At 72.0% G+C, this 49,021-nt stretch carries 52 protein-coding genes, 2 tRNA genes and 1 pseudogene; 18 read left to right on the plus strand and 37 right to left on the minus strand.

Going from position 1 to position 49,021, the window contains the following annotated elements; all coding sequences use genetic code 11:
- A partial coding sequence (locus tag AB0H81_RS19425) for an MFS transporter (RefSeq protein ID WP_358376132.1) occupies positions 1-648 on the minus strand: 648 nt, incomplete at its 3' end.
- A gap of 72 nt (positions 649-720) precedes the next feature.
- Here AB0H81_RS19425 and AB0H81_RS19430 point away from each other — a divergent pair.
- The 3 genes from AB0H81_RS19430 to AB0H81_RS19440 all read left to right on the plus strand — a co-directional run bounded on the left by AB0H81_RS19430 (position 721) and on the right by AB0H81_RS19440 (position 3,047).
- Positions 721-1,683 (plus strand): helix-turn-helix domain-containing protein, encoded by a 963-nt coding sequence (locus tag AB0H81_RS19430; RefSeq protein WP_358376134.1) that lies wholly within the window; start codon positions 721-723, stop codon positions 1,681-1,683.
- Positions 1,684-1,803: 120 nt separating this feature from the next.
- Positions 1,804-2,868, plus strand: a complete 1,065-nt coding sequence (locus AB0H81_RS19435; RefSeq protein WP_358376136.1) for an MFS transporter — start codon at positions 1,804-1,806, stop codon at positions 2,866-2,868.
- Positions 2,865-3,047, plus strand: a complete 183-nt coding sequence (locus AB0H81_RS19440) for a hypothetical protein (RefSeq protein WP_358376138.1) — start codon at positions 2,865-2,867, stop codon at positions 3,045-3,047. The genes AB0H81_RS19435 and AB0H81_RS19440 overlap by 4 nt, the downstream gene beginning before the upstream one ends.
- A 9-nt stretch (positions 3,048-3,056) precedes the next feature.
- Here AB0H81_RS19440 and AB0H81_RS19445 read toward each other — a convergent pair whose 3' ends face one another.
- A complete protein-coding gene (locus tag AB0H81_RS19445; RefSeq protein ID WP_358376222.1) occupies positions 3,057-3,950 on the minus strand; it encodes a LysR substrate-binding domain-containing protein in 894 nt (297 codons plus the stop codon).
- Positions 3,951-4,030: 80 nt separating this feature from the next.
- On the opposite strand from AB0H81_RS19445, the gene AB0H81_RS19450 reads away from it, so the two are divergent.
- The 3 genes from AB0H81_RS19450 to AB0H81_RS19460 all read left to right on the plus strand — a co-directional run bounded on the left by AB0H81_RS19450 (position 4,031) and on the right by AB0H81_RS19460 (position 6,912).
- A complete protein-coding gene (locus AB0H81_RS19450; protein ID WP_358376140.1) occupies positions 4,031-4,975 on the plus strand; it encodes a reductase in 945 nt (314 codons plus the stop codon).
- A 1-nt stretch (position 4,976) separates the two neighbouring features.
- Positions 4,977-5,864, plus strand: a complete 888-nt coding sequence (locus AB0H81_RS19455) for an aldo/keto reductase (protein WP_358376142.1) — start codon at positions 4,977-4,979, stop codon at positions 5,862-5,864.
- 490 nt (positions 5,865-6,354) lie between these two features.
- A complete protein-coding gene (locus tag AB0H81_RS19460) occupies positions 6,355-6,912 on the plus strand; it encodes a S26 family signal peptidase (protein ID WP_358376144.1) in 558 nt (185 codons plus the stop codon).
- Between the two features lie 150 nt (positions 6,913-7,062).
- Here the strand turns inward: AB0H81_RS19460 and AB0H81_RS19465 are convergent, their stop codons facing one another.
- On the minus strand, positions 7,063-7,206 hold the full coding sequence (locus AB0H81_RS19465; RefSeq protein WP_358376146.1) for a hypothetical protein: 144 nt from the start codon (positions 7,204-7,206) through the stop codon (positions 7,063-7,065).
- Between the two features lie 783 nt (positions 7,207-7,989).
- Between AB0H81_RS19465 and AB0H81_RS19470 the strand changes: the two genes are divergently transcribed.
- Both AB0H81_RS19470 and AB0H81_RS19475 read left to right on the plus strand, forming a co-directional pair.
- Entirely contained in the window at positions 7,990-8,583 is a 594-nt protein-coding gene (locus AB0H81_RS19470; protein ID WP_358376148.1) for a methyltransferase domain-containing protein, read from the plus strand.
- A 357-nt stretch (positions 8,584-8,940) separates the two neighbouring features.
- Positions 8,941-9,051 (plus strand): hypothetical protein, encoded by a 111-nt coding sequence (locus tag AB0H81_RS19475; RefSeq protein WP_358376224.1) that lies wholly within the window; start codon positions 8,941-8,943, stop codon positions 9,049-9,051.
- Positions 9,052-9,117: 66 nt separating this feature from the next.
- Here AB0H81_RS19475 and AB0H81_RS19480 read toward each other — a convergent pair.
- The 4 genes from AB0H81_RS19480 to AB0H81_RS19495 form a co-directional block, all read right to left on the minus strand.
- A tRNA-Ala gene (locus tag AB0H81_RS19480) sits at positions 9,118-9,190 on the minus strand.
- Between the two features lie 79 nt (positions 9,191-9,269).
- Complete coding sequence (locus tag AB0H81_RS19485; protein ID WP_358376150.1) at positions 9,270-10,754, minus strand: von Willebrand factor type A domain-containing protein; 1,485 nt, start codon at positions 10,752-10,754, stop codon at positions 9,270-9,272.
- Positions 10,755-10,926: 172 nt separating this feature from the next.
- Positions 10,927-11,469, minus strand: coding sequence for a TIGR03086 family metal-binding protein (locus AB0H81_RS19490; RefSeq protein WP_358376152.1), 543 nt, complete (start codon positions 11,467-11,469; stop codon positions 10,927-10,929).
- A gap of 24 nt (positions 11,470-11,493) precedes the next feature.
- Positions 11,494-12,513, minus strand: a complete 1,020-nt coding sequence (locus tag AB0H81_RS19495) for a 3-oxoacyl-[acyl-carrier-protein] synthase III C-terminal domain-containing protein (RefSeq protein WP_358376154.1) — start codon at positions 12,511-12,513, stop codon at positions 11,494-11,496.
- Between the two features lie 42 nt (positions 12,514-12,555).
- On the opposite strand from AB0H81_RS19495, the gene AB0H81_RS19500 reads away from it, so the two are divergent.
- Positions 12,556-13,560, plus strand: a complete 1,005-nt coding sequence (locus AB0H81_RS19500) for a helix-turn-helix domain-containing protein (RefSeq protein WP_358376156.1) — start codon at positions 12,556-12,558, stop codon at positions 13,558-13,560.
- Between the two features lie 39 nt (positions 13,561-13,599).
- Here AB0H81_RS19500 and AB0H81_RS19505 read toward each other — a convergent pair whose 3' ends face one another.
- The 11 genes from AB0H81_RS19505 to AB0H81_RS19555 form a co-directional block, all read right to left on the minus strand.
- On the minus strand, positions 13,600-13,992 hold the full coding sequence (locus AB0H81_RS19505) for a DUF3224 domain-containing protein (protein ID WP_358376158.1): 393 nt from the start codon (positions 13,990-13,992) through the stop codon (positions 13,600-13,602).
- Between the two features lie 69 nt (positions 13,993-14,061).
- Positions 14,062-15,351 (minus strand): FAD-binding protein, encoded by a 1,290-nt coding sequence (locus AB0H81_RS19510; RefSeq protein ID WP_358376159.1) that lies wholly within the window; start codon positions 15,349-15,351, stop codon positions 14,062-14,064.
- Positions 15,351-16,808 carry an L-arabinose isomerase gene (gene araA / locus AB0H81_RS19515; protein ID WP_358376161.1) on the minus strand — a complete coding sequence of 486 codons (1,458 nt, stop codon included), beginning with the start codon at positions 16,806-16,808 and terminating at the stop codon, positions 15,351-15,353. Before araA ends, AB0H81_RS19510 begins: the two co-directional genes overlap by 1 nt.
- Positions 16,805-17,464, minus strand: coding sequence for an L-ribulose-5-phosphate 4-epimerase (locus AB0H81_RS19520; protein ID WP_358376163.1), 660 nt, complete (start codon positions 17,462-17,464; stop codon positions 16,805-16,807). The genes araA and AB0H81_RS19520 overlap by 4 nt, the downstream gene beginning before the upstream one ends.
- Positions 17,461-19,110, minus strand: coding sequence for a ribulokinase (gene araB / locus AB0H81_RS19525; RefSeq protein WP_358376165.1), 1,650 nt, complete (start codon positions 19,108-19,110; stop codon positions 17,461-17,463). The genes AB0H81_RS19520 and araB overlap by 4 nt, the downstream gene beginning before the upstream one ends.
- Before the next feature lie 42 nt (positions 19,111-19,152).
- A complete protein-coding gene (yjfF, locus tag AB0H81_RS19530) occupies positions 19,153-20,151 on the minus strand; it encodes a galactofuranose ABC transporter, permease protein YjfF (RefSeq protein ID WP_358376167.1) in 999 nt (332 codons plus the stop codon).
- Positions 20,148-21,161 (minus strand): ABC transporter permease, encoded by a 1,014-nt coding sequence (locus tag AB0H81_RS19535; protein ID WP_358376169.1) that lies wholly within the window; start codon positions 21,159-21,161, stop codon positions 20,148-20,150. The genes yjfF and AB0H81_RS19535 overlap by 4 nt, the downstream gene beginning before the upstream one ends.
- On the minus strand, positions 21,158-22,666 hold the full coding sequence (locus tag AB0H81_RS19540) for a sugar ABC transporter ATP-binding protein (RefSeq protein WP_358376171.1): 1,509 nt from the start codon (positions 22,664-22,666) through the stop codon (positions 21,158-21,160). Before AB0H81_RS19540 ends, AB0H81_RS19535 begins: the two co-directional genes overlap by 4 nt.
- 69 nt (positions 22,667-22,735) lie before the next feature.
- Positions 22,736-23,719 (minus strand): ABC transporter substrate-binding protein, encoded by a 984-nt coding sequence (locus tag AB0H81_RS19545; RefSeq protein ID WP_358376173.1) that lies wholly within the window; start codon positions 23,717-23,719, stop codon positions 22,736-22,738.
- Between the two features lie 128 nt (positions 23,720-23,847).
- Positions 23,848-24,831: a LacI family DNA-binding transcriptional regulator gene (locus AB0H81_RS19550; protein ID WP_358376225.1), complete on the minus strand. Its 984-nt coding sequence runs from the start codon at positions 24,829-24,831 to the stop codon at positions 23,848-23,850.
- Between the two features lie 186 nt (positions 24,832-25,017).
- On the minus strand, positions 25,018-26,007 hold the full coding sequence (locus AB0H81_RS19555; protein ID WP_358376175.1) for a LacI family DNA-binding transcriptional regulator: 990 nt from the start codon (positions 26,005-26,007) through the stop codon (positions 25,018-25,020).
- A gap of 139 nt (positions 26,008-26,146) precedes the next feature.
- Here AB0H81_RS19555 and AB0H81_RS19560 point away from each other — a divergent pair, with 139 nt between their 5' ends.
- The 5 genes from AB0H81_RS19560 to AB0H81_RS19580 are packed head-to-tail and all read left to right on the plus strand — an operon-like array spanning position 26,147 to position 35,045.
- Positions 26,147-27,421 (plus strand): sugar ABC transporter substrate-binding protein, encoded by a 1,275-nt coding sequence (locus tag AB0H81_RS19560; protein WP_358376177.1) that lies wholly within the window; start codon positions 26,147-26,149, stop codon positions 27,419-27,421.
- On the plus strand, positions 27,418-28,332 hold the full coding sequence (locus AB0H81_RS19565) for a sugar ABC transporter permease (protein WP_358376178.1): 915 nt from the start codon (positions 27,418-27,420) through the stop codon (positions 28,330-28,332). The genes AB0H81_RS19560 and AB0H81_RS19565 overlap by 4 nt, the downstream gene beginning before the upstream one ends.
- Entirely contained in the window at positions 28,329-29,093 is a 765-nt protein-coding gene (locus tag AB0H81_RS19570) for a carbohydrate ABC transporter permease (protein WP_358376180.1), read from the plus strand. Before AB0H81_RS19565 ends, AB0H81_RS19570 begins: the two co-directional genes overlap by 4 nt.
- On the plus strand, positions 29,086-30,963 hold the full coding sequence (locus AB0H81_RS19575; RefSeq protein ID WP_358376182.1) for a beta-L-arabinofuranosidase domain-containing protein: 1,878 nt from the start codon (positions 29,086-29,088) through the stop codon (positions 30,961-30,963). The genes AB0H81_RS19570 and AB0H81_RS19575 overlap by 8 nt, the downstream gene beginning before the upstream one ends.
- A 41-nt stretch (positions 30,964-31,004) precedes the next feature.
- Positions 31,005-35,045, plus strand: coding sequence for an Ig-like domain-containing protein (locus AB0H81_RS19580; RefSeq protein ID WP_358376184.1), 4,041 nt, complete (start codon positions 31,005-31,007; stop codon positions 35,043-35,045).
- A 49-nt stretch (positions 35,046-35,094) separates the two neighbouring features.
- On the opposite strand, the gene AB0H81_RS19585 is transcribed toward AB0H81_RS19580, so the two are convergent.
- Genes AB0H81_RS19585 through AB0H81_RS19630 form a run of 10 tightly spaced genes read right to left on the minus strand, consistent with a single transcriptional unit; the run spans position 35,095 to position 41,253 of the window.
- Positions 35,095-35,415, minus strand: a complete 321-nt coding sequence (locus AB0H81_RS19585; RefSeq protein ID WP_358376186.1) for a gas vesicle protein K — start codon at positions 35,413-35,415, stop codon at positions 35,095-35,097.
- A 5-nt stretch (positions 35,416-35,420) separates the two neighbouring features.
- Positions 35,421-35,705: a gas vesicle protein gene (locus AB0H81_RS19590; RefSeq protein WP_358376188.1), complete on the minus strand. Its 285-nt coding sequence runs from the start codon at positions 35,703-35,705 to the stop codon at positions 35,421-35,423.
- The gene (locus AB0H81_RS19595) at positions 35,702-36,592 is read right to left on the minus strand and encodes a GvpL/GvpF family gas vesicle protein (protein WP_358376190.1); all 891 of its coding nucleotides are present in this window, start codon (positions 36,590-36,592) and stop codon (positions 35,702-35,704) included. Before AB0H81_RS19595 ends, AB0H81_RS19590 begins: the two co-directional genes overlap by 4 nt.
- Complete coding sequence (locus tag AB0H81_RS19600; protein WP_358376191.1) at positions 36,582-37,094, minus strand: gas vesicle protein; 513 nt, start codon at positions 37,092-37,094, stop codon at positions 36,582-36,584. Before AB0H81_RS19600 ends, AB0H81_RS19595 begins: the two co-directional genes overlap by 11 nt.
- A 2-nt stretch (positions 37,095-37,096) precedes the next feature.
- On the minus strand, positions 37,097-37,582 hold the full coding sequence (gvpO, locus tag AB0H81_RS19605; RefSeq protein ID WP_358376193.1) for a gas vesicle protein GvpO: 486 nt from the start codon (positions 37,580-37,582) through the stop codon (positions 37,097-37,099).
- A 4-nt stretch (positions 37,583-37,586) separates the two neighbouring features.
- A complete protein-coding gene (locus tag AB0H81_RS19610; protein ID WP_358376195.1) occupies positions 37,587-37,910 on the minus strand; it encodes a gas vesicle protein GvpG in 324 nt (107 codons plus the stop codon).
- A 6-nt stretch (positions 37,911-37,916) separates the two neighbouring features.
- Positions 37,917-38,714 (minus strand): GvpL/GvpF family gas vesicle protein, encoded by a 798-nt coding sequence (locus tag AB0H81_RS19615; RefSeq protein WP_358376197.1) that lies wholly within the window; start codon positions 38,712-38,714, stop codon positions 37,917-37,919.
- A gap of 2 nt (positions 38,715-38,716) precedes the next feature.
- Positions 38,717-39,130, minus strand: coding sequence for a gas vesicle protein GvpJ (gene gvpJ / locus AB0H81_RS19620; protein WP_358376199.1), 414 nt, complete (start codon positions 39,128-39,130; stop codon positions 38,717-38,719).
- Between the two features lie 15 nt (positions 39,131-39,145).
- On the minus strand, positions 39,146-40,342 hold the full coding sequence (locus AB0H81_RS19625; RefSeq protein WP_358376200.1) for an SRPBCC family protein: 1,197 nt from the start codon (positions 40,340-40,342) through the stop codon (positions 39,146-39,148).
- A gap of 5 nt (positions 40,343-40,347) precedes the next feature.
- Positions 40,348-41,253, minus strand: a complete 906-nt coding sequence (locus AB0H81_RS19630) for a hypothetical protein (RefSeq protein WP_358376202.1) — start codon at positions 41,251-41,253, stop codon at positions 40,348-40,350.
- A gap of 218 nt (positions 41,254-41,471) precedes the next feature.
- Here AB0H81_RS19630 and AB0H81_RS19635 point away from each other — a divergent pair, with 218 nt between their 5' ends.
- From AB0H81_RS19635 to AB0H81_RS19645, 3 genes and pseudogenes are all read left to right on the plus strand, one after another.
- Positions 41,472-42,092 (plus strand): cadmium resistance transporter, encoded by a 621-nt coding sequence (locus AB0H81_RS19635; RefSeq protein ID WP_358376204.1) that lies wholly within the window; start codon positions 41,472-41,474, stop codon positions 42,090-42,092.
- Between the two features lie 70 nt (positions 42,093-42,162).
- Positions 42,163-42,696, plus strand: a pseudogene (locus tag AB0H81_RS19640) (SDR family oxidoreductase); the annotation flags it as partial.
- The gene (locus tag AB0H81_RS19645; RefSeq protein WP_358376205.1) at positions 42,615-42,944 is read left to right on the plus strand and encodes an SDR family oxidoreductase; all 330 of its coding nucleotides are present in this window, start codon (positions 42,615-42,617) and stop codon (positions 42,942-42,944) included. The pseudogene AB0H81_RS19640 and the gene AB0H81_RS19645, both read left to right, overlap by 82 nt.
- A gap of 160 nt (positions 42,945-43,104) precedes the next feature.
- Here the strand turns inward: AB0H81_RS19645 and AB0H81_RS19650 are convergent, their stop codons facing one another.
- The 9 genes from AB0H81_RS19650 to AB0H81_RS19690 form a co-directional block, all read right to left on the minus strand.
- The gene (locus AB0H81_RS19650; RefSeq protein ID WP_358376206.1) at positions 43,105-43,689 is read right to left on the minus strand and encodes a DoxX family protein; all 585 of its coding nucleotides are present in this window, start codon (positions 43,687-43,689) and stop codon (positions 43,105-43,107) included.
- A gap of 317 nt (positions 43,690-44,006) precedes the next feature.
- Positions 44,007-44,079 (minus strand) — tRNA-Ala (locus tag AB0H81_RS19655).
- A gap of 65 nt (positions 44,080-44,144) precedes the next feature.
- On the minus strand, positions 44,145-44,717 hold the full coding sequence (locus tag AB0H81_RS19660; RefSeq protein WP_358376208.1) for a Clp protease N-terminal domain-containing protein: 573 nt from the start codon (positions 44,715-44,717) through the stop codon (positions 44,145-44,147).
- 4 nt (positions 44,718-44,721) lie between these two features.
- Positions 44,722-44,943 (minus strand): helix-turn-helix domain-containing protein, encoded by a 222-nt coding sequence (locus tag AB0H81_RS19665; protein ID WP_175588552.1) that lies wholly within the window; start codon positions 44,941-44,943, stop codon positions 44,722-44,724.
- Between the two features lie 108 nt (positions 44,944-45,051).
- A complete protein-coding gene (locus AB0H81_RS19670) occupies positions 45,052-45,882 on the minus strand; it encodes a metal-dependent hydrolase (RefSeq protein WP_358376210.1) in 831 nt (276 codons plus the stop codon).
- The gene (locus AB0H81_RS19675; protein ID WP_358376212.1) at positions 45,879-47,168 is read right to left on the minus strand and encodes an MFS transporter; all 1,290 of its coding nucleotides are present in this window, start codon (positions 47,166-47,168) and stop codon (positions 45,879-45,881) included. Before AB0H81_RS19675 ends, AB0H81_RS19670 begins: the two co-directional genes overlap by 4 nt.
- A gap of 126 nt (positions 47,169-47,294) precedes the next feature.
- Positions 47,295-47,936: an SRPBCC family protein gene (locus AB0H81_RS19680; RefSeq protein WP_358376214.1), complete on the minus strand. Its 642-nt coding sequence runs from the start codon at positions 47,934-47,936 to the stop codon at positions 47,295-47,297.
- 30 nt (positions 47,937-47,966) lie between these two features.
- Entirely contained in the window at positions 47,967-48,347 is a 381-nt protein-coding gene (locus AB0H81_RS19685) for a hypothetical protein (protein WP_358376216.1), read from the minus strand.
- A complete protein-coding gene (locus AB0H81_RS19690; protein WP_358376218.1) occupies positions 48,344-48,709 on the minus strand; it encodes a hypothetical protein in 366 nt (121 codons plus the stop codon). Before AB0H81_RS19690 ends, AB0H81_RS19685 begins: the two co-directional genes overlap by 4 nt.
- Before the next feature lie 86 nt (positions 48,710-48,795).
- Between AB0H81_RS19690 and AB0H81_RS19695 the strand changes: the two genes are divergently transcribed.
- On the plus strand, positions 48,796-49,021 hold a 226-nt coding region (locus AB0H81_RS19695; RefSeq protein ID WP_358376220.1), incomplete at its 3' end, for a DUF523 domain-containing protein.

Below are 49,021 nucleotides of genomic sequence, written 5' to 3' on the forward strand. Positions count from 1 at the left end.
CGCCACGCGGGGGGCGCCGGGCTCGGCCCCCAGCGCGGTGGTGCCCACGTCCTCGGGCCGGTCGCGCAGCAGCCACCACACGAACGGCACCACGGCGAGGGCGGAGCCGGCCACCGTCAGCGACGCCACCCGCCACCCGGGCCCTTCCGCCAGGTGGGCCAGCACGGGCAGGAAAACGAGCTGCCCGGTGGCGCCCGCGGCCGTGAGCATCCCGGTGACCAGGCCGCGGTGCCTGACGAACCAGCGGTCGGCCACGGTGGCGGCGAAGACCAACGCCATCGACCCGGTGCCGAGGCCGACGAACACGCCCCACAGCAGCAGAAGCTGCCAGCTCGCGGTCATGAAGACGGTCAGCCCGCTGCCCGCGGCCACGAGCAGCATGGCCGCGGCCACCACGCGGCGCATGCCGAAGCGGTCCATGAGGGCCGCGGCGAAGGGGGCGGTCAGGCCGAAGAGCACCAGGTTGACCGAGACGGCGAGGGAGATCGTGCCCTTCGTCCAGCCGAACTCCTCCTGGAGCGGAGTGATCAGCACGCCGGGAGTGGCGCGGAACCCGGCGGCGCCGAGGATCGCCACGAACGCGACGGCCGCGACGAACCAGGCGCGATGGATCCCGCGCGTGCGGACAGGGGCGGAGCTCAGGGTCATGGGCTCCATCCTGGGGGAACGCCCCCGACGGTCGCGAGTGGCCGGAAAGCCATCATGTGAAAGAATCGGGCCATGACGCATCGGGTCGCGGTCCTCGTCCTGGACCACTTCTCGCCCCTGGACCTGGGCGTTCCGGGTCAGGTGTTCTGGGCCGCGGAGACGGCGGCCGGCGAGAAGCTGTACGAGGTGGTGACCTGCTCGCCCGGCCGCCGGCCCGTGCGGTGCGGCGCCGGCTACAGCGTCGTGCCGGACCACGACCTCGACGTGCTCGACACCGCCGACACCGTCGTGGTGCCCGGCATCCACGCCGGCCGGGCCATGAAGGACGGCACCGTCACGGCCGAGCTGCGCGACGCGCTGCGCGGCCGTGCCCGGGTCATGTCGATCTGCACGGGGGCGTTCGTGCTGGCCGCGGCCGGGCTGCTGGACGGCCGTCCCGCGACCACCCACTGGCGGGAGGCGCCGCGCTTCGCCGCGCTCTTCCCCCGCGTGCGGCTGGACCCCGCCGTCCTGTACGTGGACGACGGCGACGTGCTGACCTCGGCCGGGGTGGCCGCGGGAATCGACCTGTGCCTGCACGTGGTCCGCCGCGACCACGGCAGCGAGGTGGCCAACCGGGCGGCCCGCCGCTGCGTCACGCCGCCGTGGCGTGAGGGTGGCCAGGCCCAGTACGTCGACCGGCCCCTGCCCGTCAGCGGCGGCAACGGCACCGCCGCCACCCGCTCGTGGATGCTCGGCCGCCTCGACGCGGACCTGCCGCTGGAGGCCCTGGCGGAGCACGCGCGGATGAGCGTGCGCACCTTCACCCGGCGCTTCCGGGAGGAGACGGGCATGAGCCCGGCCCGGTGGCTGGCCCGGCAGCGGGTCGAGCACGCCCGGCTGCTGCTGGAGACGACGGACCTGCCGGTGGAGGAGGTGGCGCGGCGCTCCGGGTTCGGGACGTCGGTGTCGCTGCGCCAGCACCTGCACGCCGCTGTCGGGGTCGCGCCCCTCGCCTACCGGCACACCTTCCGCCGCGCCGCTCTCCCCGCATGAGCCGCGCCTTGCCCGGACGAGACGCGCGGCTCTCGTCCGCGGAAGCCGCTCCCGCCGCAAGCGTCTCGGCGGGCGAAAACGGGCGGCGGCGCGCAGGGGGCAAGGGATAGCCTCGCCGGCGTGATCTCCCTCCGGATCGGCGCGAGCCGATCGCCCCGACCCGGCTCGCTCTGGCGGGACCGCGACTTCCTGATCTTCTGGTGCGCGCAGACGCTGTCGGTCGCGGGCGACTCGTTCGCGCTCATCGCCGTGCCGCTCCTCGTCCTGAACGTGACCGGGTCCGCCACGCAGATGGGCCTGCTCACGGGTGTGTCGGGCACGGCGTCGGTGGTGGCCGGGGTGTTCGCGGGGGTGCTCGCCGACCGGTTCGACCGCCGGCGGCTGCTCATCGCCTGCGACGTGATCCGGCTCGTCCTGTTCGCGACGATCCCGGTGGTCTGGGCGTTCGGCACGCACCTCTGGCTGCTGTACGCGGTGCTTCCGCTGGCCTCGGCCGTGGGCATGGTCTTCCAGGTCACGTACGTGGCCGCGGTCGGCGGCCTGGCCGGCGAGGGACGCGTCACCGAGGCCAACGGCATGCTGTACGCCACGGCCGCAGCGGCGGGCGTCCTGGGCCCGACCCTGGCCGGCGTGGTGGCCGGGCAGTTCGGCCCGACCGCCGCGATCACCATCAACGCCGCCAGCTTCGCGCTGTCCGCCGTGGGGGTGTTGCTGACCCGCGCCTCCCGCTACGCCGTCGAGCCCGCGGAGGGCGCGGGCCCGGCGCGTCAGGGGCGGCCGTGGCGGGAGCTGCTGGCCGGGGCGGAGTTCCTGTTCCGGCAGCCGGTGCTGCGGACCCTGACGATCCTGCTGTCGTTCTTCATCTTCATGACGCTCGGGCTGACGGACATCGTGATCTACCGGCTCAAGCACGACCTCGGCCAGAGCGACTCCGTGGTGGGCGTCGTGCTGGGCGTCGGGGCGGTGGGCACGATGGCCGGCTCGATGCTGGTGGCCCGGGTGCGGCGGGCCCTCGGGTTCGGGCCGTCGTGGATCGGGGCCCAGGTCGTGTCGGGGCTCGCCATCCTGTCCCTCGGGCTCGCGGGCTCCGTGTGGGGCGTGGCCGCGATCATGGCGCTCTACCTGGCGTGCGTCAGCGTGGCCGGCATCTGCTCCAGACGCCTCCTCACCTGCTGGGCCGGGTGACGTCGGCGTTCTGGACGATCCACTTCTCGCTGGGGCCGGTCGGCGCGGCCGTCCTCGGCTGGGGCGCCGAACATCACGGCGCGACGGCGGTGTTCGTCCTCGCGGGCGCGTCCTGCCTGGTGCTGGCGCTGGTCGCGCTCCTCACGCCCGTACGGCAGCGCCACCCCGAGCGCGCGTGACCCCCCGGGTCAGCCCCGAGCGGCGGCGCGCGACAGCAGCCCGGCCAGGGCCTCCACCAGGTCGGGGTTCGCCGCGCGCCGGGACGTGACCAGCCCGACGTGGCGGGCCGGCCGCGGCGGCCGGATCGGCACGACGGCGACGCCCGCGGCGGAGCGGTCGAGGGCGACCTCCGGGATCAGCGACACGCTCACCCCCGCGGCGACCAGCGCCTGGGCGAAGAAGTAGTCGCTGGTGCCCCCGGCGAACGCCGGCTCGAAGCCGGCCCGCTCGGCGTACCGTCGCAGGTACGCCTCGGTCTTGGTGCAGCCGAGCACCCAGCGCTCGCCGGCCAGCTCGGCCAGGTCGACGGCCTCGCGGCCGGCCAGCCGGTGCCCCGCCGGCAGCACCACCGACAGCGGGTCGTCCATCAGCGGCCGCCACTCCAGGACCGGCCGGTCGCCCTGGACGAGCGGCAGCGGACCGTCGAAGTGGTAGGTGAGGGCGAGGTCGGCCACCCCTTCGCGCACGAGGGGAAGGGCGTCCTCCGGCTCGCGCTCCAGCACGTTCACCTCGACCTCGGGGTGGGCGGAGACGAACGCGGTCAGCGCCTCCGGCAGCAGGCGGCGGCCGCCGCTGCTGAACGTGGCGACCGTCAGACGGGGACGGCCGGCCGCGATCCGGTCGATGCGCTCCTGCGCGCTGCGCAGCTCGGCGAAGACCACGTCGGCCGCCTCCAGGAGCAGGCGGCCCGGCTCGGTGAGCACCACGCCACGCGTGCTGCGCTCGACGACCGGCGCGCCGACCGAGCGTTCGAGGGTCGCGATCTGCTGCGACACCGCCGACGGCGTGAAGAGCAGGGCGGCGGCCGCCTTGCTGAAGCTGCCGTGGCGGGCCACCTCGCGCAGGACCCGGAGCCGCTGCACGTCGATCAACAGTTCTCCTAACGACCTCGTAAGCAGGTCGGCACTTCTGCTCACCGCCTCGCCCCGGCAGGCTCGGTGCCGTGAAGAGCGTATGCGTCATCGGCGGGAACCGTTACTTCGGGCTCCGCCTCATCGAACTGCTCCGCGACTCGGGTGCGGCCGTCACGGTGGTCAACCGCGGCTCCGCCGCGCCGCCGCAGGGGGTCGCGCACGTGGTCGCCGACCGCGACGACGAGGAGGGGCTCCGCGCGGCGCTCGGGCGGCACACGTTCGACGTGGTGGTGGACCAGGTCTGCTACACCCCGCTCCAGGCGGCGCTCGCGCGGCGGGTCTTCGCGGGACGCGCTTCCCGGTACGTCATGACGTCCACGATGGAGGTGTACGACCCGGCCACGTCCGCGCTGATCACCCCGGCCTCTCCCGGGACCTTGGTGACGGAGGACTCGCTCGACCCGGCCGCGTGGCCGGCGGACGGCGGCCCGGCCGGGCCCGGCGCGTCCCGGCTGCCCGCCGAGGCCGTCCGCTACGCCGAGGACAAGCGGCGGGCCGAGGCGGTGCTCGCGCGGGACAGCCCCTTCGCGTTCGTCGCGGTCCGCTCGGCGCACGTGCTCGGCGTGCGGGCGCGCGACTTCACCGGCCGCCTCGCGTACTACGCCGAACGGATCCTCGCGGGCCGGCCGATCGCGGTCCACCGCGACCCGTACCCGACCTCGTTCACGAACGACGAGGAGATCGCCGGGCTGCTGTTCCGGGTGGCGGCCTCCGACCACGTCGGTGCCGTCAACGCCTGCTCGCACGGGCCGCTCGACGTGATCGGCCTGTGTGCGGCGATCGGGGCGCAGACCGGACGGACGCCGGTGTACCAGGGGGTGGAGCCGGGCGAGCCGGCGTCGCCGTTCTCGTTCGACCGCCACTACGCCATGGACAACGGCCTGGCCGCCCGGCTCGGACTCCCGCTCTCGGCCACCGCGGACTGGCTGCCCGGCGCCGTCGCCGCGACGCTCGGCCACCTGAAGGCGGCCTGACGTGCGCACCAGCTCCCTGACCCGCCGCCTCGGGCCCCTGGAGGTCGGCGCCGTCGGCCTCGGCGCCATGCCCCTGTCCATCGAGGGCCGCCCCGGCGAGGAGCGGGCCATGGCCACGATCCACGCCGCCCTCGACGCGGGCGTCACGCTCGTCGACACCGCGGACTCGTACCACTGGCACGCGGGCGAGACCGGCCACAACGAGGAGCTGATCGCTCGCGCCCTCGCCTCCTACGGCGGTGACCGCGACGCGGTGCTGGTCGCCACGAAGGGCGGCCGCGGGCGGCCCGGCGACGGCTCGTGGACCGTCACGGGCACGCCCGAGCACCTGAGGCGGGCCTGCGAGGGGTCGTTGCGGCGGCTCGGCGTGGAGGCCATCGGCCTGTACCAGCTCCACAAGCCGGACCCGGCCGTGCCCTGGGCGGAGTCCGTCGGCGCGCTGCGCGACCTCCTCGACGCGGGCAAGATCCGCATGGCCGGGCTGTCGAACGTGGACACCGCCCAGATCCTGCAGGCCCGTGACATCCTCGGCGACGGCCTGGTCTCGGTGCAGAACCGCTACTCCCCGGCGGTCCGCGACAGCGAGCCCGAGCTGGAGCTGTGCGAGCGGCTCGGCCTGGCGTTCCTGCCGTGGAGCCCGCTCGGCGGCCTGTCGCGCAGTTCCCTGGACGGCCCCTCAGGACAGGAACCCGACCCCCGGATGGCCGCCTTCCACGAGATCGCGGCCGAGCGCGGCGTCAGCCCGCAGCGGGTCGCGCTCGCGTGGCTGCTGGCCCGCTCCCCCGTGGTCGTCCCCATCCCGGGGGCCAGCAGGCCGGAGACCATCCGCGACTCGGCCGCCGCCGCGGCCCTCACCCTGACGGAGACCGAGCTCGCCCGCTGTATCTGACGGCACTGTATCTCGCAACCACGGGCCCGGCTCCTCGCGTATGGCGGGGCACGGGGAGGCCCCGCCCCACACGCGTCTCAAGGGCTGTCATGGACATCCTCGGCGAGATGGTGCAGTTGGTTCTGGAAACACGCCCTGGGCGGCGCCAAGGCGAGCAAGCACAGACGCGCGCGGGCGGCCTCGGCCGGTGGAGACCGGCGGCGCGCGGGCGGGCTCGTCGCGGCGGGCCTCGGCGACCGGACCGTGCACGCCTGGCGGGCGGCCGACGGGGAGCGGGCGCACGTCCTGCGGTTCCACACCCCGATGACGTACGTGAAGGGCGAGCCGGTCGGCGGGTGCTCCGCCGTGGCGACGGGACGGCCACCGTGTGGACGATCACCCTGGCCTGAGCCCGGCCCCTGGTGAACAGCTGTCCCTTGACAGCGTCGCGGCGCAACGGAGATCGTTCCTGACGAGGATCGATCTCCGGTCCCGGCCAGGGAAGAGCGCGATGAAGCTGATCAACGGCGCGTTGCTCGCCGGTGGTGCCGTGGCGGTCGCCACGGGAGTCCTGCTGGCCCGCCGGCGTTACGTGGTGGTCACCGTGGTCGGGATCAGCATGGCCCCGACGCTCGGCGACGGCGAGCGCGTCCTGGTGCGGCGGCGGCGGTTGGAGCAGGTGTCCAAGGGCGACGTCGTGGTGCTGGAGCCGACGCCGGACCCCACCGGGCGGATCCCGCCCGGCCCAACCGGGCCGGACGGCCGGCGCTGGAACATCAAGCGGGTCATCGCCTTACCCGGCGACCTCGTGCCCCCCGGCGTGCCCGTGGAGGGGGACGTGGAACGGGTGCCCGCCGGCGCTCTCGTGGTCTACGGCGACAACGAGCGCAGCTTCGACTCCCGGCAGCGCGGCTTCTTCCACGCCGACAGGCTGCTCGGGGTCGTGTTGCGCCGGGTGGGCGGGTCCGGCCTCTGGGCCGGAGCGGAGGGCACGCCCGTCGAGTCCCGGCTTCTCGGCCCGACGCGGATGCTGGCCGGCGGCTACTGCGAGGACGCCGAGATCGGCTGACGGGACTCCCTGGACACCGGCGTACAAGATCGTATAGGGAGGAACGGCCTTGTACAGGTAGCTCCGCTCCGCCCCGGGAACGACTGCGACGGGCGGGGACCACCAGGGGCAGAGGACCGGCCGGCGGAGGCTCGGACGTGCGGACGGCCGTCACGCCCGGATGAGGGTCAGCGCGTGCCGGGCGGCGCGCTGGTACCGCTCGTCCGCGCGGACGTCGCGGCTGGTCACGCGGGCCCGGCCGGTCGCGATGACCTCCAGCGCGGGCACCGCCCCGGCCGCCGCCGGGCCCATCATCCCGAGCCCCTGTTCGGCGCCGCCGCCGCGATCTCCCGCAGCAGGCCGGGCACCGGTCCGCTCCTTGGAACCAGCCGTGACGGCCCCACGGCACCTCGTCCACGCCTTCCAACACCGCACCGCCCTCTCCACGCCGGGACATGACCACGACGGACCGCGCGGCGCATGGTCGCAACGGCGTCCAGAGCCGTCCCGCGGAGGCCCCGGACCCGTCCTTCAGGCCGTGTCACCGAACCCGGCCTTGCGTCGTGTCGCCCAACCCGGGCGCACCAGGCGTGTCGCCGAACCCGGCCGGCCCCGGTCGTCCCCTGCCGCGGGATCTGTGTCGTGCGCCGAAGAATCTCAGAGGGGACCGACATTTCCCGGCCGTCCCGTCACCTGTCGTACAGCGCCGATGGGCCGCGCCTGCGGGATAGGGATCACAGGTGGACGACGCTCGGGCGCGCGTCCTCCCGGCCGTAGGACAGGATACGCCGCAACGCCTGCCGGAACCGCTCGATCGACTCCTCGGGTTGTCCTGCTCATCGAGTTCGTGGGTGGCGCACTGGAAGACGAGCATCATGCCGTCACCGTCCTCGGTCTCGGCGACGCCGGCCGACAGGGTTTCGCTCTCGTGGTCTTCGTCCACTCCGACCGCTCGGGCGGTGAACCTGATCGTCATATCGCGGCAGAGTGGTCCTCCGCGTCCCCCCGGCAACGACGAGCCCGCCGCCACCGCGCGGGTTCCGGCCGCGACAGTGACCGTACGGACCGATCCGGGCCATCTGCGGCGATCATGTGAGCATGGCTGGAACATCGATACCCGAGCGGTTCACCTGGCTGGTGGACACGCTGGATCTCGCGCCGTCCGACCGGGTCCTGGAGATCGGGTGCGGTCGCGGTGTCGCGGCCGCGGTCGTCCTCTCCCGCCTCACGGACGGGTCATTCACCGCCGTGGACCGGTCGCGCACGGCCGTCGAGGCGGCCAGGCGGCGCAACGGCGAGCACGTGGCGGCCGGCAGGGCGGACTTCCTTGTGGCCGCGCTGGAGGAGGCCGCCTTCGCCGACGCCTCCTTCGACAGGATCTTCTCGGTCAACGTCAACCTGTTCTGGACGCGCTCCCCGGCGCGGGAACTCGACGCCCTGCGCCGGTGGCTCGCACGTGGCGGGAGCCTCCACCTGTGCTGGGAGCCGCCGGAGGCGGGACGCGTGAGGGAGATCGCCGACAGGGTGGCGCCGGTCCTGGCGGAGCACGGGTTCGAGGTCACCACGCTGACCGGCCGGACGTCCGCCTCGACCGGCCTGGTGTGCGTCGTGGGCAGGCCGCGCCGGGAGACTGGGGATCCCACCGAGACGACCCTTCGCACCGGAGAACGTTCTCCCGGTTCGTCGATCTGATCGTCGCTTGCGCCGGCGGCTGTTGTGTCGCTCAGCCGGATGTCGTCACGGAATGTCCGGACGGCCTCAGGGCTGAGGGGTGCCCGGTAGGCGGCGAAGCGCCGGCCGGTGCACCAGCGGTCGTCGTCGAAGCGGTAGGCGAGAACCTTCAGTCCGTCGCGCGCGACGCGGTCCTCGACCAGAACCTCGCCGCCCGTTACGACCTGGCCGCGTTGTCGACGCGTTCAAGGTCAGCACTCGGACGCTGCTGCGGCGCTTCGCGGACGAGACCGGCCAGAGCCCGCTGGAGTACCTGCAGGCGGCGCGTGTCCGTGGGCCCGCCACCTCCTGGAGACCACGGACCGAACGGTCGCCGGCATCGCCGCCTCGGTCGGGTACAGGGATCCCGGCACGTTCGCCGCCCTCTTCGCCAAGCACACCGGACGACGCCCGAGGGACTACCGCGCGGCCTTCCGTCGTGCCGGCTGACTACTGCGACGGCCGCCCAGAGATGAGAAAAGGGGTTCGGATCGACTCCGAAACCCCGATTCGCTGTGGAGCTATGGGGATTCGAACCCCAGACCTCCTCCATGCCATGGAGGCGCGCTACCAACTGCGCCATAGCCCCGCGTTGCGTGCACCAGTGTATCGGACTCCCCGGGCCGCCGAGCACGGTCGGCGGCGGCGGCCCGGGGATGGCCGTGGCCTCAGCCGATGGTGCGGGCCCGGTCGATGAGGCGGGCCAGTTCGGACACCATCGGGTCCTCCGCGGTCTCCGCCAGCCGCCTGGCGTGCTCCCCCAGCACCGGCAGGTCCAGACCGAACGCCTCCCTGTCGCGCATGTACACCGCGAACGCGGCGGCCACCACGTCCACCTGGAGCCTGACCGGCGCCTTGTCCCAGATCGACGGTGCCAGTGCGGTCACGTCCACCGACCGGCTCGCCTCCGCCGGGGCGCGCGTGTCCGGGTCCTGCCAGCGCACGGTCGCCTGGGCGAGCTGGCCCGTGGCGCCCGGCTTGAGGCGGACGCTGTAGAGGGCCGTCACCGCGTGGCCGGGGCCGATCTCGCCGCCGTCGCGCGCGTCGTCGCGGAACTCGGCGGCCGACATGGCCCGGTTGTCGTAGCCGACGAGCCGCTGGCTCTCCACGACCGACGGGTTGAAGGCGACCTGCGCCTTGGCGTCGCGGGCGCGCAGCTCGATGGTGCTGGGCAGCCGCTCGGCGAAGACCTTCCCGGCCTCCTCCCGGGTGCTGACGTACACGGCGGCGCCGTCGCCGTTGTCGGCGAGCTGTTCCATCAGCTCGTCGCCGTAGTCACGGCCGACGCCGACCGTGAGCAGCGTGACCTGCCGGCCCGCGTACTCCTTGACCCGGTCGAGGATGGCCTGCCAGGCGGTGGCGCCCTGGTTGGCCAGGCCGTCGGACAGCAGGACGACGCGGTTGGTGGCGGCGGGGCGGAAGGCCCGGGACGCCTCCTGGTAGCCGGTCACCAGCCCGGCCTCCAGGTTCGTGCCGCCCTGGACGGCGAGCCGGTCCACGGCGGCGTGCAGGTCGGGCCGGGCGGTGAGCGGCGTCATCGGGACGAGGGTCTCGGCCGTGTCGCTGAACGCGACGACCGACACCCGGTCGCCCGGCGCGAGCTGGTCGATCAGCGTGTGCAGGGACGCCTTGACCAGGTCGAGCCGGGCGGGCTCGGCCATCGACCCGGAGACGTCCACGACGAAGGTGAGGTCGGCGGGGCGGCGCGCGGCGGCGTCGGAGCCGCGCGTGCGCAGGCCCACACGGACGACGGCCGCGTCGGAGCCGGACATGCGGGCTCCGTCGATGTGGACGGTGAAGCCGTCCCCGGCGGGCTCGGCGTAGTCCTGTCCGAAGGAGTTGACGAACTCCTCGGGCCGGATCCGGGCGGGCTCGGGCCAGCGTCCCTCACCGAGGGCGCGGCGGGCGTAGGAGTACGAGGCGGTGTCGACGTCCAGGGCGAACGTCGAGATCTGCGCCTCGGCGGAGTCGCGGCCGGTGTCCTGCTCGGCGTCGGTCCTCGTCTCCCCCTCGGCTTCGGGCGCCTGCGGGCGGCGGGTGGCTCTGGGTTGGGCGGGGGCCGGCTGGCCGGCCTGTGTCCGCTCGGGGGCACGCTCGGCGGAGTCGCTGGTGGATCCCTCGGGCCCGCCCCCGCAGGCCGCGAGAGCGAGCAACGCGACAAGTCCAACACCTGCCGCCAAAGGACGAAATTTCACTGCTTACCACCTCCACGCGTATCGACGGCTTCCCGCCGCCGCGTGGCCGGGTGAGTGATCCAAGCGAGCGCGAACCGCGACCGGGGCGTGATCGGCCCAGTCACTCCGGCCCCTCACATCCCAGAGGTCGTCACGGCTTCCACGAGGGGTCGCGGCCGAGCTCGCCCAGGGCGCGGTGCAGCGCGGACGCCTCGGCGGGCACCTCCACCGGCTCCCCGAACGCCCCCATCTTCCGTCCCGTCGGCGCCATCTGGCCGGCGAAGGCGAGCAGCCGCTCCGCCTCCTCCTCGTCCACCTCGTACGGCCGGCCGGTCGCCACGGACAGGTCCCAGCCGTGGACGTCGAGGTCGCACAGGCTCATCGCGGCGAGCGTGCTCATCGGCAGGCCCATGCCGGGGCTGACGCCCTCCCACGCCTCCGGCCGGCGCCAGGCGGCCAGCATCCGCTCGGCCCGGTCGCGGAAGTCGCCGGTGTACTCCGACTGGGGGATCATCCCGCCGCCTGAGGCCAGGGACTCGAACAGCGACGCCCCCCACTCCAGGTGGGCGATCAGCCCGCGGACGTCGTAGTCGGCGCAGGGCGTCGGCAGCGCGAGCTCGTCCTCACCGATGCTCTCCACCAGGTCGGCCGTACGGCCGGCGGCGCGCTCCATCAGCGGCAGGGTCTCGTTCATGACCCCCAGCATGCCAGGGCGCTTTCACCAGTGGAGCAGAAGCAGTTCCGCCGAGAAGCCCGGCCCGAGCGCGAGCAGCAGCCCCGGCTGCCCGGGACGGCCCCGCGTGCGCTGCAGGACGTGCAGCACCGACACCGACGACAGGTTGCCGTGCTCCCGCATGGACTCCAGGGTCACCGCGAACACCGACGCGGGCAGCCCCAGCGCGCCCGCGATCGTCTCGATGACCTTGGGGCCGCCGGGATGGCAGATCCAGGTGCCGACCTGGTCAGGGGTCAGGCCGTAGTCGGCGAGGAACGTCTTGACGTCGCCGCCGACCACCTGCTCGACGAAGCCGATGAGCCCGGCGTCCAGCACGACGCGGAACCCGTGCCGGCCGATCTCCCAGCCCATGAGATGCCCCGTGCCGGGGTACAGCTTGCTGCGCGTGGCCACCACCTCCGGCCCCGGCCCGCGCCCGGTGGCCACGACCGCCGCCGCGCCGTCCCCGAACAGCGCCCCGGCCAGGGCGTTGGCGACGGAGGTGTCGTCGCGCTGGATCGTGAGCGAGCACAGCTCCGCGCAGACCAGCAGCGCGACGTGGGCGGGCCAGCCGCGCAGGTAGTCGTTGAGCCGGGCCAGGCCCGCCGCGCCGGCCGCGCAGCCGAGCCCGAACACCGGCACCCGTCTGACGTCGTCGCGCAGTCCCGCGCGCTGGGCCAGCCGGGCGTCCAGCGACGGGGTCGCGAGGCCCGTGCTGGAGCAGAACATCAGGTGGTCCACCTTCTCCGGCGGCACTCCCGCCTTGGCCAGCGCGCCGAGGACGGCCCGCTCGGCGAGGTCGAGCGCGATCTCGTTGTACACCTCGTTGGCGCGGGTGAAGGAGTCGAGCTTGCCGTAGTCCTCCAGCGCGAGCGCGAGGTTGCGGCCCTGGACGCCGGTGACGGCGCGGAAGTGTTCCAGGAGATCCCGGTCGGCCTCGGTCAACCGGGAGAACGCCTCGATGATCTCCGCCTGGTCGTAGCGGTGATCAGGCAGAACGGTGTGTACCCCCGATATGTGCATGTCCTGTTTCTCCCGCTTTGGGAGGCGGGCTAACATGCGCCCATGCCGATCCCGGTCTCGCTGACGCCTCCATTGCCGACCGTCGCGGTGCTCGCGTTCGACGGGATGGGGCCGTTCGAGCTCGGCTGCGTCGTGGAGATCTTCGGACTGCCGCGGCCGGAGCTCGGAGTGAACTGGTACGACCTGCGGGTCTGCGCCGAGACGACGCGGCCGCTGCGCGCGATGGGCGGGTTCACCCTCCAGGCGGCCCACGGGCTCGACGTGCTGGCCGAGGCCGACACGGTGATCGTCCCCGGCGTGCCCGACGTGCGCGGGCCGGAGTCCGCGGAGCTGGTCGCGGCGCTGCGGCAGGCCCACGACCGCGGGGCGCGGCTGGTGTCGATCTGCTCGGGCGCGTTCGCGCTGGCGGCGGCGGGCCTGCTCGACGGGCGGGAGGCGACCACCCACTGGAAGTACACCGACCTGCTCCAGCGCCGCTTCCCCACGGTGCGGGTCAACGCCTCGGTCCTGTACGTGGACGGCGGCGACGTGCTGACCAGCGCGGGCAGCGCGGCGGGGCTCGACCTGCTGCTCCATCTCGTCCGCGCCGACCACGGCCCCGGCATCGCCAACGCGGTGGCGCGCCGCCTCGTCATCGCGCCGCACCGGGAGGGCGGGCAGGCCCAGTTCATCGAGGCCCCCGTACGGCCGGTCGAGGACGACGACGCGGTGACCCGGGCGATGGAGTGGGCCCTGGCCGACCTGGCGCGGCCGATCAGCGTGGCCGACCTGGCGCGGGTGGCCCACATGTCGGAACGCTCGTTCCTGCGGCACTTCCGCCGGCGCACCGGCACGACCCCGCTCAGATGGGTGATCTCGCAGCGGGTGGCGGCCAGCCTGCCCATGCTGGAGGGCACGGCCGCGCCCGTCGAGGAGATCGGGGCCGCGGTGGGGTTCGACAGCCCGGTGACGTTCCGCCAGCACTTCTCGCGCACGATGCGGACGTCCCCGTCGGCCTACCGCCGCGCCTTCACGACGCGGGCCACACCGGCGGTCACGTCGTCATAAGGCGGGTCGTCATAAGGCGGTCGGAGCGGGGCCGGGACGTCAGAGGCGGTAGTCGAAGGTGTAGGAGTGGGAGCCGTCCGGCGCGACGCGGATCTCCAGCTCGCCGCGGATGCCGCGCAGCTCACCCGTACCGGAGTCGGGGGCGACGGTGACGCGCAGCGATGTCTCGCCCCGGTCGCTGGTGGCGACGTGCTGGACGACGAAGCTGCCCTCGCGCCCGTCGAGCGTGCCCTCGATCCGCTCGACCGCCACGTACGAGCGGGAGTCCTCGATCCCGGTCGTCGTGGCCAGCATGGTGACCACGGAGGTGGCGTCGAGGTCACCGTGGAAGGTCTTGGTCAGCGTGATCTGGCCGAGCGAGACGCCGTCGTGCTCGGAGAAGGGCGGCTGGGGGGTCACGCTGTCGAGGTCGAAGGTTCCGTGAGCGGTCATGCGACCAGGATGCCGGTCGTACCTGTCAGTTCCCGTCAGGTACGGCTCATGTACGACCGGCGAGAGGAGTCAATCTCCTATGACGCTCCGGACGAAGTCGTTGCCGAACTTCCCCTCCGGGTCGTACCTGCGCACCAGCGCCCCGAAGCGCTCCGACGGCTCCGGCCGGCGGATGAACAGCTTTCCCCAGTGCGGCCGGGGGTCGAAGGGCGCCAGCGTCTCCTCCACCAGCCGCAGGGCCGGGAGCACCGCGTCCCAGTCCTTGACCCAGGTGAAGTGGACGGCGACGCTGTCGCGGCCGTGGAAGGGGCTCAGCCACAGGTCGTCGCCCGCGACCGTGCGCACCTCCGAGATCTGCAGCGCGGGCCGGATCGCCTCACCCACGGCGTACAGCGCGGCCAGCGCCTCGGCCGCCCGCTCCCGCGGCATCGCGAACTCCGACTGGAGCTCGTCGCCGGCGCCGCTCGGCGGCGCGTCGGCCCGGAAGTGCGGCAGCCGCTCGTGCCACGGCCCCGGCGCGCCGAGCTGGGCGGTGCAGCTGCCGGCGGGCATGCCCGGCACCGGATGGCGGGGGCCGTCCGCCGCCCTGGTGCCGTGCCAGTCGCCGTCCGGCAGCTCGGTGAGCCGCTTGAGCCACACCCGGGTGGAGCTCCAGTCGGTGAACTGGCTGACGCTGTAGCCGCCGGCCATGACCTCGCCGAAAGGGGCGTCGCGGGGCAGGTCCTCGCGGACGTACTGGCGCAGCTCGAAGGCGGGCACCACGTCGAGCGTGAGCGCCGTGACGACGCCGAGCGCCCCGAGCGCGACGACCGCGCCCGGGAAGTCGTCGTCGCCGCGCTCCAGCGAGACGAGCGAGCCGTCGGCCGTGACCAGTTCCAGCCCGCGGACCGCGGCCGAGAGGCTGCGGTTGCCGTCGCCGGAGCCGTGCGTGCCGGTCGCCACCGATCCCGCCACCGAGATGTGCGGCAGCGAGGCCATGGTGGCCAGCGCCAATCCGCGCGCGTGCAGGTCGGCCGCGAGGCGCGCGTAGGTCACGCCCGCGCCGACCCGCACCCGCGCCGTCCCGCCGCCGATCTCGTGGCCGCCGGTCCCCGGACCGCCGACCGTCCCGCCGTCGATCTCCACGACGTACGGCATGCGGTCGAGAGCGACCAGGTCGCCCGGCGAGTCGGCGACGTCGTTGAACGAGTGGCCGGTGCCGAGCGCCCGCACCCGGGCGCTGCCGGCCACCAGCCGCCGCAGCTCCTCCAGCGAGGACGGCCGCCGCACCTCCGACGCGCGGAAGACGACATTGCCCGCCCAGTTCGTCGGCCGGGAGGCCGAGCCGGCCGGGCCGGCCGCCGTGGCCTCAGCCGTCACTAGAAGCCCTGCGCCAGACGGTAGTACGCCTGGTTCCAGCGCAGCTCCTTCGCGAACTGCCGGCTCGTCGTGTCGGCGTCGATGACGAGCAGCTCCACGCCCAGCATGTCGGCCAGGTCGGTCAGCTCCTCGGTGCCGACGGCCGTGGACAGCACGGTGTGGTGCGGGGCGCCGGCCGTCAGCCACGACTCGGTGCTGGTGCGGAAGTCGGGCCGGGGCCGCCAGACGGCGCGGGCCACGGGCAGGGCGGGAAGCGGCTCGGCCGGCGGGACGATGTCGATCTCGTTGGCCACGAGCCGGAACCGGTCGCCCATGTCGGCCAGGCCCACGACGACGCCCGGGCCGGGTGCCGCGTCGAACACCAGCCGGACCGGGTCCTCCCGGCCGCCGATGCCGAGCGGGTGGATCTCGCACGACGGCGTGTCGGCGGCGATCGACGGGCAGACCTCCAGCATGTGCGCGCCGAGGATCAGCTCCCGGCCGGGCGTGAGGTCGTAGGTGTAGTCCTCCATGAAGGAGGTGCCGCCCTCGGGCGTCATGGCCTTGAGCGTGCGCAGCAGCACCGAGGTCTTCCAGTCGCCCTCGCCGCCGAAGCCGTAGCCCTCGGCCATGAGCCGCTGCACGGCCAGGCCGGGAAGCTGGCGCAGGCCGCCGAGGTCCTCGAAGTTCGTGGTGAACGCCTTGAAGCCGCCGTCCTCCAGGAAGCGGCGCAGGCCCAGCTCGATCCGGGCGGCGTAGCGCAGCGACTCGCGCCGCTCGCCGAGCAGCTCGGGCGTCACGTGGTAGAGCTCCCCGTACTCCTTGACCAGCGCGTTCACGTCGGCGTCGGAGGCCGCGTCCACGGCCTCGACGAGGTCGTTGACGCCGTAGGTGTTGACGGAGACGCCGAAGCGCAGCTGCGCCTCGACCTTGTCGCCCTCGGTGACGGCCACGTCGCGCATGTTGTCGCCGAAGCGGGCCAGCTTGAGGGTGCGCAGCTCGGCCAGGCCGGCGGCGGCCCGCGCCCACGCCTGGATGCGCTCACCCACGCGCGGGTCGCTGACGTGCCCGGCGACGGTCTTGCGGGGGACGCCGAGGCGCGTCTGGATGTGGCCGAACTCGCGGTCGCCGTGGGCGGCCTGGTTGAGGTTCATGAAGTCCATGTCGATGGAGCTCCACGGCAGCTCCACGTTGGCCTGCGTGTGCAGGTGGAGCAGCGGCTTGCGCAGCGCGTCGAGTCCGGCGATCCACATCTTGGCCGGCGAGAACGTGTGCATCCACGTGATCACCCCGGCGCAGGAGTCGTCGGCGCTCGCCTCCAGCATCACGCGGCGGATCGCCGCCGCGTCGGTGAGCACGGGCTTCCACTCCACGGGCACCGGCAGGGCCTCGGCGATGCGCCGGGACTGCTCGGCGACCTGGCGCAGCGTGTCCTCGCCGTACAGTCCCTGGCTGCCGGTCAGAAACCAGATGGTCAACGCGGGCTCCTCTGTCCATAGACGTTCTGGTAGCGGTCGTACAGGCGGTCGATGTCGTCCTGCGCGATGGTCAGCGGCTCGCCGAGCTGGCGGGCGACGTGCACCGTGCGGGCCACGTCCTCGCACATGACGGCGGCCTTCACCGCGGCCTTGGCGTCCTTGCCGATGGTGAAGACGCCGTGGTTGCGCATGAGCACGGCAGGCGAGCGGTGGCCCTTGAGGGTCTCGACGATGCCCTGGCCGATGGAGTCGTCGCCGATCAGCGCGAACGGCCCGACCGGGATCTCGCCGCCGAACTCGTCGGCCATGGCGGTGAGCACGCACGGGACGGCCTCGCCGCGGGCGGCCCAGGCGGTGGCGTAGGTGGAGTGGGTGTGGACGACGCCGCCGACCTCGGGCATGTTGCGGTAGACGTAGGCGTGCGCGGCGGTGTCGCTGGACGGGGAGTGGTCGCCCTCCACGAGGTTGCCGTCGAGGTCGCACAGGACCATGTTCTCCGGGCCCAGCTCGTCGTAGCTCACGCCCGACGGCTTGATGACGAACAGGTCCTCGCCCGGGATCCGGCCGGAAACGTTTCCGGCGGTCCACGCGACGAGGTTGTTCCGTACGAGCTCGGCGTGCAGATCGCTGACCGTCCTCCTCATGCGCTGGATCATGCGCCGGCCTCGTTCCTGATCTTCCGCAGGGTGTGCAGCATGCGTCCGTCCCCGAAGTAGTCGTGCAGTGTGCGGTACTCGGCGTAGAGCCGGTCGTAGGCGTCGGCCCGGCCCTGGTCGGGCAGGTAGACGTTCTCGCGTCGCGTGCCCATGGCGGCCGCGGCCTGTTCGATGTCGGCGTACGCGCCGGCGGCGACGGCCGCGTGGATGGCGGAGCCGAGCGCCGGGCCCTGGTCCGAGCCGATCACCGAGATCGGGCGGCGCAGCACGTCGGCGTAGACCTGCATGAGGAAGCGGTTCTTCAGCAGGCCGCCCGCCGCCACGAACTCCTCGACGGGGACGCCGGACGCCTCGAACGTCTCGACGATCACGCGGGCGCCGAACGCGGTGGCCTCGATGAGCGCCCGGTAGACGTCCTCGGGCCGGGTGCTGAGCGTCTGGCCGACGATCACGCCGGACAGGTTGTGGTCGACCAGCACCGAGCGGTTGCCGTTGTGCCAGTCGAGCGCGACCAGGCCGTGGCCGCCGACCTCCTGGGCGGCGGCCAGCTCGGTCAGGTACTCGTGGACCGTCTGGCCGCGCTCCTCGGCGGCGCGCGCGTAGGAGGCGGGCACGGAGTTGTCGATGTACCAGGCGAAGATGTCGCCGACGCCCGACTGGCCGGCCTCGTAGCCCCAGAGGCCCGGCACGATGCCGTCCTGGACCACGCCGCACATGCCGGGCACCTCGGCGAGCTGGTCGGAGGGCATGACGTGGCAGGTGGAGGTGCCCATGATGGCGACCATCTGGCCGGGCCGGACGGCGTCGGCCGCGGCGGAGGTGACGTGGGCGTCCACGTTGCCGACGGAGACGGCGATGCCCTCGGGCAGCTTGGTCCAGGCGGCGGCCTCGGCGGTCAGCCGGCCGGCCAGCCCGCCGAGGGGCGAGATGTCGTGGCCGAGCTTGGCGGTGAAGCCAGCGAAGCCGGGGTTGAGCGCGGCCAGGAACTCCTCGGACGGGTAGGCGCCGTCCTGGTAGATGCCCTTGTAGCCGGCGGTGCAGACGTTGCGGGTCTCGACGCCGGTGAGCTGCCAGACGATCCAGTCGGCGGCCTCGATCCAGCGCTCGGCCCGCTCGTACACCTCCGGGTCCTCCTCCAGGACCTGCAGGCCCTTGGCGAACTCCCACTCGGAGGAGATCTTGCCGCCGTACCGGGGCAGCCACGTCTCGCCGCGCTCGGCGGCCAGGGCGTTGATGCGGTCGGCGTGGGACTGGGCTGCGTGGTGCTTCCACAGCTTGGGCCAGGCGTGGGGGCGCTCGGGAGTGGTGTAGCACAGCGGGGCGCCGTCGGCGGTCGCCGGCAGCACGGTGCAGGCCGTGAAATCGGTGCCGATGCCGATGACCTGGGCGGGGTCGATGCCCGCCGCGGCCACGGCCTCGGGCACCGCGGTCTTCAGCACGTCCAGCCAGTCGTGCGGCGACTGCAGGGCCCAGTCGGGCCCGAGACGCACGTCGCCGTCCGGCAGGCGGTCCTCGATCACGCGATGGGCGTACTCGTGGACGGCCGTGCCGAGCTCGGCGCCGTCCGCGACGCGCACCACCACGGCGCGTCCCGACAGCGTGCCGAAGTCGACGCCGATCACGTAGCTGTCACTGTTAACGCTCACACACACTCCCCATGTCGGGTACGGCACGCGCCGCACGAACGGTCAGGTACGGCGCCGCGCCGAGAATAGACGTTGCAACAGGATGAACACGAACAGCAGCAACCCGATGAAGATCTTCGTCCACCAGGAGCTCAGCGTGCCCTCGAAGCTCAGCACGGTCTGGATGAGGCCGAGCACCAGCACCCCGAGCACCGTGCCGAACAGGAAACCGGAGCCTCCGGTCAGCAGGGTGCCGCCGATGACGACGGCCGCGATGGCGTCGAGCTCCATGCCGACGGCGTGCAGGCCGTACCCCGACAGCATGTAGAACGACAGCAGCACCCCGCCGAGCGCCGAGCAGAAGCCGCTGATCGTGTAGACCGCCACCTTGGTCCGCCCCACCGACAGCCCCATGAGCAGGGCCGACTGCTCGCTGCCGCCCGTCGCGTAGACGGTGCGGCCGAGCCGGGTGTAGTGCAGCACGTACGCCGCCACCAGCACCACCACGGCGGCGATCACCACGCTCGGCGAGATCCACAGGTCGGCGAACAGGTCGATCCTGGTCTGCGCGAACGCCGTGAACGTCGGGTCCTCGATGGGGATCGACTCGGTGCCGATCGTGTAGCACAGGCCCCGCGCCAGGAACATGCCGGCCAGCGTGACGATGAACGGCTGGATGTCGAAGGCGTGCACGATGTAGCCCATCACCAGCCCGAGCGCCGACCCGATGAGCAGCACGAGCGGCACCACCAGGTACGGCGGCCAGCCCGGCCCGGCCATGAGGCTGGCCGAGATCATCGTGGACAGCGCCACCACCGAGCCCACCGACAGGTCGATGCCGCCGGTCAGGATCACGAACGTCATGCCGACCGCGACCACCAGCAGGAAGGCGTTGTCGACGAAGACGTTGAGGATCACCTGCCCGGTGGCGAACCCCTCGTAGCGGATGCCGCCCGCGACGAACATCGCCAGGAACAGCCCGCCGGTCACGAGCACCGGCACGTACTTGGCGGGCACGGACCGGCCGCGCGCGCCCAGCCGGTCGAGGATGGCCGTCGTCATGCCGTCACCCGCACCTTCTCCTCGGCCGCCGGGCGGGGCGGCGCAGACGGCCCGGCCCGGCGGAACACCTTGTCCCGGAACTTCGGCGACTGGATGAGGCAGACCGCCGCCACCACGAGCGCCTTGAACAGCAGCGTCGTCTCCGGTGGCACGCCCACCGAGTAGATCGTCGTCGTCAGCGTCTGGATGATGAGCGCCCCCAGCACGGTGCCGCCCAGCGAGAACCGGCCGCCCGACAGCGAGGTGCCGCCGATGACGACCGCGAGGATGGCGTCCAGCTCGATCCACAGGCCGGCGTTGTTGCCGTCGGCGCTGGACACGTTCGAGCTGATCATGAGCCCGGCGACGCCCGCGCAGAGCGCGGCGAAGGCGTACACCGTGATGACGATCCCGCGTGACCGGATGCCCGCGAGCCGGCTGGCCTCGGCGTTGCCGCCGACCGACTCGATGAGCACACCGAGCGCGAGCCGACGGGTGAGGAACGCGGTGACGCCCAGCACGACGAGCACGAGCAGGATGCCGAACGGCACGGTCAGCAGGTAGCCGCCGCCGATGAGCTTGAACGACGGACTGTTGACCGTGATGATCTGCCCGTCGGTGATCAGCTGGGCCAGCCCGCGCCCCGCGACCATGAGGATGAGCGTGGCGATGATCGGCTGGATGCCGACCCCGGCGACGAGGAACCCGTTCCACACGCCGAGCAGCACGCACAGGCCGAGCGCCAGCACCACGGCGGAGAAGACGCCCCCGTCCTCACTGATCCGCAAGCACGCCAGCGCCCCCGAGATCGCCACCACCGAGCCGACCGACAGGTCGATGCCCCCGGTGGCGATGACCAGGGTCATGCCGAGCGAGACGAGGATGAGCGGGGCGCCGAAGCGCAGGATGTCGATGAGGCTGCCGTACAGGTGCCCCTCCTTCATCTCGATGGAGAAGAAGGAGGGGGTGAAGAACAGGTTGACGGCCAGCAGCGCGGCCAGCACGAGCAGCGGCCAGAGGAGTCGCTTCATGCCCGGCCCCCGCTCGCGATGGTCTCCATGAGCGTGTCCGTGGTGAGGGTGTCGTCGTTGGGCAGGTCGGCCACCAGCCTGCGGTCGCGCAGCACGCCGACCCGGTGGCTGAGCCGCAGCACCTCCTCCAGCTCGGCGGAGATGAACAGCACGGCCATGCCGCCGTCGGACAGCTCGGCGACGAGCCGCTGGATCTCGGCCTTGGCACCGACGTCGATGCCGCGCGTCGGCTCGTCGAGGATGAGCAGCCGCGGCTCCAGGATGAGCCAGCGGGCCAGCAGCACCTTCTGCTGGTTGCCGCCGCTGAGGTTGCGCACCAGGTGGTCGGGGTTGGGCGGGCTGATCTTGAGCGCCTTGACGTAGCGGCCGACCAGCTCGTCCTGCTGGTCGCGCGGCACGGGCCGGGTCCAGCCGCGGGTGGCCTGGAGGGCGAGGACGATGTTCTCGCGCACGGTGAGGTCGGGGATGAGCCCGTCCTGCTTGCGGTTCTCGGAGCAGAACGCGATGCGGTGCCCCATCGCCGCGCGCGGGGTGCGCAGCGCCGCGGGCGCGCCGCCGATCGCCACCTCGCCGCTCGTCGCGTGGTCGGCGCCGAACAGCAGCCGGGCGACCTCGGTGCGGCCGGAGCCGAGCAGCCCGGCCAGTCCCACGACCTCGCCCTCGTGGATGGTGAGCGAGAACGGTTCGATGGCGCCGGTCCGGCCCAGCTCGCGGGCCTCGACCAGCGGCCGGTCGAAGGTCCTGGCCTCGCCGTGCAGGCGCTCCAGCTCGGCCAGCTCCTGGCCGATCATCTTGGAGACGAGCGCGACCTGGCTCAGCTCGCGGGTGAGGTACTCGCCGACGAGCCGCCCGTTGCGCAGGACGGTCATCCGGTCGGAGATCTCGTAGATCTGGTCGAGGAAGTGGGAGACGAAGAGGATGGCGATGCCGTCCTCCTTGAGCCGCCGCATCACCCGGAAGAGCTGGCGCACCTCGCCCGCGTCGAGGCTGGAGGTGGGCTCGTCGAGGATGAGCACCCGGGCCTCGACGTCGATGGCGCGGGCGATGGCCACCATCTGCTGCAGGGCCAGCGAGTACGACGACAGCGGGGCCGTGACGTCGACGTCGAGCTCCAGCCGGCGCAGCAGCTCGGCGGCGCGGGCCCGCATCCGCTTCCAGTCGATGCGGCCGCGGCGGCGCGGCTCGCGGCCGATGAAGATGTTCTCCGCCACCGACAGGTTGGCGCAGAGGTTGACCTCCTGGTAGACGGTGCTGATGCCCGCCTGCTGGGCCTCCAGCGGCCCGGTGAAGGACACGGTCCGGCCGTCCAGCTCGATCGTGCCCGAGTCGGCCGGGTGGACCCCGGTCAGGACCTTGATCAGCGTGGACTTGCCGGCGCCGTTCTCGCCCATGAGCGCGTGGACCTCGCCCGGCAGCAGCCGGAGGTCCACGCCGTCCAGTGCCCTCACTCCAGGGAACTGCTTGCCGATCCCGCTCATCCGCAGGACCGGAGCGGGTACGTCCAAGGCGGCGCCCCCTCCTGTTCGCGTGATCTGCGCGATCGGGCCGGCCGGGGCGGCCGGCCCGATCACCGGTCAGTACTTGCGGTCGGGCAGCGCGGTCTTGGCCTGCTCCTGGGTGAACGTGGTCTCCTCGGTCACCACGCGGGGCGGCACGCTCTCGCCCTTGACGACCTTCTTGGCGAGGTCCATGAGCTGCGGGCCGAGCAGCGGGGAGCACTCGACGATGTAGTTGATCTTCCCGTCGGCGAGGGCCTGCATACCGTCGTGGACGGCGTCCACGGTGATGATCTTGATGTCCTTGCCGGGCACCTTGCCGGCACCCTCGATGGCCTCGATGGCGCCGAGGCCCATGTCGTCGTTGTGGGCGTACAGGACGTCGATGTCGGGGTTGGCCTTGAGGAACGCCTCCATGACCTCCTTGCCCTTGGCGCGGGTGAAGTCGCCGGTCTGCGAGGCGATGACCTTGAACTTGGGATCGGCCCCGATGATCTCCTGGAAGCCGGCCTTGCGGTCGTTGGCCGGGGCGGAGCCGGTCGTGCCCTGGAGCTCGACGATGTTGACCGGGTCCTTGGCGTCCTTGTACTGCTCGACCAGCCACTTGCCGGCCTTGCGGCCCTCCTCGACGAAGTCGGAGCCGAGGAAGGTCTTGTAGAGGCTGGTGTCCTTGGAGTCGACGGCCCGGTCGGTGAGGATGACCGGGATCTTGGCGTTCTTCGCCTCCTTGAGCACGGTGTCCCAGCCCGACTCGACCACCGGCGAGAAGGCGATGACGTCCACCTTCTGCTGGATGTAGGAGCGGATCGCCTTGATCTGGTTCTCCTGCTTCTGCTGGGCGTCGGAGAACTTCAGGGTGATGCCGGCGGTCTTGGCCGACTCCTGCACGGACTTGGTGTTCGCCGTCCGCCAGCCGCTCTCGGCGCCGACCTGCGAGAAGCCCATGGTGATCGCGTCGTCGCCGCCGCCGCCCGAGCCGCTGCCGCCCCCGCTGCTGCCGCATGCGGACAGCGTCGCGGCCGCGAGGCCCGCGACGACGAGCATCGAGATCCTCTTCAACACGTGGAATCCTTCTTTCTTATGTGAGCGCTAACATCAGTGACCTGACGCGAGCGCCGCGCTTCCGTGTCCCCGATGTCCCCGATATAGCCGAACAGTGTGAAGTCGTACGGTGGGTGGTAGGTGTCTGGTCAGACCCGCGCCGTGCTGGCCCGGGCCACGAAGGAAGGCGGGACGACGAGGCGCTCGCACGCGTGCGACCCCTCGCCCTCGATCTGCCGGAGGAGCACCTCGATGCTGTTCCTGCCGACCGCGTCGAAGTCCTGCCTGATGGTGGTGAGGGGAGGCGAGAAGAACTCCGACTCGGGGATGTCGTCGAAACCGACGACGCTCACCTGATCGGGCACCTTCACCCCCTGCTCCGAGAACGCCCTGAGCACGCCCAGGGCCATCTGGTCGTTGGCCACGAAGACCGCGCTGACGCCCGCCATGGACGCCAGGCTGCGGCCCGCCTCGTAGCCCGAGCGCGGGCTCCAGTCGCCGGCCAGCGGCTCGGGGGCCCCGAGCCCGGCCTGGGCGAGCGCGGCGCGCCACCCGGCCACGCGGCCCTCGGCCTCCAGCCAGTCGGACGGGCCCCGCACGTGCCACACGGTCTCGTGGCCCAGCGAGAGCAGGTGCTCGGTGGCGAGCCGGCCCCCCTCGACCTGGTCCACGCAGACCACCGACACGTCGCCGGCCTCGCCGCCCTCGACCGCCACGGTGGGCACGCCGGGCGCGAGGTCGGCCAGGGTCTGGGCCGCCGAGCGCTGCGGCGCGACGACCACGATCCCGTCGACGCCCTGGTCGGCCAGGTAGTCGAGGGCGTCGCGGACGCCGTCGCGGTCGATGGACTTGAGGCTGACGATGCTGACGAAGTAGCCCGCGGCGCGGGCCGCCTGCTCGATGCCGTACACCGTGCTGGCGGGACCGTACAGGGTGGTGTCGAAGCTGACCACGCCCAGTGTCCGGGAGTGCTTGGTCACCAGGGCGCGGGCGACGAGGTTGCGGCGGTAGCCGAGCTTGTCGATCGCCTCCAGAACCCGGGTACGGGTCTCGCTGCGCACGTTAGGGTGCTCGTTGAGCACGCGAGAGACCGTCTGGTGAGACACGCCCGCCTCACGGGCGACGTCCGCCATGACCGGCATGCGCCGGGTTTGTGACGATCCCACGAAGTGCTCCTTCCCGGCCCTTTCACGCTGGGCCTGGGAAGACTGTGAACGTTAACAATGGGTCCCGTCAAGAGCTCCCGGGATTACGGAAATGTCACACGCGCGCTTGTGATCGTGCGGGAAAGCGCTCTCCCCCGCCGTCGCGGGGATTCCTCACGCGGCGGCGGTCGAGTCGCGAATCACCAGATGGCAGCGCATGCGGTGGACGCCAGGTGTCGCCCGGCCGTCGATGGCGGCGAACAGGTGCTGGGCGGCGGTGCGGCCGAGCAGCTCCAGGTTCATGTCCACGGTCGTGAGGGCGGGGCGCGTCTCGGTGGACAGCACCTCCCAGTTGTCGTAGCCGATGACCGCGATGTCGCCGGGCACGGAGCGGCCCCGCTCGCGGGCCGCCTCCACGAAGCCGGCCGCCACCTGGTCGCTGCCGCAGAACACCGCGTCCACCTCGGGCTCGGCCATGAGCAGCATCTCGGCGGCGTGCCGTCCCCAGCGCTGCGACCACGAGCCCCAGAGCGTCTCCCCCACCTGCTCGCAGCCGGCCGCCTCCAGCGCGATCCGCAGCCCCTCGGCGCGGTCGCGGGCCGCCTTGTAGTGCCGGGGGCCGGTGATGTGCGCGATCCGGCGCCGGCCGAGGGCCAGCAGGTGCTCCACCGCCATCGCCGCGCCGCCGACGTCGTCGGGCACGAACGACACGTCCTCCGGGTCGTCGGAGGGCCCGTAGGCGTACACGACGGGGACCGGCAGGTCCTTGCTGACCGAGGGCCGCGGGTTGGTGCTCTCGCCGACCACGATGATCCCGTCCACCCGGCGCGACAGCAGCGCGCGCAGGTGGTGCTGCTCCCGGATGGCGTCGCCGCGCGCGTCGCACAGCATCACCGCCATCTCCCCCGCGCCGAACGCGTCCTCGGCCCCCAGCAGCACCGGGATGCCGAACCGGCCCACGCTGTCGGAGGTGAGCAGCCCGACCGTGCGCGTCTGCCCCGACAGCAGCCCCCGCGCGAGGGCGTTCGGCTGGAACGACAGCTCCGCGGCGGCGGCGAGCACCCGCTCGCGGGTCGAGGCCCGCACGTCCTGCCGGCCGTTGAGCGCCTTGGAGGCCGTGGCGATCGACACCCCCGCCAGGGAGGCCACGTCGTTGATGGTCACGCGCCTACCCGCCATGTTTCGAAACCCTTTTCGCTCACCTGACAACTAGCACGCACCCTAACACCCATTGACAGGCCTCGATGTTTCTTCTACGTTTCCGAAAACCTTTTAGTTCTCGGGGGTCCCGAAGGAGACGACCATGAGACGACGGCTGGCCGGCATCGCCATCCTCGGACTGTTAGCGCTCACAGCAGCGGCTTGCGGCAGCGGCGGTGGCGGAACCGGTTCGTCGGCCGAGCCCGCCGACGGCCCGGCCACCATCACGATGTGGACGCGCGCCGCCACCCAGGCTCAGAGCGAGCGGCTGGTGAAGGCCTACAACAGCAGCCACAAGAACCAGGTCAAACTGACCGTCATCCCGACGGACAACTACCAGCCCCGCATCGCGGCCGCCGCCGGGGCCAAGCAGCTTCCCGACGTGTTCGCCGCCGACGTCATCTTCGTCCCCAACTACACCTCGCAGGGCCTGTTCCTCGACATCACGGACCGGATCGCCGCCCTGCCGTACAAGGACAAGCTCGCGCCCTCGCACATGAAGCTGGGCACGATGGACGGCCGGCAGTACACGCTGCCGCACACCCTCGACCTGTCGGTCTGGTTCTGGAACAAGGACCTGTACGAGAAGGCCGGGCTCGACCCGGAGAAGGGCCCGAAGACGCTCAAGGAGTTCGCCCAGCAGGCGACCACCATCCAGGACAAGCTCGGCAAGGACGGCAAGGTCCACGGCACGTTCTTCGGCGGCAACTGCGGCGGCTGCTACGTCTTCACATTCTGGCCCTCGGTCTGGGCGGCCGGCGGCCAGGTCATGAACCCCGAGGGCACCACCTCGCTCAACGACCGGCCGCCGATGACCGACGTCTTCACGATCTGGCGCGAGCTGTACGACAAGAAGGCCGTGGGCCCGACGGCCAAGGAGGAGCAGGGCCCGACCTGGACCGGCTTCTTCCCCAAGGGCGAGATCGGCGTCATGCCGATGCCCTCGACCACGCTCGGCCTCATGCCGAAGGACATGAAGATCGGCGTCACCGCGATCGCCGGCCCCGACGGCGGCGAGTCCACCTTCGTCGGCGGCGACTCGATCGGCATCTCCTCCACCACCAAGAACGCCGACGCGGCCTGGGACTTCCTGTCCTGGACCATGTCGGACGACGCGCAGGTCGAGGTCATGGCCAAGAACAAGGACGTGCTCGCCCGCACCGACCTGGCCGGCAACAAGTACTCCTCCGAGGACCCGCGTGTCGTGCTGATCAACTCGCTGGTGGCCAAGGGGCAGACCCCGTTCGCGCCGCGCTTCGGCCAGACGTACAACGACCCACAGGGGCCGTGGCTGCGCCTCGCCCGCGAGGCGATCTTCGGTGACGCCTCGAAGCTCCCGCAGCTCAACGCCGAGATCACGAAGTCGCTGCAGCAATGACGTTGACGCTCACGCGTGCCGGACGGCGGGCGGCGCACGGCGCGCCGCCCGCCGGATGGCGTGGCAAGAAGGTCCAGGGCTGGCTGTACGCGGCGCCCACCGCGGTCATCGTCGGGGTGCTGTTCATCGTGCCCCTCGTGCTCGTGGTGTGGATGTCGCTCAACCGCTGGCCGCTGCTCGGCCCGGCCCGCTTCAACGCCCCGGACAACTACGCCAAGATCGCCGACAACCCGCTGTTCCTCGACGCGGTGCTCTTCACGCTGAAGTACACGGCGATCACCACGGTGCTGCTGTCGTCGGTCGCGCTCGGCCTCGCCCTGCTCGTGCAGGAGCGCCGGCCCGGCGTCGGCTTCTTCCGCACCGCGTTCTTCCTGCCGGGCGCGGTCGGCTTCGCCGCCGCCGCGCTGCTGTTCTACGGCATGCTCAACAACGACTTCGGCCCCATCGACCCGATCCTGCGGGCGCTGGGGATCACCCACGAGCCGGTGAAGTGGATCGGCACGCCCAACATGGCGCTGTTCTCCACGATCGCGCTGGTGCTGTGGCGCTTCGCCGGGTTCAACATGCTCATCCTGCTGACCGGGCTCCAGGCGATCCCGGTCGAGGTCTACGAGGCGGCGCGCAGCGACGGCGCCGGCCGCTGGCAGATCTTCACCAGGATCACGCTGCCGCTGCTGCGGCCCACGCTCGCCCTGATGCTGATCCTCAGCGTCACCGGCTCCCTGCTGGCCTTCGACCAGTTCTTCATCTTCACCAACGGCGGCCCCGACAACAGCACCGTCTCCATGGTCATGGTCGTCTACCGCGACGCGTTCTTCCGCTTCGACCTCGGCGGCGCCGCCGCCCTGTCGGTCGTGCTGCTGGTGGGCCTGGTCGGGCTGAACACTCTCATGATGCGGAGGCTGCGGTGACCCGCCACCTCACCCTGTCGGCCCTGGCCGTGCTGTTCCTGTTCCCGCTGGTGTGGAGCGGCTGGGCGTCGCTGGAGGACCCGTCCAACTACCTGGAGATGGCCCGGTTCGGCGAGGGGCTCGGCACGTACGCCACCAACAGCGTGCTCGTGTCGGCCATGACCGTCGCCGGCACGCTCGTGGTGTCGGCGCTCGGCGGCTACGCCTTCGCCCGCTTCGACTTCCCCGGCAAGAACCTGCTGTTCCTGGCCACGCTGGCGATCCTCATGGTGCCGTACGCGACGATCCTCATCCCGCTGTACGTGCTGCTCGGTTACATCGGCCTGCAGAACTCGTTGGTGGGCCTGTCGCTGGTGTTCGTCATGTTCCAGCTCCCGTTCGCGCTGTTCATGATGCGCAACGCGTTCGAGGCGATCCCGCGCGAGCTGGAGGAGGCGGCGCTGGTCGACGGCTGCGGCACCTTCCGCGCCTTCTCCCGCATCCTGCTGCACGCGGTGCGGCCCGCGCTCGTCACGGTCGGCCTGTTCGCCTTCCTCGCCTCCTGGAACGACTTCTTCGCCCCGCTCATCCTGCTCAACGACGGCTCGTCGTTCACGCTGCCCGTGGCCGTGGTCAGCATGACCCAGCGCACGTTCGGCGCGATCGACTACGGGATGCTCCAGGCCGGCGTCATGGTCATGGCGATCCCGTGTCTCATCCTCTTCATCGTCCTGCAGCGCCACTACGTGCGCGGATTCATGTCGGGAGCTCTGCGTGGCTAACCCTGTCCTGCCCTCCTCGGGTGTCCTCTCCCCGCTCGGCCTCGACTCCGTGCGGCTCGCCGCCGGCTTCTGGGGCGACCGCGCGGCCCTCAACCGGGACGTCACCATCGCGCACTGCCAGGAGTGGATGGAGCGCGAAGGCTGGATCGGCAACTTCCGCGGGCAGCGCCCGCGCAGGGGCCGGGAGTTCAGCGACTCGGAGATCTACAAGCTGCTGGAGGGCATGGCCTGGGCCGACCACCCGGCGCTGCCGGAGCTGGCCGAGACCGTGGGCAGAGCGCAGGAGGGCGACGGCTACCTCAACACGCGGTGGAGCGGCAACCGCTACACCGACTTCGAGTGGGGCCACGAGCTGTACTGCTACGGCCACCTCATCCAGGCGGGCGTGGCCCGGCTGCGCATGCACGGCGAGGACCGGCTGACCGAGATCGCCGTCCGCGCGGCCGACCACGTGTGCCGGCGCTTCATGGACACCACCGAGACCTGCGGCCACCCGGAGATCGAGATGGCGCTGGTCGAGCTGTACCGGGCCACCGGGGCCGAGCGCTACCTGGAGATGGCCCGCCGCTTCGTCGAACGCCGCGGCCTGCCCGCGCTCGGCGACATCCCCTTCGGCCGCGCCTACTTCCAGGACGACGTCCCGGTACGGCAGGCGAAGGTCTTCCGCGGGCACGTCGTGCGCGCCCTCTACCTGGCCTCCGGTGTGGTGGACGTGGCCGTGGAGACCGGCGACGAGGAGCTGCTCAAGACCGTCGAGGCGCAGTGGGAGCGGACCCTCGCCCGGCGCACCCACCTGACCGGCGGCATGGGCTCGCGGCACGCCGACGAGTCGTACGGCGAGGACTTCGAGCTGCCGCCGGACCGCGCCTACAACGAGACCTGCGCGAGCATCGCCTCGATCATGCTGGCGCACCGGCTGCTGCTCGCCACCGGCGACGCCAGGTACGCCGACGTGACCGAGCGGACGATGTACAACATGCTCGCCACGGGGGTGGCGCTGGACGGCCGCTCGTTCTTCTACGCCAACCCGCTGCACGTGCGGGTGGCCGCCGAGCCGCCGGAGGGGGTCAACCACGCGGCCGAGGGCAGCCTGCGCTCGCGCTGGTTCGACGTGTCGTGCTGCCCGAACAACATCGCCCGCACGCTCGCCTCCCTGGGCGCGTACGTGGCCGCCGCCGACTCCGCCGGGGTGCGGATCCACCACCACACGCCCGCCGAGATCCGGCACGGCGACCTGGCGCTGCGCGTGGAGACCGGCTACCCGTGGTCGGGCGGCGTGACCGTGCGGGTCCTGGAGGACGGCGCCGGCACCGTGTCGCTGCGGGTGCCCTCCTGGGCGAGCGGCGCCACGCTGTCCGCCGGCTCCGGTCCGGCCCGTCCGGTCGGGCCCGGGTACGCGGCGGCGGAGGGGCCGTGGAAGGCCGGGGACGAGATCCGGCTGGAGCTGCCCATGGCGCCGCGCTGGACGTACCCGGACCGGCGCATCGACGCCCTGCGCGGCTGCGCGGCGGTGGAGCGGGGGCCGCTCGTGTACTGCGCGGAGTCGGTGGGCGACGAGCCGCCGCTGGCGCACCTGACCGTCCGCGCGCCGGCCACGCCCGCGGAGGTCCCGCCCGCCCAGGTTCCGGCCGCACGGGTCGCCCCCACGGGGACCCCGCTCACGGAGGAGGACGGCCCGGCCGGCGGCGAGGCGGTCGAGCTGGAGGTCGCCGCCGTGCGCGCCGCGCCCAGCGGCAACGGCTGGCCGTACGGGCCCGGCCCGGACCAGGTGACGGGCGGCGCGGACACCGTGCTGCGGCTCGTCCCCTATCACCGGTGGGGCAACCGCGGCCCCGCCACCATGCGCGTCTGGCTTCCCGTCGCCGATTGACTGCCCCCTCTCGCCGAGTGACACCCCCCGGAGGAGACCCCTTGCGCAGAACCCTGCCCTGTCTGGTCGCCCTGACCCTGGCGGGTGGCCTGCTCGCCGGCACCCCGCCGGCCGCGTCCGCGCGGACGGCCGGGACGGCGGCCCCGGACACGCTGGGCATGCCGGCCTTCACCGGCGCGGACCCGGTGCCCGCCGAGCCCGTCGGTTACCACCCGCGCAAGATGATGGAGGAGATCTACAAGAAGGAGAAGGGCGGCGACTCCTACTGGATCGACCGCATGCTGGCCAGGCCGGGTGACGACCCGGCGGGCCCCTGGCTGATGTCGCGCGGCCGGGCGCTGTTCATGAAGGAGCACGACCCGGCCAAGCTCGGCTTCGGCGGCAGCGTCGCGTACTGGGAGAGCATCGACAGCCGGGACGCGTACACGATCTCCTTCGGGACCGGCCTGAGCGAGGACGTGTCCAAGCGGCTGCAGATGCCCAGCCACTGGAGCGGCCGGTACGCCGGGGACGGGCTCGCGGTCGGCGTGAAGAAGTTCATCACCCACGAGAACGTGGCCGTGACGACGCTGGAGATCACCAACACGGGCTCGGCGGCGAGATCCGTTCCGATCACGGTGACCTCCCCGTACACCAGGACGGCGGACGGCGACCGCGAGCTGACGGGCGCGGTGTTCGCCAAGAACCGGCTCACCACGATCTTCCCCAGGCTCAGCGGTGACGGGCTGAAGGTGTCGGACGGCACGCTGAAGGGCTCGGTCACGGTCGACCCGGGCAAGACCGTGCGCGCCAAGGTGCAGATGGGCTTCGTCACCGAGGAGCTGCCCGCCTCGCGGTCGGAGTACGACGGCTACAGGGGACGCTCGCCGGAGCAGGCCCTGCGGCGCCAGCTCCAGGACTACAACGCCTGGTGGGCGGAGAACCTCCCCTACATCGACGTGCCGGACGAGAACATCAAGAAGTTCGTGTACTACCGCTGGTGGCTCATGCGCTTCAACTTCCTCGACGCCGACATCCCCGGGAACGACTACCAGTTCCCGACGTCGGTGGAGGGCGCGCTGGGCTACAACAACGCGATCGTGTTGACCGTCCCCATGTTCGTGCAGGACCTCAAGTACCTGCGGGACCCGATCTACTCGTACGGACCGTGGGTGTCGGCGGGCGAGGTGTCGCGCAACACCAAGTACACCGACAACCCGGGCGACCCGGAGAACTGGTCGAACAGCTACACCCAGTACATCTCGGCGGCGGCGCTGGAGAGCTACCAGATCCACGGCGGCCAGCCGGCGATCCTGCGCAACCTCGCCCGCTACGCCGAGAAGGACGTGTACGGGCAGCTCGCCGCGTACGACTCCGACAAGAACGGGGTCATCGAGTACGAGCGGGAGTACATGACCGGCAACGACGCCGACGCGGTGTCGTTCCACTACTACGGGCGGGCCAACGAGCGGCTCGAAGGCGCGTACGTGTACGCCAACGCGATGGCGGCGGCGCAGGCGTACGAGCTGACGGGCGATGCCGCGAAGGCCGCCGAGATGCGCGGCGTGGCCGACAAGGTCAAGAACGGCATCCTCACCCTGCTCTGGGACGAGCAGAGCAAGCTGTTCAAGCACCGCGACCTGCAGACGGGCGACCTGATCCCGTGGAAGGAGTCGAACAACTACATCCCGTACGCGACCGGCCTGGTGCCCACGGACGACCCGAAATATCGGGAGGCGCTCCGCTTGTGGGCCGATCCTGCGGAATATCCGATCTTCCCGGCCTATACCGCCAACCAGAAGGACAAGGCGGAGGCCGCCGAGGCCGGCAACCCGGGCTCGAACAACTTCTCGCAGATCAACTCGACCCGGAACTTCGCGCTGTTCTCCAAGGCGCTGCGCGAGTACACCTCGCCGTACATCACGGCCGAGCAGTACAAGCAGCTCCTGTACTGGAACGCCTGGTCGCAGTACGTCGGCGGGGACACCCGTTACCCCGACGCCAACGAGTTCTGGGCCGACTGGAAGCCGGACACCAAGACCATCGGCTACCGCTCCTGGATCCACCACACGATCCTCGGCAGCAGCAACTGGACCGTCATCGAGGACGTCATGGGCCTGCGCCCGCGCTCGGACGGCAAGGTCGAGCTGTGGCCGGTGGACATCGGCTGGGACCACTTCACCGTCAACGGCGTGAACTACCGCGGCAAGGACCTGACCATCGTCTGGGACAAGCCGGGCGACGGGAAGACCCACTACGCCGGGGTGCCCGAGGGGTACTCGATCCTGATCGACGGCAGGCGCAAGGTCACCCTGTCCGGGCTGGCGCACGCCGTCTGGGACCCGGCCACGGGAAAGGTCGAGGGCGGCACCGGGAACAGCACGGTCGTGCACGCCGAGAAGGCCACCTCGATGAAGGCCCCCGCCCAGGTCGAGCTGGCGGGTGACCGCGTCGAGGACCTGTTCCAGAAGGCCGGCGTGGACCTGCGCTCCACCCGCCCGAACCTGGTCAGGTCCGCCACCGCCTCCCACGGCGACCCGGCGGGCGCGGTGGACGGCTTCACGATCAACGAGCCGTACTGGGACAGCAAGGGGTCGGGCAAGCCCCAGGACCGGCTGGAGGTGGACCTCGGCTCGGCCCGGCGGGTCGACCGGCTCAAGCTGTACTTCTTCAACGACCGCAAGGCGGGCGGCCACCGGGAGCCCGCCCTCTACTCGGTGCAGTACCAGGACGGCGACGCCTGGAAGGACGTGCCGGACCTGGCCAGGAAACCGGTCCATCCTCGCGCGAACCTCAACGAGGTCCGCTTCCCGGCCGTCACCGCGCGCAAGCTGCGGGTGCTGGTCACGCACCAGCCCGGCTACTCGACGGGCGTGAAGGAGGTGCAGGCGTACCTGACGGGCGCCGACGCCGGCTCGGTCACCAACCGGGCGCCGTCCGTGGTGGTCGTGCCCGACCCCGCTTTCGGCCGCCCGGGCCAGGCCAGGATCGACGCGGTGGTCAAGGACGACGCGCTGCCGTCGGGCAGGCTCACCACCCAGTGGGCCAAGGCCGACGGGCCCGGAGAGGTGTTCTTCACCGATCCGACCGGCACGAGCACGGTCGTCTCGTTCTCCGAGGCGGGCACGTACCGGCTGCGGCTCACCGCCACGGACGGCGCGGAGACCACCTCCGCGACCGTCACCGTGACCGCCACGCCCCAGGCCCAGCAGGTGAACGTGGCGCCCAAGGCCACGCCCACCGCCTCCTACACCTCCCCGTGGGAGAAGGTGACGGCGATCAACGACGGCATCGACCCGCCGCGCTCCAACGACGGGGCCAACCCGCGCTGGGGCACCTGGCCGCAGCAGGACACGCAGTGGGTGCAGCTCGAATGGCCCTCGCCCGTCCGGCTGAACAAGGCCGACGTGTACTTCTTCGACGACGACGGCGGCGTCCGCGTGCCCGCCTCGTGGAAGATCCAGCAGTGGGACGGCGACTCGTTCGAGGACGTCACCGGCGTCGCCTCCTACCCGAAGGCGGTCGACGCCTACAACACCGTGTCCTTCGACACGGTCACGACCTCGAAGCTGCGCGTCCAGCTCGAGGCCGGCGGGGCGTCGGTCGGGCTGCTGGAGGTCAAGACGTACGAGGTCCCGCCGGACTCCGTCCGCCCCGTCCACGTCCCCACCCTGGTCGACACGCTGCCCAGGCTGCCGGCCGCCGTGGAGACCCTGTACGCGGACGGCGCCCGCAGCTCGGCCGCCGTCACCTGGCAGCAGGTCACGCCCGACCAGGTCAGGACCGGCGGCACCAGCTTCACCGTCGCCGGCCTGGCCGAGGGCGTCCGGCAGCCCGCCCAGGCGACCGTGTACGTCCGGACGACCGCGGCGGTGACCATCACCTCGATCGCCGATGAGGCGGTCACGACCCGGGCGGGGGTGGCGCCGTCGCTGCCCGGGACGGTCGTGGCGACCTACAACGACGGGTCGAAGGACAGCTCCGTGGCCGTCACATGGGAGGCGATCAGCCCCGACAAGTACGCCCCGCCGGGCACGTTCACGGTGACCGGCGCGGTGACGGGCACGACGCTGCAGGCCAAGGCGACCGTGACGGTCCACTGAGCCCGGGCCGGGCTCCCGCCGCGAGGGGCGGGAGCCCGGCCCCGGATCGTCAGCGGTCCCGCCGGTCCTCCTCGGGCAGGAGGGTGCCGAGCGGGCCGAGGTCGAGGTTGAGGTCGGACGGCGACAGGCCGAACCGGTCGCACAGCTCGGCCATGGCCTCCTCCAGCCGCATCAGGGTCAGGCCGAGCACCTCGACCTGCTCGTCGGACAGGTTGCCCTCCTCCATGCGGCGCACGGACTGCCGCTCGACGAGCTGGCGCACCAGCTCCACGAGGGTGAGCACGAGCCGGGACAGGTCGCGCTCGACCGCCTCCCGGTCGGCCTCGATCCGCAGGCGCGGCGAGCGCACCTCCCGCACCGGCTCGTCCATGGTGCTCAGTCCCCCGGCTCGTACGGCTCGTAGGAGTCGCGGTCCGGCCGGGTCGCGTATCCCCGGACGGGCTCGTACGCGCGGATCGGCGCGGACTCGCGGATCGACATGAAGATGGCCCGGACCGAGATGCGGACGAGGTCGATGTCCGCGATCGACAGCACGAGGTCCCCGCTCACGACCACGCCGCCGGCCAGCAGCCGGTCCAGCAGGTCCACGAGCGCCACCCGTTCGGGCGGCAGCCGCCCTTCGCGGGCGAGCGCGGCCCCGCGCGTCTCCTCGAACGTCACGTCAGCTCCTCCCGCGGCCCGCCGTCGTCGTCCAGCACGGCGAACGAGTACGGCGCCCAGGGGCCGGTCAGCTGCACGTCGCCGCCCGGCTCGCGCAGCTCCTCAACGGCCCGCGCGAACTCCTCGCCCCGCTCCCGGTCCACCAGGTAGGCGCCGTTCAGCAGCATCGACTCGGGGCGTCCGGAGAGCTGCGGGTCCTGGGCGCGGTGACGGCGGCTCGCGACCGCGATGGAGCTGAGCGCGCCGTGGATCCGCTCGGCCCGGGCGCCGGCCTGGCGCCACGCCTCCTCCCGGCCGCGGATGTGCTGCTGCCGCCGCTTCAGGTACGCCGTGCCGGGCCGCTCCGGCTCTTTTCCGGCGCCGCCCGCCTCCCCGGCTGTATCTTCCTCGGCGCCCCTTCCACCGGTGGCCCGTTCACTCGCCGCGGCCTCGGCGGGGCGTCCGCGCCGCTCGCCCGGCTCGTCCGCCTCGTCCCCCGATGCGGCGTACACCTTCACGCCCCACTCCTGCCGCCCGGCCACCCGGGCGAGCGCCCGCGCGAAGTCCTCGTACCGCTCCTCCAGCAGCGCCCCCACCTGCGCGTCGCCGCTGTAGACCGTGACCAGGCGCACGGGCACCACCGCCACCTCCCGCGCCACCGCCTCGACGACGCGGTGGTGGGCGCGCGCGGTCTCCTCCAGCCAGTCGAGGTCCTCCATGGAGCGCCGCAGCGGCTCCTCGCCGAACTGGTCGAGCGGCACGGAGCTCACGTACGCGACCAGGCCGGCCCTGCCGATCGCGCGCACCTCGCCGCCCGCGATGCCCCGCGGAAGCGCGCCCCCACGGTGCTGCCCCTCCTCGGCGGCGACGGCGTAGAGGTACGTGCCCGACCCCGGATCAGCGGCCACGGTCGTCCTCCTCCCTCACCCTCTCGCCCCGGACGGCGCGGCGCCGCGGACGCTCCTCCTCCACCTCGCCCTCGACGACGCGATGGCGGCGGCGTCCCTCCTCGGCCTCGTCGGCCCCGCCCCCGACGGCGCGACGGCGGGAACGTCCCTCCTCGACCTCGCGATCGGCGTAGCCGGGGCGCGGAGAGCCCTCCTCCAGCTCGGCGACCCGGTCGCGCAGCCGCCGGTTCTCCTCCTGCAGGTCGCGGTCCTTGCCGGTGAGCCACGGGTCGTGCTCCCACCAGTCGATGCCCATCTCGCGAGCCGTGTCCACCGAGGCGATGATCAGCCGCAGCTTGATCGTCAGCAGCTCGATGTCGAGGAGGTTCACCCGGATGTCACCAGCGATGATCACTCCCCGGTCGAGCACGCGTTCCAGGATGTCCCCCAGGTTGGTCGGCTCGCGTCCGCCGGAGGACGAGGGGTAGGCCTGGCGCCCGATTCCCGTCCGCGCTGGCTCCACGATCAACCCCTCTCGCTGTCGCCGCTGCCGCGCCGGTAACGGCGCAGCCTCCGGTAGGAGAGCAGGCCGCCCTCCTCGTCCAGCTCGGCCTCGTACAACGCGAGGATGTCGCCGGACGACGGGATCCGGCGGTCCTCCACCACCTCGACGCCCACCGTCCACCCGCCGCCGCCGTCGGAGGGCTTGACCAGCGTGACGCCCTCCGGCTCGCGGGACGTCAGCTCGGCGATGTGCCGCAGCCCGGCCTCACCGGCGGTCGACGCGGACAACCGCCGCCCGCGTCGCCGCGGCGGCTCCTCCTCGAAGTCGTCCCCGGCCTCGTAGTCCTCGTCGTCCTCGTAGTCGTCGTCGTTCTCGTCGTTCTCGTCGTTCTCGGTGGGCGGCTCGTCCTCGTCGTACTCCTCGTCCGCGGCGTCCTCGTCCGGTGGGAGATCGTCCCGCTCACGCTCGGACACGTCGTCAGTACGGCTGCGTCGCCTGGCCGGCACGCGATCACCTCCTGGGCTCATCCGGGCCGCCTTCACCCGTTCCGCCTTCGTCCTGAGCGCCTTCGGCAGGGTCGTGTCCGGCTTCGGCGGGGCCTGTTCCGGCGGGCGGGCCGATCATTCTCGCCAGGACCTCGCGCATCCGCTCCTCCTGCTCCTCTTCGGAGATGAGTCCCTCGGCCGCGTCCCGTTCGATCTCCTCCAGCTCGCGCCGCACCGCCGCCGGGTCGCTCATCTGGCGCTCGACCTGCTCCTGGATCAGCTCACCGAGCCGGATCACTCCCTTGATCGGCGCCAGCGGCCAGCCGAACAGGAGACCGAGCAGGCCCATGCGACCTCACCCCGCCGGCGTGACGATGAAGTCGTACGGGGCCAGCGGTCCGAGCAGCCGGATCTGGACCCGGCCCTCCCACCGCGAGGCGAACCGGTCCAGGGCCTCCTCCAGGTCGTCCTGCCGGTCCAGCTCCACGAGCAGCGCGATGTGCGCGGCGTCCTGCTCGTGGGTGGGCTCGCGCACGGACGTCAGCACGCAGACCGGCGCGAGCGCCTCCAGCAGTTCCTGCGTGTCGGCCTCGCGCTTGACGCTGACGGCCCCGTTGACCAGCTCGCCGAGCTGGATGCGCGCTTCCCGGCTCGCGTCCTCGGGCAGGCTGCGGATCTCCTCGCGCAGTCGCGCCACCTCCGGCTGCTCCTCCAGCACCTCAGCGAGGACGGCCTGCTCGACGTAACGGGCCTTGACGACGTACTCGGCGCGGCCCTCCAGCTCCTCCAGCGCCGTGCGGAAGTCGTCGTGGTGCGGCGCGAGCAGCTCCTCCACGACCGCCTCGGAACTGGTCATCACCGCGCCGAAGCGGATGGGCAGCACCGGCACCTCGGCCGCGGTGGCGTCGAGCAGCCGCTCGTGCGCCATGAGATCGTCGGGCGTGCCCAGGGGACGGCCGAGCTCCAGCTCGCTGACCAGCGCGCCGATCTCACCGTGCCGTACGAGCGTGACCGCGGTGGACGGGCCGCCCACGCCGTGTGCATCGTCCGACACCTGCACGTCGGCCGGCACGATCCCGTACAGGTAGACGCCCACTCCCGTGTCCGGGGCGGACTCCTGCCCTTCCTGCCCGCGTGTGGAGGTGTCCGTCATGATCAGTTCTCCCCCCTGCTCCGCCGTCGGCTGGACCGTGCCTCTTGCTCACCGGACCCGCCCATCAGGTCGTCGAGCTTCTCCGCGGCGGCCTCCAGCACGCCCTGCGCCGCGCTCTTGCCCTCTCTGGAGATCTTGTTCTGCTTGATGTTCTGCATCAGCTCGGGCAGCCCCTGGCCGCCCTGCTCCGAGATGTCCAGGCGGTTCACCGCCTCGGCGAAGCGCAGGTACGTGTCGACGCTCGCCACCACGATCCGCGCGTCGATGGTCAGTAGTTCGATTCCCACCAGGGAGACCCGCACGTACGCGTCGATCACCAGGCCCTTGTCCAGGATGGTGTCGATCACGTCGGCCAGGCCGGACGCGGAAGGTCGCTGGGCTATTCCACCGCCGCCGCCCGCGGGCTGGATGGTCATACGCTCACTCCTTCGTCAGCGCCGGGCGGCCGTCCTGCGACGTGCGGGACGCCGCGCCCGTGGCGCCTCCTCTTCCTCTTCCTCTTCGCCCTCTTCCTCCTCGGGCTCCTCTTCTCCGCCTTCTTCCTCGGCCTCCTCACCGCCGGCCCGGCCCACCGGCTGCTCCTCCTCTTCCTCTTCGCCCTCCTCCTCGGGCTCCTCCTCGCCTTCCTCTTCCTCGCCCTCCTCGGGCTCCTCGCCCTCTTCGCCCTCGTACTCGCCCTCTTCGCCCTCGGGGCGCTCTTCCTCCTCGCCCGCCTCGCCTTCTCCGCGCTCTTCGCGTTCCCGCTCCTCGCGCATGGCCGTCTCGTGGTCCTTGGTGATCTCGCCGTCGTGGATCTCGCCGCGCCACCCGTCGTCGGCCATCTCGTCCGGGTGCAGCATGACGTTCCTCATGACGTGCCGCGCCACGTGCTTGAGCTCCAGTCGCGCCCGCCTGCCCTGGGCCCGCCACAGGTTGCCCGTACGCTCGAACAGCCCCTGAGGGTGGTATTCGAGGACGACGACGACGCGGGTCAGGTTGGGGGCGAGCTCATGGAACGACACGGCCCCGTCGACCCAGCCCTTGGGTCCCTCCGACCGCCAGATGATGCGGTCGTCCGGCACCTGCTCCTGGATCGTGGACTTCCAGGTCCGGTGCGACCAGAAGACCTGCGCCTTCCACGAGACCTTCTCCTCGGACTCCTGGGTGACACTGTCCACCTTCTTGGTGAAGGTCGGGAAGTCCTCGAACTTCGTCCACTGGTTGTAGACGATGCGGACCGGCGCGCCGATGTCGATCGTCTCGAAGATGTGGGTGAGCTTGAGCTTCCTCTTGCCGCCCTTGCCACCCTTGCCACCCTTGCCGAACAGGCCGCCGACCTTCTCGCCGATGGAGCCCGTGACGGCCTTCGTCGCCCCCTTCAGCAGCATCTTGCCGGGCGAGAACTCCTTGCCGCCGGTGATCGCGCCGAGCAGTCCTGAGGCGCCGCTGCCCCCGGTGATGGCTTGGAGCAGCCCCGAGCCGTCGCCCTCGGCGACGTCGGTGAGCCGCCCCGTCATCTCCTCCAGCTTCTCGGTGATGGACCCCAGGGCCCGTTCGGCCAGGGCCATGGCGAGATCCTGCAGGGCGTCGACGACCTCGCTACCGGGACCTTCCCTGGCGGACTCGTCGGCCTTCGATGCGTCAGCCACCTGGCTCACCTCCGCGTCTTACTGGTCGGCGCGGACCGCCTCGTACCGGTTCGTTCCTCCCGCGCCTGCGTGCCCTTCTCCCCGGACTCGGCCTTGCGCCGGGCCGGCCGGGCGCCCGTCTCCTCGTCCCCGCCGGACGACCTGCGGGTGGACGCCTTGGCCCCCGACGACCGGGTCGCGGACCCGGACGACGACGACTTGGACGAGGACGACTTGGAGGTCGACGACCCGCCGGTGGACGTCTTGGATCCCGACGACCGGGTCGCGGTACGGGACGCCTTGCCGACCGCCGACCTGACCCCGGAGATGCCGGCCGCGGCGGCCCTGCTCACGGGCGACCCGCCGGACGCGCCCTGCGCGCGGACCCGGGCGCCCTGCCCGCGCCCCCTCTCCCGGGCGGGCTCCTCCTCTTCCTCTTCCTCGTACTCGCCCTCTTCGCCCTCTTCGCCCTCTTCGCCCTCTTCGGGCTCCGCCGGTTCCTCGCCCTCTTCGCCCTCGTACTCGTCTTCCTCGCCCTCGTACTCCTCTTCCTCCTCGGCCTCGTCGGAGGGCCGCGCGCGGCCTCGGCGACGCGGAGGACTCGGGGCGCTCGGAGGGCTCGGGTGCCGCAGTGTCTCGGCGCGGTCGTGCAGCCTCGAGGTGAGGTTCTCCACCTGCTTGCTGGCGGCCGCCACGGCGGCCGCCTTGCCGACCTCCAGGAGCTCGCCCCGGAGCCGGTCGGTGATCTCCTCGATCTGCGGGGATGTGCCGAGCACCTTCAGTCCCTGCTGCAGGAGCCCGCCACCGCCGCCTTTGCGTAGCCGACCGGCGGCTCCGGCCGCGGCCAGGGCGGCCGCCAAGCGCAGTTTGTGACGCCGGCCGAGGCAGTACCCCACGGCGAGGGCGAGCGCCACTCTGGACCTGTCACTCATGACACGCGCTCCTTCTGTCGGCATCCGGCCTGGCGGCGGCCGGTCTGCCCCATGGCTGCCCGACAAAGGGACAAGGAAACACTTACTGGGAGAAAACGGGCAGAATTGACGCTCGGCCACCCCGAGGTTTAAGAAGCGCGCGAAACCGGAGCCGGCGGCGACCGGAATCCCAGGCCCCACCGCCGTTTCCGCCCCGGCGCGCGGTAGGTTCGGCGGCCATGGACGGCATCGCGGGCACCATCGTCACGGCCGCCGGGATGTTCGCCGGCACGAACGTGGACGACCTCGTCGTCCTCACCGTGCTGTTCCTGTCGTCCCGCGCCAACGGGGTGCCCCGCCCGTGGCAGATCTGGGCCGGCCAGTACACCGGGATCGCCGCCCTGGTGGCCTTGTCGGTGGTCGCGGCGCTCGGCCTGACGATCATCCCGGACCGCTGGGTGGGCCTGCTCGGCCTCCTCCCGTTCGCCCTGGGCGTGCGCGGGCTCGTCGCGGCCGTTCGCTCTCGCAAGGACGCCCGCGACGACCCGGACGCCGCCCCGGCCCCACCGGCCGTCGCGTCCGGCATGCTGCCGGTGGCGGGCGTCACCATCGCCAACGGCGCGGACAACCTGTCGGTCTACACGCCGGTGTTCCGCACGATCGGTCCGGCGTCGTCGCTGGTGACGATCGCGGTGTTCGCGGTGGGCGTCGCCCTGTGGTGCCTGGCGGGCTCCTGGCTCGGCTCGCACCGCAAGGTCATCCAGATCGTCGAGAGGTACGGCCACTGGATCGTCCCGTTCGTCTTCATGACCATCGGGACCCTCATCGTCCTCGAGTCCGGAGTGCTCCCCTTCGGCTGAGCGCCGGCCGTCGCGGGCCGGCCGCGTGGTGGGTAGGAGCCGGGGAGAGAACAGTCTTCTGGGAGGTCTCGTGGAACTGGGGCTGGCTGACAAGGTCGCCGTCGTCACGGGCGGCAGCTCGGGGATCGGCCTCGCGGTCGCGCGGGGGCTGGCCGCCGAGGGAGCGCACCTGGTGCTCGCGGCGCGCGGCGCCGACCGCCTCGACGACGAGGCGCGCGCGATCGCCGAGACCCACGGCGTGCGCGTCGTACCCGTGGCCTGCGACGTGGCGACGGTCGAGGGCACGACGACGCTGACCGGGACCGCCGAGGACGCCTTCGGGGGCGCCGACATCCTCGTCAACAACGCGGGCGCGGGATCCAACGAGACCATCCTCGAGGCCCCCGACGAGAAGTGGCAGGCCTACTGGGACCTCCACGTCATGGCGGCCGTGCGCCTGGCCCGCGGGCTCGTCCCCGGCATGCGGCGGCGCGGCGGTGGCGTGATCCTCCACAACGCCTCGATCTGCGCGGTGCAACCCCTGTGGTACGAGCCCATCTACAACGTGACCAAGGCCGCGTTGATGATGTTCTCCAAGGTGCTGGCCACCGAGGTCGTCGGCGACGGCATCCGCGTCAACTGCGTCAACCCCGGCCTGGTCCTCACCCCGGACTGGGTGAAGACGGCGAAGGAGCTCAGCGGCGACGACTGGCGGCGTCACCTCGACGACGTCGCCCGCGAGCACGCCCCATCGGCCGCTTCGCCACCCCCGAGGAGGTCGCGGACCTCCTCGTCTTCCTCTGCTCGGACCGGGCGACCTACTCCGTGGGCTCGACGTACTTCATCGACGGCGGCATGCTCCGGACGGTGTGAGCCCCGGTCAGGCGGACCAGAGGCGGACCACCCGGCCGACCGCGAGCAGCCGGACGCCGACCACGCCGGCGTCCCCCGAGGACGTGAAGAGCGCCGACGAGACCCTCGACTTCCTCGCCCGATATCGCCGACGAACTTCAGGCGCAGGACATCAGAACACTCACCTTCTGGCTTCTGCGAGGGCTCGCGACGGCGTGAACAGTGCGGACAGCGCCCAGCGGCCGGGCCCGAGGACGGCGATGAGCAGGAAACCCCAGCAGAAGAGCGCGGCTTTCTCACCGCCGTTCTCGATCGGGAACAACGCCTGCGGCTGGTGGACGACGAAGTAGGCGTAGGCCATGGTGCCCGAGCAGATGACGGCGGCGGCCCGGGCAGCCAGTCCGAGCAGGACGAGGGCGCCGCCGATCAGCTCGATGACGGCGGCCCACCATCCGGGCCACTGTCCGAAGCTGGGCGCCTGGCCTTGCGGTCCTCCCAACACGTCGAAGAGCGTGGCCGCGCCATGACAGGCGAACAGCAGGCCCGTCACGACACGGTAGAGGGCCAGGACAAGGTCCTGATTCTTCTTCAGCAGATCCACCACACTGCCCCTTCCGACGAATGGAGAGTAGACATGGGAGCGCTCCCAAGAAGTCTTGTAAGCCCTGACGATCTTGTCAACGCCGCCCACTTTCGAGGACCGTTCCAAAAGAAGAGTCATGGTCACCACAGGGCCGAACTCGCAGGCATGAATGTGCACCATCATGAAATTTTCATCGAAAAGACGGCGCGCGGTAGTGAGAAGTGCGGCTCCGCGGCTCCGGCCGAGACGGCTGCGCTCCGGCAGGCCGAGGACGTGCGGGCGCGACCGCCTCACCTCAGCCCCTCGGGGCGGGGACACACTCCACTGCCAAGGCCATGAGGGAGCGACCGAACGGCCGCCTCAAGGGCCGGTGACCTCGACCTGAGGGACCCGAAGGACCGGGCGCGTCATCCAGACCGGAACGGCAAAATCCCGCCCGATCGCGATGATCGGACGGGATCCCGTACTGCAGTCCGGCCGTTGCCGGAACGGCCCATGTGTGGAGCTATGGGGATTCGAACCCCAGACCTCCTCCATGCCATGGAGGCGCGCTACCAACTGCGCCATAGCCCCTTGATTCCTCGCCAAGTGTATCGGAGATCCCGCACTCCCCGCGCCACCCGAACAGGAACCAAGCGTCAGGCCGCCCGCCGGACCGACATGCCGAGCTCCCGGACGAGGGCGCACACGTCCACCCCCGCGGAGCGAAGGATCCGCGCCGCGCCGTTGGCGCCGTCGGCCAGCAGGCCCCACAGCAGGCTCTCACCCGTCACCGGGCCCGGCCGCCAGCGGGCCACCTCCACCACCTTGCGCGCGTGCATGGTCAGCGGGATCGACCCCAGCGGCCCGTGCAGCGTCATCCTGAGCGGCCGCAGCGGCGAGCGCGTCAGCCGCCACCGGTCCGGGTCGTCGGCGCCGGCCCGGGTGCGGCGGCGTACCTCGTCGAGGTCGATGCCGAGCGTCGCGAGCAGCTCCCGCGCGTCCGGGCCCGTGTCGACGCGGGCCCCGATCTGCTCGCGCGTGGCGGTGAACGAGGTGAGGCCGAAGGGGCGCGTCTCGGCGAGGGCGAGCAGGAGAACATCGGTGGCCAGCGCCGGATGGCCGGCGTCGAGCCCGATCGTGCCGGCCCTGACGACGGCCCGGCGCGCGGGAGGGGCGAAATCGGCCAGCCCGCGGGGCGGGGACGGGGCGGGGAATCCGTGGGGCGGCATCGCGTCACCTTCCGAGTCTGCGGGCGTGCTTGCGGTGGACCGTCTGCCGCTTCACGCCGAGCGCGTCGGCGATCCGCTCCCAGGACCAGCCGCGGTCCCGGGCGTTGGACACGTGCGTCGCCTCCAGCTCCTCCAGCAGGGTCCTGAGGGCCGCGACCGCCGCGAGCCCCACGCCGGGGTCGGGGTCGGCCGCCGCGCGGGCCAGATCGGTGGCGTTCGCGGTCATGGTGTCAGCATATGCTGACAGACACCGTTTGTCACCACATGCTGACGAGCAACGGCTGGAACGGCCGGCCTCCAGACATGGCCGCAGGCACGAGTCCCGGCGAGGGGTTCAGCGGGTGACGGTGGTGCGCATGGTGAGGGTGGTCCCCTCGTCCAGGGTCAGCTCCACCGTGACGCTCCCCAGCTCGGAGGTGCGCGTCACGTGCGTGCCGCCGCACGGGATCGACGCCTCGCCCTCGGGCAGCGAGCAGTGCCAGGTACGCCGGGCGGTCAGCTCCGGGCCCGGCACGTCGAGCCGTACGGGGGCGTCGGCCGCCACCCATGCCTTGAGCCGGTCGTCGACCGCGGCGGCCACCTCGGCGAGGGCCGTGTCGAGGCCGTCGGCCGTGAAGCCCTTCTTCCGCAGCGACTTGCCGAGCCGGTAGACGTCCACGCTGGCGTCGGGCGTGATCCGTGAGGAGGTGATCGCGGTCTGGTCGAAGTCGGGGTGGCCGAGCGCGTCCAGGGCGGGCTCCTTGCGCCACCGGCCGGCGAGCGCGGCGTTGAGGGCGAGGGCGGCCAGGTGGCAGGCGGTGTGCCCGGCCGACAGGGCCGCGCGGTAGGCGGGGTCGACGGCCAGTTCGACGCTCTCGCCGACCGGGAGGGGCGAGTCGGTGACGTGGACGACGAGCCACTGCCAGCCCTCGGCTCCGCGCCGCGCCGGGATGTCCGCCCCCAGGTGGATCCGGTCGCCGGACCAGGCGCCGGTCACGCAGTCGGCGACCGGCAGACCGCCGATCGTGCCACGGTCGGCGGGCTGGTCGGGCCACGTGTGGTCGAGGGGGTGGAACGGGGTCTCGGAGACGACGAGGCCGTGCCGCTCCCCCACCGGCACGGTCCCGACGATCCGCGAGCGGCCGCTGACCTGGCCCGCGGGGAAGGTGACGACAGTGGAGTTCACGCCGGAATTGTCGCAGCTTCGGTGTCCGGGCGCTCACGCCGCTCGTCCTCGATGAAGCGCCGCCGGCCCGCGTACAGGCCGGTGACGAGCTGCGCGGCCAGCACGGCGAAGATCATCGCGTACGGCAGCGTCCAGCCACCCGTGAGCTCGCGGAGCAGGCCGACGGCGAGCGGCCCGGCCCCGGCCATGAGGTAGCCGGCGCTCTGCCCGAAGGCGGACAGCGCCGCGGTGGCCTCGGCGGTGCGGGTGCGCAGGCCCAGCATCATGAGCGCCAGCGGGAACGAGCCCATGCCGAGCGCGATGAGCACCACCCACGCCATGGCGGTCGAGGCGGGGGCGAGCCACAGCCCGAGGAAGCCGGCCGCGTACGCCGCGACGAGCCCGATCACCACGGGCCGCTGGTCGCGGAAGCGGGAGGCGATCACGGGGACGAGGATCGAGACGGGGATGTTCAGCGCGGTGAAGACGCCGAGGACGACCCCGGCCTCGCCGGTGGTGTAGCCGCCGTCGGTGAGGATCGTGGGCAGCCAGCCGAACATGATGTACGCGATCATCGACTGGGTGCCGAAGTAGACGGCGACCGTCCAGGCCAGGCGGCTGTGGGCGAGCTGGCGCAGCCCCGCGGGAGCGCCGGCGGGGGCCGCCTCGCCGCCTTCCGCGGCGGTCCGGCGGCGCGCCGGGTCGCTGCGCAGCAGCGCGAGCCACGGCAGGGTGGCCACGGCCGCCAGGGCCGCCCACACGCCGAGCGCGATGTGCCAGTCGCCCGAGGCGCGCTCGATCGGCACGGTGGCGGCGGCGGCCAGCATCGTGCCGGCGGCGAGCGCGGTCGTGTAGACGGTGGTCATGATCCCGGTACGGGCCGGGAAGTGGCGCTTGATCAGCGTGGGGATGAGGACGTTGCCGACGGCGCCGCCGGACAGCGCGACGGCGCTGCTCAGCAGGAAGACCGGGGCGGAGTCCACCAGCGCCCGGAGGAGCAGGCCGGTGCCGAGGGTGACGAGGGCGAGCAGGAGCAGCCGGTGCTCGCCGACCCGCCGCGACAGCGTCGGGGTGATCGCGCCGACCGTCGCGAAGGCGAGCACGGGTAGCGTGGTGAGCAGGCCGGTGCCGACGCTGGTCATGCCGAGGCCCTGGGCGAGCTGGTCGAGCAGCGGTCCCACGCTGGTGACGGCGGTGCGGAGGTTCAGGGCCGCGAGGACGATTCCCAGCACCAGGAGCCAGGCGAGGGGGCCGGTCCTGCCTCGGGTCTCGTGGGTGAGCACGCTCATCTGGGGGAAATCCTCCACTCATCTAATCATGGGACGAATGGCAATCCTAACAGCCCCAAAACCGGCATTTATTCCTGACACATGACAAAGCCCCCGGATGTCCGGGGGCTTTGCGGTCGAAGGGATCGTCCCGACGGGGTGCCGTTACAGGACCGGACGGGGCGGCTGCGGCGGGGTGTCGTGCGGCCCGAGCGGCCCGGGCGGCGGCAGTGTGGGGCCGCCGGCGCCGGGCGGCGCGTAGTCCTCGCCGCCGACCGTGCCGGGAGGCACCTGCTGCCCCGTGCCGGGCGGGACCGTCGGGTCGCCGGTGCCCAGGGTGGAGCCGTGCTGGTGCGGGCCGGGAACGTCGCCGCGCCACGCGCCGGTCTCGCCGCCGCGCGACTCGATGAAGTGCTTGAAGCGCTCCAGGTCGTTCTTGACGCGGAGGCGCACGAGCTGCAGCCAGTCAGCGGCCGTCTCGAGGAAGCCCTCGGGGTCGTACTCCATCTGGAGCGTGACCCGCGTGGTGTTCTCGTCGAGGCGGTGGAAGGTCACCACGCCGGCCTGGCGAGGCTTGTCGACCGAGTGCCAGGCGACCCGCTCGTCCGGGTGCTGCTCGGTGATCTCGGCCTCGAACTCGCGCTTCACACCGGCGATCTCGGTGATCCACGCGGTGCGCGTGTCCGTGAGCTGCTTGACCGATTCGACCCCTTCCATGAATTCGGGGAAGCTCTCGAACTGCGTCCACTGGTTGTAGGCGACCCTGACAGGAACGTTGACGTCTACCGAGTGTTCGATCGTGCTCATGTCTTCGCCCCTGCCCCTGACGGGGCGGCGTTAACGCCTGCGCAGCAACCAGTAGAGGCCCACGAGCGGGAGCACGAGAGGGATGAACAGGTAGCCCTTGCCGTACACCGACCAGACCGTCGCCTCCGGGAAGGCCGCCGGGTCGAGGACGCTGGCCGTACCGATGACCAGGACCCCGGCCAGCTCGATGAACAGCGCCACCAGCGCCAGCCTGCGCGCTCCGCGCGCCAGCGCGACCGTGAGCAGGATGTAGACGAGCGCGGCGAAGGCCGACAGCGAGTACGCGAGGGGCGCCTCACCGAAGCGGGTGAGGATCTGCACCGTGGCCCGCGCGCCCGCCGCCAGCGCGAACAGCCCGTAGACGGCCAGCAGCGCCCGCCCCGGCCCGGTGCCGATGGACGGGGAGGTCACGGCACGCCCTGCCAGATCTGCAGCAGCCGCGCCGTCATCACCGCGATCGCGAACCCGGCCACGACGAGGATCCCCGACCCCCACCGGCTCCGCTCGGCCAGCGCCAGGAACACCCCGGCCGGCGGGATGACCGCCTCGCCGGCGAGGTAGCCGAACAGCGTGCCCTTGGACACGTGCGCCCCCTCTCCCCCGGCGACGGCGGCGATCACGATGCCCGCCTGGACGAGCACGGCCACCTCCAGCACGGCGAACCCGATGAGCAGGACCATGCCCATGGGCCGGTCGCGGATAGCGTTGACCAGGCTCGCCAGCGCGAGCAGCAGCGAGCCGGCGATGACGATCGTGGCCACGGTGGTGTTCATCGCGCCAAAGGCTATCGTCCGCCACTCTCGCCCCCGGACCTGGCGGCGGCGGACGCGCGCCGCGCGCGGCTCCGTAGGATCGAGGCATGGAGAGGATCCTGGTCAGCGCGTGCCTGATGGGCCGGCGGGTGCGCTACGACGGCGGGGCCAAGACGAGCTCCGACGCTCGGCTGGCCGGATGGCGCGAGGAGGGGCGGCTGGTGCCGTTCTGCCCCGAGGTGGAGGGCGGCCTGCCCACGCCGCGTCCCGCGGCCGAGATCGAGGCGGGTGCGGGCGGCGCCGCCGTGCTGGCGGGCGCCGGCCGGGGGCTGG

It is taken from the genome of Nonomuraea sp. NPDC050691 (assembly GCF_040654455.1).
Classification (GTDB): domain Bacteria; phylum Actinomycetota; class Actinomycetes; order Streptosporangiales; family Streptosporangiaceae; genus Nonomuraea.

Excerpts from the sequence above, each read along its gene's own strand:
- AB0H81_RS19430 (WP_358376134.1), top strand. The coding sequence starts at position 721 with ATGACGCATCGGGTCGCGGTCCTCGTCCTGGACCACTTCTCGCCCCTG.
- AB0H81_RS19460 (WP_358376144.1), top strand. The coding sequence starts at position 6,355 with ATGAAGCTGATCAACGGCGCGTTGCTCGCCGGTGGTGCCGTGGCGGTC.
- AB0H81_RS19465 (WP_358376146.1), bottom strand. The coding sequence starts at position 7,206 with ATGATGGGCCCGGCGGCGGCCGGGGCGGTGCCCGCGCTGGAGGTCATC.
- AB0H81_RS19470 (WP_358376148.1), top strand. The coding sequence starts at position 7,990 with ATGGCTGGAACATCGATACCCGAGCGGTTCACCTGGCTGGTGGACACG.
- AB0H81_RS19490 (WP_358376152.1), bottom strand. The coding sequence starts at position 11,469 with ATGAACGAGACCCTGCCGCTGATGGAGCGCGCCGCCGGCCGTACGGCC.
- AB0H81_RS19495 (WP_358376154.1), bottom strand. The coding sequence starts at position 12,513 with ATGCACATATCGGGGGTACACACCGTTCTGCCTGATCACCGCTACGAC.
- AB0H81_RS19500 (WP_358376156.1), top strand. The coding sequence starts at position 12,556 with ATGCCGATCCCGGTCTCGCTGACGCCTCCATTGCCGACCGTCGCGGTG.
- AB0H81_RS19505 (WP_358376158.1), bottom strand. The coding sequence starts at position 13,992 with ATGACCGCTCACGGAACCTTCGACCTCGACAGCGTGACCCCCCAGCCG.
- AB0H81_RS19520 (WP_358376163.1), bottom strand. The coding sequence starts at position 17,464 with ATGATCCAGCGCATGAGGAGGACGGTCAGCGATCTGCACGCCGAGCTC.
- yjfF (WP_358376167.1), bottom strand. The coding sequence starts at position 20,151 with ATGACGACGGCCATCCTCGACCGGCTGGGCGCGCGCGGCCGGTCCGTG.
- AB0H81_RS19535 (WP_358376169.1), bottom strand. The coding sequence starts at position 21,161 with ATGAAGCGACTCCTCTGGCCGCTGCTCGTGCTGGCCGCGCTGCTGGCC.
- AB0H81_RS19550 (WP_358376225.1), bottom strand. The coding sequence starts at position 24,831 with ATGGCGGACGTCGCCCGTGAGGCGGGCGTGTCTCACCAGACGGTCTCT.
- AB0H81_RS19560 (WP_358376177.1), top strand. The coding sequence starts at position 26,147 with ATGAGACGACGGCTGGCCGGCATCGCCATCCTCGGACTGTTAGCGCTC.
- AB0H81_RS19565 (WP_358376178.1), top strand. The coding sequence starts at position 27,418 with ATGACGTTGACGCTCACGCGTGCCGGACGGCGGGCGGCGCACGGCGCG.
- AB0H81_RS19585 (WP_358376186.1), bottom strand. The coding sequence starts at position 35,415 with ATGGACGAGCCGGTGCGGGAGGTGCGCTCGCCGCGCCTGCGGATCGAG.
- AB0H81_RS19610 (WP_358376195.1), bottom strand. The coding sequence starts at position 37,910 with ATGGGCCTGCTCGGTCTCCTGTTCGGCTGGCCGCTGGCGCCGATCAAG.
- AB0H81_RS19615 (WP_358376197.1), bottom strand. The coding sequence starts at position 38,714 with ATGACGGACACCTCCACACGCGGGCAGGAAGGGCAGGAGTCCGCCCCG.
- gvpJ (WP_358376199.1), bottom strand. The coding sequence starts at position 39,130 with ATGACCATCCAGCCCGCGGGCGGCGGCGGTGGAATAGCCCAGCGACCT.
- AB0H81_RS19630 (WP_358376202.1), bottom strand. The coding sequence starts at position 41,253 with ATGAGTGACAGGTCCAGAGTGGCGCTCGCCCTCGCCGTGGGGTACTGC.
- AB0H81_RS19635 (WP_358376204.1), top strand. The coding sequence starts at position 41,472 with ATGGACGGCATCGCGGGCACCATCGTCACGGCCGCCGGGATGTTCGCC.
- AB0H81_RS19650 (WP_358376206.1), bottom strand. The coding sequence starts at position 43,689 with ATGATGGTGCACATTCATGCCTGCGAGTTCGGCCCTGTGGTGACCATG.
- AB0H81_RS19660 (WP_358376208.1), bottom strand. The coding sequence starts at position 44,717 with ATGCCGCCCCACGGATTCCCCGCCCCGTCCCCGCCCCGCGGGCTGGCC.
- AB0H81_RS19665 (WP_175588552.1), bottom strand. The coding sequence starts at position 44,943 with ATGACCGCGAACGCCACCGATCTGGCCCGCGCGGCGGCCGACCCCGAC.
- AB0H81_RS19680 (WP_358376214.1), bottom strand. The coding sequence starts at position 47,936 with ATGAGCACGATCGAACACTCGGTAGACGTCAACGTTCCTGTCAGGGTC.
- AB0H81_RS19690 (WP_358376218.1), bottom strand. The coding sequence starts at position 48,709 with ATGAACACCACCGTGGCCACGATCGTCATCGCCGGCTCGCTGCTGCTC.